40 protein-coding genes (1 of these 40 running past the window's edge) are annotated in these 43670 nt (G+C 65.1%); 22 read left to right on the top strand and 18 right to left on the bottom strand.

Annotated elements, in window-relative coordinates:
• Positions 1-121 precede the first annotated feature (121 nt).
• The 7 genes from gshB to WH303_RS21785 form a co-directional block, all read right to left on the bottom strand.
• Complete coding sequence (gene gshB, locus WH303_RS21815) at positions 122-1075, bottom strand: glutathione synthase (RefSeq protein WP_339521084.1); 954 nt, start codon at positions 1073-1075, stop codon at positions 122-124.
• A 98-nt stretch (positions 1076-1173) separates the two neighbouring features.
• The gene (locus tag WH303_RS21810) at positions 1174-2355 is read right to left on the bottom strand and encodes a benzoate/H(+) symporter BenE family transporter (protein WP_339521083.1); all 1182 of its coding nucleotides are present in this window, start codon (positions 2353-2355) and stop codon (positions 1174-1176) included.
• 69 nt (positions 2356-2424) lie between these two features.
• Positions 2425-4302: a potassium transporter Kup gene (locus WH303_RS21805; protein ID WP_021026704.1), complete on the bottom strand. Its 1878-nt coding sequence runs from the start codon at positions 4300-4302 to the stop codon at positions 2425-2427.
• Between the two features lie 161 nt (positions 4303-4463).
• On the bottom strand, positions 4464-5753 hold the full coding sequence (gene gshA / locus WH303_RS21800; protein ID WP_021026705.1) for a glutamate--cysteine ligase: 1290 nt from the start codon (positions 5751-5753) through the stop codon (positions 4464-4466).
• A 116-nt stretch (positions 5754-5869) separates the two neighbouring features.
• Positions 5870-7336: a TrkH family potassium uptake protein gene (locus WH303_RS21795; RefSeq protein ID WP_339521082.1), complete on the bottom strand. Its 1467-nt coding sequence runs from the start codon at positions 7334-7336 to the stop codon at positions 5870-5872.
• 9 nt (positions 7337-7345) lie between these two features.
• Positions 7346-8836: a Trk system potassium transporter TrkA gene (trkA, locus tag WH303_RS21790; protein ID WP_312990115.1), complete on the bottom strand. Its 1491-nt coding sequence runs from the start codon at positions 8834-8836 to the stop codon at positions 7346-7348.
• A gap of 99 nt (positions 8837-8935) precedes the next feature.
• Positions 8936-10225 (bottom strand): glutamate-5-semialdehyde dehydrogenase, encoded by a 1290-nt coding sequence (locus WH303_RS21785; protein ID WP_306729943.1) that lies wholly within the window; start codon positions 10223-10225, stop codon positions 8936-8938.
• Between the two features lie 95 nt (positions 10226-10320).
• Between WH303_RS21785 and WH303_RS21780 the strand changes: the two genes are divergently transcribed.
• Complete coding sequence (locus WH303_RS21780) at positions 10321-10632, top strand: hypothetical protein (RefSeq protein ID WP_021026708.1); 312 nt, start codon at positions 10321-10323, stop codon at positions 10630-10632.
• 48 nt (positions 10633-10680) lie between these two features.
• On the opposite strand, the gene WH303_RS21775 is transcribed toward WH303_RS21780, so the two are convergent.
• Positions 10681-11601, bottom strand: coding sequence for a phosphoribosylaminoimidazolesuccinocarboxamide synthase (locus WH303_RS21775; RefSeq protein ID WP_021026709.1), 921 nt, complete (start codon positions 11599-11601; stop codon positions 10681-10683).
• A 482-nt stretch (positions 11602-12083) separates the two neighbouring features.
• On the opposite strand from WH303_RS21775, the gene hpf reads away from it, so the two are divergent.
• The 3 genes from hpf to hprK all read left to right on the top strand — a co-directional run bounded on the left by hpf (position 12084) and on the right by hprK (position 14123).
• Positions 12084-12416, top strand: a complete 333-nt coding sequence (gene hpf / locus WH303_RS21770; protein ID WP_116927826.1) for a ribosome hibernation-promoting factor, HPF/YfiA family — start codon at positions 12084-12086, stop codon at positions 12414-12416.
• Positions 12417-12552: 136 nt separating this feature from the next.
• A complete protein-coding gene (locus WH303_RS21765) occupies positions 12553-13038 on the top strand; it encodes a PTS sugar transporter subunit IIA (RefSeq protein ID WP_021026711.1) in 486 nt (161 codons plus the stop codon).
• Positions 13039-13166: 128 nt separating this feature from the next.
• Complete coding sequence (gene hprK, locus WH303_RS21760; protein WP_021026712.1) at positions 13167-14123, top strand: HPr(Ser) kinase/phosphatase; 957 nt, start codon at positions 13167-13169, stop codon at positions 14121-14123.
• Positions 14124-14138: 15 nt separating this feature from the next.
• On the opposite strand, the gene WH303_RS21755 is transcribed toward hprK, so the two are convergent.
• The 3 genes from WH303_RS21755 to fur form a co-directional block, all read right to left on the bottom strand.
• Positions 14139-15347: a DUF1501 domain-containing protein gene (locus WH303_RS21755; RefSeq protein ID WP_339521081.1), complete on the bottom strand. Its 1209-nt coding sequence runs from the start codon at positions 15345-15347 to the stop codon at positions 14139-14141.
• Positions 15348-15358: 11 nt separating this feature from the next.
• On the bottom strand, positions 15359-16978 hold the full coding sequence (locus tag WH303_RS21750) for a DUF1800 domain-containing protein (protein ID WP_339521080.1): 1620 nt from the start codon (positions 16976-16978) through the stop codon (positions 15359-15361).
• A gap of 147 nt (positions 16979-17125) precedes the next feature.
• Positions 17126-17548 (bottom strand): ferric iron uptake transcriptional regulator, encoded by a 423-nt coding sequence (fur, locus tag WH303_RS21745; protein ID WP_021025553.1) that lies wholly within the window; start codon positions 17546-17548, stop codon positions 17126-17128.
• A gap of 100 nt (positions 17549-17648) precedes the next feature.
• On the opposite strand from fur, the gene WH303_RS21740 reads away from it, so the two are divergent.
• The 6 genes from WH303_RS21740 to WH303_RS21715 all read left to right on the top strand — a co-directional run bounded on the left by WH303_RS21740 (position 17649) and on the right by WH303_RS21715 (position 23433).
• The gene (locus WH303_RS21740) at positions 17649-18215 is read left to right on the top strand and encodes an outer membrane protein assembly factor BamE (protein WP_027010572.1); all 567 of its coding nucleotides are present in this window, start codon (positions 17649-17651) and stop codon (positions 18213-18215) included.
• 116 nt (positions 18216-18331) lie between these two features.
• Entirely contained in the window at positions 18332-19168 is an 837-nt protein-coding gene (gene dapB / locus WH303_RS21735; protein WP_021025555.1) for a 4-hydroxy-tetrahydrodipicolinate reductase, read from the top strand.
• Between the two features lie 51 nt (positions 19169-19219).
• A complete protein-coding gene (locus WH303_RS21730; RefSeq protein ID WP_052329770.1) occupies positions 19220-19948 on the top strand; it encodes a MotA/TolQ/ExbB proton channel family protein in 729 nt (242 codons plus the stop codon).
• Between the two features lie 27 nt (positions 19949-19975).
• The gene (locus WH303_RS21725) at positions 19976-20404 is read left to right on the top strand and encodes an ExbD/TolR family protein (RefSeq protein ID WP_339521079.1); all 429 of its coding nucleotides are present in this window, start codon (positions 19976-19978) and stop codon (positions 20402-20404) included.
• Positions 20405-20590: 186 nt separating this feature from the next.
• The gene (locus WH303_RS21720) at positions 20591-21592 is read left to right on the top strand and encodes a DUF2157 domain-containing protein (protein ID WP_165841256.1); all 1002 of its coding nucleotides are present in this window, start codon (positions 20591-20593) and stop codon (positions 21590-21592) included.
• Positions 21592-23433, top strand: a complete 1842-nt coding sequence (locus WH303_RS21715; RefSeq protein WP_339521078.1) for a GDYXXLXY domain-containing protein — start codon at positions 21592-21594, stop codon at positions 23431-23433. The genes WH303_RS21720 and WH303_RS21715 overlap by 1 nt, the downstream gene beginning before the upstream one ends.
• Before the next feature lie 13 nt (positions 23434-23446).
• On the opposite strand, the gene WH303_RS21710 is transcribed toward WH303_RS21715, so the two are convergent.
• On the bottom strand, positions 23447-24673 hold the full coding sequence (locus WH303_RS21710; protein ID WP_052329826.1) for a mechanosensitive ion channel domain-containing protein: 1227 nt from the start codon (positions 24671-24673) through the stop codon (positions 23447-23449).
• A 301-nt stretch (positions 24674-24974) separates the two neighbouring features.
• On the opposite strand from WH303_RS21710, the gene leuS reads away from it, so the two are divergent.
• The 8 genes from leuS (at position 24975) to WH303_RS21670 (ending at position 32913) form a co-directional block, all read left to right on the top strand.
• Positions 24975-27674: a leucine--tRNA ligase gene (gene leuS / locus WH303_RS21705; protein WP_339521077.1), complete on the top strand. Its 2700-nt coding sequence runs from the start codon at positions 24975-24977 to the stop codon at positions 27672-27674.
• A gap of 5 nt (positions 27675-27679) precedes the next feature.
• On the top strand, positions 27680-28192 hold the full coding sequence (locus WH303_RS21700) for an LPS-assembly lipoprotein LptE (RefSeq protein WP_312990235.1): 513 nt from the start codon (positions 27680-27682) through the stop codon (positions 28190-28192).
• Positions 28193-28232: 40 nt separating this feature from the next.
• Positions 28233-29285 (top strand): DNA polymerase III subunit delta, encoded by a 1053-nt coding sequence (holA, locus tag WH303_RS21695; RefSeq protein WP_339521076.1) that lies wholly within the window; start codon positions 28233-28235, stop codon positions 29283-29285.
• 163 nt (positions 29286-29448) lie between these two features.
• Positions 29449-30267 (top strand): MetQ/NlpA family ABC transporter substrate-binding protein, encoded by an 819-nt coding sequence (locus tag WH303_RS21690; RefSeq protein ID WP_339521075.1) that lies wholly within the window; start codon positions 29449-29451, stop codon positions 30265-30267.
• 2 nt (positions 30268-30269) lie between these two features.
• Positions 30270-31334: a methionine ABC transporter ATP-binding protein gene (locus tag WH303_RS21685; protein WP_339521074.1), complete on the top strand. Its 1065-nt coding sequence runs from the start codon at positions 30270-30272 to the stop codon at positions 31332-31334.
• Positions 31318-31971 (top strand): methionine ABC transporter permease, encoded by a 654-nt coding sequence (locus WH303_RS21680; protein ID WP_339521073.1) that lies wholly within the window; start codon positions 31318-31320, stop codon positions 31969-31971. The genes WH303_RS21685 and WH303_RS21680 overlap by 17 nt, the downstream gene beginning before the upstream one ends.
• Before the next feature lie 16 nt (positions 31972-31987).
• The gene (locus tag WH303_RS21675) at positions 31988-32506 is read left to right on the top strand and encodes an OsmC family protein (RefSeq protein WP_339521071.1); all 519 of its coding nucleotides are present in this window, start codon (positions 31988-31990) and stop codon (positions 32504-32506) included.
• An 11-nt stretch (positions 32507-32517) separates the two neighbouring features.
• Positions 32518-32913: a VOC family protein gene (locus WH303_RS21670; protein ID WP_027010674.1), complete on the top strand. Its 396-nt coding sequence runs from the start codon at positions 32518-32520 to the stop codon at positions 32911-32913.
• Here WH303_RS21670 and WH303_RS21665 read toward each other — a convergent pair.
• The 5 genes from WH303_RS21665 to WH303_RS21645 are packed head-to-tail and all read right to left on the bottom strand — an operon-like array spanning position 32910 to position 36839.
• Positions 32910-33551, bottom strand: a complete 642-nt coding sequence (locus tag WH303_RS21665) for a hypothetical protein (RefSeq protein WP_339521070.1) — start codon at positions 33549-33551, stop codon at positions 32910-32912. The two genes, WH303_RS21670 and WH303_RS21665, sit on opposite strands and share 4 nt — an antisense overlap.
• The gene (locus tag WH303_RS21660) at positions 33551-34069 is read right to left on the bottom strand and encodes a carboxymuconolactone decarboxylase family protein (protein ID WP_021025962.1); all 519 of its coding nucleotides are present in this window, start codon (positions 34067-34069) and stop codon (positions 33551-33553) included. The genes WH303_RS21665 and WH303_RS21660 overlap by 1 nt, the downstream gene beginning before the upstream one ends.
• Positions 34070-34084: 15 nt before the next feature.
• Positions 34085-35071, bottom strand: a complete 987-nt coding sequence (locus tag WH303_RS21655) for a Bug family tripartite tricarboxylate transporter substrate binding protein (RefSeq protein ID WP_339521069.1) — start codon at positions 35069-35071, stop codon at positions 34085-34087.
• Positions 35072-35096: 25 nt separating this feature from the next.
• On the bottom strand, positions 35097-35930 hold the full coding sequence (locus WH303_RS21650) for an SDR family NAD(P)-dependent oxidoreductase (RefSeq protein ID WP_021025964.1): 834 nt from the start codon (positions 35928-35930) through the stop codon (positions 35097-35099).
• A gap of 21 nt (positions 35931-35951) precedes the next feature.
• Complete coding sequence (locus WH303_RS21645; protein WP_339521068.1) at positions 35952-36839, bottom strand: amidohydrolase family protein; 888 nt, start codon at positions 36837-36839, stop codon at positions 35952-35954.
• A 93-nt stretch (positions 36840-36932) separates the two neighbouring features.
• On the opposite strand from WH303_RS21645, the gene WH303_RS21640 reads away from it, so the two are divergent.
• The 3 genes from WH303_RS21640 (at position 36933) to WH303_RS21630 (ending at position 41357) form a co-directional block, all read left to right on the top strand.
• Positions 36933-37820: a LysR family transcriptional regulator gene (locus WH303_RS21640; protein WP_339521067.1), complete on the top strand. Its 888-nt coding sequence runs from the start codon at positions 36933-36935 to the stop codon at positions 37818-37820.
• Between the two features lie 264 nt (positions 37821-38084).
• Positions 38085-40523 carry a membrane-bound PQQ-dependent dehydrogenase, glucose/quinate/shikimate family gene (locus tag WH303_RS21635; protein WP_339521066.1) on the top strand — a complete coding sequence of 813 codons (2439 nt, stop codon included), beginning with the start codon at positions 38085-38087 and terminating at the stop codon, positions 40521-40523.
• A gap of 150 nt (positions 40524-40673) precedes the next feature.
• Positions 40674-41357: a TetR family transcriptional regulator gene (locus WH303_RS21630; protein ID WP_339521065.1), complete on the top strand. Its 684-nt coding sequence runs from the start codon at positions 40674-40676 to the stop codon at positions 41355-41357.
• Positions 41358-41412: 55 nt separating this feature from the next.
• On the opposite strand, the gene WH303_RS21625 is transcribed toward WH303_RS21630, so the two are convergent.
• Entirely contained in the window at positions 41413-42783 is a 1371-nt protein-coding gene (locus WH303_RS21625) for a hypothetical protein (protein WP_339521064.1), read from the bottom strand.
• Positions 42784-42933: 150 nt separating this feature from the next.
• Between WH303_RS21625 and WH303_RS21620 the strand changes: the two genes are divergently transcribed.
• Positions 42934-43670: the 5' portion of a LysR family transcriptional regulator gene (locus WH303_RS21620; RefSeq protein WP_339521063.1), read on the top strand. The gene runs 181 nt beyond the window's last position; the window shows 737 of its 918 coding nt (coding positions 1-737); the start codon lies at positions 42934-42936; the stop codon falls past the right edge of the window.

The raw sequence follows: 43670 nt of genomic DNA, 5'->3' as shown, positions 1-43670 counted from the left end.
TTGCGAACCGCCCTCTTTCGAGTCTGGCAGCTTTGCAAGGCATCGTGCTGTCGATAGACGCTATTGTATAGGCGTTTTCCCGGGGCGTCAGGAAAACGTCCGTCTTTTTTGCAGGCGTGTGTCAGACGGCGCCTGCAACGGCCTTTTCCAGTGCTTCGACGAACATGTCGCCCACAGGGAAGCCGGCCTGTTGCTCGATCTCCTGGAAGCAGGTGGGGCTGGTGACATTGATCTCGGTGATGCGGTGGCCAATGATGTCCAGGCCGATCAGCAGCAAGCCGCGCGGTGCCAGGCGCGCGCCGATGTGCTCGGCAATCACTCGGTCTTCCGGCTCCAGTGCCTGCGCCACGCCTTTGCCGCCAGCGGCCAGATTGCCACGCACTTCATTGCCCTGCGGAATGCGCGCCAGGCAGAAAGGCACGGGTTGGCCGCCAATGATCAGCACGCGCTTGTCGCCCTTGGTGATTTCAGGCAGGTACTTTTGCACCATCACGCTCTGGGCGCCGTCCAGGTTCAATGTTTCGATGATGCTGCCCAGGTTCATGCCATCGGCACCGACGCGGAAGATGCCCATGCCACCCATGCCGTCCAGGGGCTTCAAGATGATGTCCTGGTGCTCGGCGTGGAAGTCGCGGATATCTTGCGCGCTGCGGGTGACCAGGGTCACGGGCGCGTATTCGGCAAACTCCATCACGGCCAGCTTTTCGGGGTGGTCGCGCAAGGCGGCTGGCTTGTTGAAGACCTTGGCACCTTCACGCTCGGCCTGGCCGAGCAGGTGCGTGGCGTAAAAGTACTCGCTGTCGAAGGGCGGATCCTTGCGCATGACGATGGCGTCGAACTCGGCCAGCTCGGCACGGCGGCCGGGTGCTTCGTCAAACCAGCGCGTCTCGTCACCGGTCAGCACAATGTCGCGCACCTGGGCCGAGACCTTCTCGCCGCTGATCCAGCGGATGTGCCGCGGCTCGCAGACGGTGATGCGGTGGCCGCGCGCCTGGGCGCTGCGCATCATCGCGAAGGTACTGTCCTTGTAGATCTTGAAGGACTCAATCGGATCGGCAACAAAGAGGATATGCATGGTGTGGGTCGGCGGCCTGGGGGCCGCCCTGTGTATTCAATGGCCTTGCCTGCCCACCAGAGGGCCACGCAAGCAGAAACGAACAGAACTAGGCGCGCTCAAGCCGAGCGGCGCTTGCCGTAATGTTGCACAAAAAGCGCAAGGCTGCCTGCGACCACGCCCCAAAAGGCCGATCCCACTCCGGCTATTGTCACGCCGCTCACCGCAACCAGGAAGGTGATCAGCGCCGCTTCGCGGTACTGCTCGCCTTGCAAGGCCGTGTACAGGCCGCCCCCGATGGTGCCCAGCAGCGCAATGCCGGCGATCGCCACCACCAGCTCGTGCGGGAATGCGGTCAGCAGGCCGGCAATGACGACCCCGAACCAGCCGATCAGCACATAGATGACGCCGCAGACAACGGCGGCCGCATAGCGCCTGGCCTTGTCGGGGTGGGATTCGGGCCCCATGCAGATGGCGGCGGTGATGGCCGCCAGGTTGATGCCAAAGGCGCCAAAGGGCGCCAGCAGCAAGGTGGCCAGCCCCGTCATCGTGATCAGCTTGGAGACCGGCAGGTCGTAACCCGAGCCCCGGATGATGGCCACGCCCGGCAGGTTCTGCGAGGCCATCGTGACAACAAACAGCGGCAGCGCCAGGCTGATGGCGGCCTGCCAGCTGAAGCTGGGCATGGTGAACACCGGCATCGTCAGGCCCGGCTGCACGGCAGACCACAGAATCTTGTGCTGCAGCAGCGCCACCACAATGCCGACCGCCAGGGTCAGCATGACCGCATAGCGCGGCAGCAGGCGCCGGCCCAGCAGGTAGGTGACCAGCATGGCCACCACCAGCCAGGTATTGGTCTGCGCGGCGGCAAAGGCATCCAGGCCAAAGCGGGTCAGCACGCCCGCGAGCAGGGCCGAGGCAATCGCAATCGGGATGCGGTTCATCAGCCGCTCGAACCAGCCCGTCATGCCCACCACCGCAATCAGTACGGCGCTGATGATGAAGGCGCCAATCGCATCGCCCATGCCGAATGCGCCGGTGGCGCCGGCCGTGGCCAGCACCGCAGCACCCGGAGTGGACCAGGCCACGACCACCGGCTTGCGCAGCAAGATGCTGGGCACCCAGCAGCACAGGCCCACACCAATACCCAGCGACCAGACCCAGGACGAGACCTGCGCGGGAGTGGCGCCAAAGCTTTGCGCCGCCTGGAACACAATCGCGATGGAACTGGTCAGGCCCACCAGCACCGTGACAAAGCCTGCGATGAGCGCCGATGCGCTCATGTCCTTGAAAAACCGCATACACCCTTTCGCGCCGCCACGGTGTTCGCTGGCCCGGGGTGCGCGCAGCGGGTGAGCAGCCCTGGCTGGTTAAATTTCGAGTTTGGAGCCCAGCTCCACCACGCTGTTGCTGGGCAGCAGCAGGAACTCTGCCGCACCTGCTGCATTGTGGTGCATCTGGGCAAACAACTTCTGCCGCCAAGGTGCCATGCCGGCGCTGGCCTTGTCCGTGGGCACAAACACATCGCGCGAGAGGAAATAGCTGGTCACCATCTGCCCGGTATCGCAGCCATGGCCGCGCAGCTGGTGCAGCGCATTGGGCACATCGACATCGTTCTTGAAGCCGTAGTTCAGCTGCACGCGCCAGCAGTCACCGCCCAGCGGCTCGATCACGGCGCGCTTTTCCAGGCCGATCCAGGGCACCTCGTGGTAGACGATGTTGACGAACATGTTCTGCTCATGCAACACCTTGTTGTGCTTGAGGTTGTGCAGCAAGGCTGTGGGCACCACATGGGCGTCGGAGGTCAGGAACACCGCCGTGCCCGGCACCCGCGTAGGCGGCGCCTGCAGCACCATCTGCAGGAAGGACTGCAGATCGATGCCATCGGCATGGAGCTTTTGGTAGACCAGCTCGCGCCCGCGCTTCCAGGTCATCATCACGACGAACAGGCACAGGCCGATCGCCAGCGGGAACCAGCCGCCATCGAGCAGCTTGAGCAGATTGGAGGCGAAGAAGGTGATATCGATGCAGAAGAAGAACACCGTCGGCGCCAGCGCCATCCACAGCGCATATTTCCAGCCATAGCGCAGCACAAAGAAGGTGAGCACCGTGGTGATGGTCATGTCCAGGGTCACCGCGATCCCGTAGGCCGCTGCCATATTGCTGCTGGACTTGAACAGGATCACCGCCAGCACAATGGTCAGGAACAGGCTCCAGTTCACAAAGGGGATGTAGATCTGCCCGGTGTCGCGCACGCTGGTGTGCAGGATCTGGATGCGCGGCAGGTAACCGAGCTGGATGACCTGCTTGGTGACGCTGAAGGCGCCGGTGATCAGCGCCTGCGATGCGATCACCGTCGCCATCGTCGCGAGCAGCACCAGGGGCAGCAGTGCCCAGCCGGGCGCCAGCATGAAGAAGGGGTTCTTCACGGCTTCAGCGTTTTCCAGCACCAGCGCGCCCTGGCCAAAGTAATTGAGCACCAAGGAAGGCATCGCCACGCTGAACCAGGCCAGGCGAATGGGCTTGCGGCCAAAATGGCCCATGTCGGCATACAAGGCCTCCGCCCCGGTCACGCAGAGCACCACGGCGCCCAGAATGATGAAGCTGATGCCGGGATGGCGGCCGATAAAGCCCAGCGCATGGTGCGGGCTGAGCGCCCACAGCACCTGCGGGTGGTCCACAATGTTCCAGACGCCCAAGGCGGCAATGCAGATGAACCAGACCACCATGATGGGCCCGAAGAACTTGCCGATGCCCGCCGTGCCCCGTTTTTGCACCCAAAACAGCAGCAGCAGGACCACCAAGGTGAGCGGAATCACCCAGGACTTGAAGCCGGGCGAGACCACTTCCAGGCCTTCGACGGCCGAGAGCACCGAGATGGCCGGCGTGATCACGCCATCACCGTAGAACAGACAGGTACCAAAGATACCGACCAGCATCAGCACCGAGCGCAGCCTGGGCTTGTCCTTGACCGCCTGCGAGGCCAGCGCCAGCATCGCAATCAGCCCGCCCTCGCCGTTGTTGTCCGCCCGCAGCACCAGGACCACGTATTTGAGCGAGACGATCAAGGTCAAGGTCCAGAACAGGATGGACAGGACGCCGTAGACGTTGTCGTGGGTGAAAGGCACATGGCCGGAGCCAAACACCTCTTTGAGCGAGTACAGCACGCTGGTGCCGATATCGCCATACACCACCCCGATGGCGCCTAGCGTCAGCGCGGGGAGTGCGGATTTATTGTTGTGTTGCACATCAAGCCTTTGTGCCATGCCGCATCAGGCATGCTTGTAGTGGATTGGTTTGCATTGTGCGCCTGTTGTTGCGCCCGCAGTGAAGCCGCGCATCCGGACAAGCCCGAATGGCGGATCAGCAGCGGGTGGCAATCAGAGGTTGCAGGAAGGCCGCAAACGGCTCAGTCGTAGATTTCGGCGTCCGGGTCGGTCGCCTCGAGCTCATAGCTGGCCGCCAGCATCGCCAGCCGCGCCACCACGCCATACATATAGAAGCGGTTGGGCGCGCTGGCCCCGACCGAGTCACCCGGCGAGATGCCGTGCTCGAACGACAGCGGGATGAAATGCGCGCCCGGCACATTGAGGTTGTCCTCGGCGCCCTTGTCGGAGTGGGCGCGGTAGTAACCGCCCACCACATAGCGGTCAATCATGTAGACCACCGGCTCGGCCGCTTCCTTGTCCATGCGCTCGACGGTCTGCACACCCTCCTGGATGATCATGTCGTGCACCTGCTGGCCGTCCTTGACCAGCGACATCTGGTTCTTGGTCTTGACCGACAGCTGCCGCAGCTCCTTGGCGTCATGCACGCTCATCACGCCCATGCCATAGGTGCCGTTGTCGGCCTTGACGACGACAAAGGGCGTCTCCTTGATGCCGTATTCCTTGTACTTGCGGCGTACTTTGGTCAGCATCACGTCGACATCTTCACGCAACTCATCGAGTGCATGCTCGCTGCCATCGGTGAAGTCCACGCCCTTGCGGCTGCTGAACATCGGGTTGATCAGCCAGGGGTCGATCCCCATCAGCTTGCCAAAGCGCTTGGCCACCTCTTCATAGCTTTGAAAATGGCGGCTCTTGCGGCGCACGCTCCAGCCCGCATGCAGCGGCGGCAGCACAAACTGCTCATACACCTCTTCCAGAATGCCGGGCGCGCCGGTGGACAGGTCATTGTTCAGCAAGATCGTGCAGGGGTCGAAATACTTCAGGCCCACGCGGCGGCCATGGCGCAGCGCCGGCTCAATCACCAGCTCCTTATTGCCGACCTTGAGCTTGATGGTCTCCTTGACCTCCGGGTCGATCGAGCCGATGCGCACATTCAGCCCCGCCATCGAGAAGATATGCTGCAGCTGCACCAAGTTGGCCAGGTACTGGGGATTGCGCGTCTGGTTCTCGGGAATGATCAGCAGGTTGCGCGCCTCGGGGCAGATCTTTTCAATCGCAGCCATTGCCGATTGCACAGCCAGCGGCACCATCTCTGGCGTCAGGTTGTTCCAACCGCCGGGGAACAGGTTGGTATCAACCGGTGCAAGCTTGAAGCCGGCATTGCGGATATCCACCGACGAATAGAGCGGAGGCGTGTGCTCCATCCACTCCAGACGGAACCAGCGCTCGATCGCGGGCATGGCATCGAGCATGCGCTGTTCCAATTCGTTGATGGGCCCCGTTAGGGCTGTTATGAGATTCGGGACCATAAATGAATACTGTTTGAGGGCTCAAAAAAAACGAGCAAAAAACAATTGAGTACCAATTGTAGAGAGTTGAGGGCCAAAGTCACCAGAACTTTGCTGCCGCCCTACCTAGCAAGCACTCACCTTCTCCAGAAAGCCGGTGTCAACAGGGCCAGAAAGCTGAGGATCTCCAGCCGGCCCATCAGCATGCCCAGGGTGGTCACGCTCAGCTGAAAGCTGGTCAGACCGGCAAAATTGTTGCTGGGGCCCAGATCGCCCCAGCCTACACCGGCGCAGTTCACGCTGGCAAGCACAGCGCCCAACGCGTTGTGCAAATCCATGTCCGTGAACAGCAAGGCCATGGTCAGCACCGCAATGGTGGCGCAGTACACCAGCATGAAGGCCAGCACCGAGAAGATCACCCGCTCATCCACCGCCAGGCCCCCCACCGTCACCGGCTGCACCGCATTGGGGTGGACTAGGCGGCGCATTTCGCGCCGGGTCTGCTTGAGCAGCAGCAGCATGCGGATCATCTTGATGCCGCCGCCGGTCGAGCCCGCGCTGGTGGCCACGCCCGACAGCAGCAGCATGAACACCGGCGCAAATGGCGGCCACAGGCCGAAATCCACGGCCGCATAGCCGGTGGTGGTGGCCACCGACACGGTGTGGAACACGCCCATGCGCAGCGATTCGAGCGGCCCGTACACGCCCTTGAACCACAGCAGGCCCGCCACCAGCAAGCCGCCACCCAGCAAGGTGCCGATGGTGGCGCGGAACTCGGGCTGCCGGTACAGCACCCAGACATTGCGTTTGCGGATGGCGACAAAATACAGCGCGAAGTTGCAGCTGGCCAGCAGCATGAAGACCGTGCAGATGCCCTCGATCAGCGGTGAGTTGAAATAGGCAAAGCTTGCGTCATGGGGCGTGAGGCCGCCCAGGCTCACTGTGGTGAACATGACCATCACCGCATCGAGCGGCGTCATGCCGGCCAGCCAGTAGGCCAGCGCGCAGAGCACGGAAAACAGGCCGTACACGCCCCAGAGGCCCTTGGCAGTCTCGGCCATGCGCGGCGTGAGCTTGGTGTCCTTCACCGGGCCAGCAGCCTCGGCACGGAACAGCTGGCTGCCGCCCATGCCAATCATCGGCAGGATGGCCACGGCCAGAATCAAAATGCCCATGCCCCCCATCCACTGCAAGAAAGTGCGCCAGATGTTGAGCGACACCGGCAAGGTATCCACATGGTTGAGCACGGTGGAGCCCGTGGTCGTGAGGCCCGAGACAGCTTCAAAATAGGCATGCTGCCAGCTCAGCGCCCGGTCAATGCGCTCAAAGCCCAGGTAGAGCGGCAGCGCGGCAAACAGCGGGAACACCATCCACACAAAGGCGACCAGCATGATGCCGTGGCGCGCCTGCAGCTCGCGCTGCTCATGGCGCGCCAGCCACCACAGCACCGTGCCGCAGGCCCAGGTGATACCCATGGTGAGCGGGTAGACGCCAAACACCCCGTCATCGAGCCACAGCGAGGAGATCGCGGGCACGGCCATCGTGCCGCCAAACATCAGCAGCAAAATGCCCAATATGCGCAGCACGGGACGAAGATCAGTCATCGGCCGGGCCTAGAAAAAGGTCACCCCGACACGGAACAGGGCCTCGACCTCATGCACCAGGCGCTTGTTCGGCAAGAAGAGAATGACATGGTCATTGCTCTGGATGATGGTGCCGCTGGTGGGCACGATCACCTCCACCTGCTCGTCATTGCGTTCTTCTTCATCGCGCTCGGCGGTCTCGCTGCCGTTGGTGTTGCGCGCATCGGGCGCGGGCAGGCCGCGCACAATCATGCCGATGTGCACATCGCGCGGCAGGCGCAGGCTGCCCACCCGCCGGCCCACGGCGCGCGAGGTTTTCGCATCGCCGCGCGCCACAATCTCGATCGCCTCGGCCACGCCCCGGCGCAGGCTGTGCACGGCCTGCACATCACCCTGGCGCACATAGGCCAGCAGCTCGCCCAAGGTGGCCTGGGCGGGCGACAGCGCAATGTCAATCTGCGTGCCATGCATCAGGTCGGCATAGGTGCGCCGGTTGATCAGCGCCAGCACCCGGGTCGCACCCAGCTTCTTGGCCAACAGGCAGGACATGATGTTGTCCTCGTCGTCATCGGTGATGGCCACGAACAGGTCCACATCCTCGACGTTCTCGTTCTCCATCAAGGTCTCGTCGGTCGCATCGCCCTTGAGCACCAGCACGTCGGACGGCAGGCGCGAGGCGAGGTAGACGCAGCGGTCCTCGCTTTTCTCGATGATCTTGACCTGAAAGCGCCGCGATTCCTTGGTCAGCGCGCGCGCCAAGCGCATGCCCACGCGCCCGCCGCCGGCCACCATGACGCGGCGCACCACCTCGGCCTGCTCCCCCACCTGGCGGTTGAAGGCCGCCAGCACATCGCCCAGCTGCTCCTTGTCCGACAGCACAAACACCTCGTCACCCGGCTCAATGCGGGTGCTGCCCTCGGTGGGCACCAGGCGGTCGGCCTCGTGGTGGAAGCGGCGGTAGACGCCCACCACACGCACCGTGCCATGGGGCAGGTTCTGGCGCACATCGGCCACGCTCAGGCCCACCACCGGCGCGCCTCCACGCGCGCGCACCGACGCCAGCGCCACATGGCCCTGGGCAAATTCGCGCACCTGCAGTGCTTCGGGGTAGGTCACCAGCTTGCCGATGTAGCCCATCAGCGCTTCTTCGGGGCAGAACGCATGCGTCACGCCAAAGCCGGTGTCGGACAGCAGCTCGGCATGGCTTTTGAGGGCTACCGAGCGCACCCGCACGATGCGGGTGGGGATGTTGAACAGCACCTGCGCGATCTTGCAGGCGGTCAGATTGGTCTCGTCCTGGGAGGTGCAGGCGATCAGCATGTCCGTGTCCGCCGCACCGGCCTCGGCCAGCACCTCGGGGCTGATGCCATTGCCCACGACGCCGCGCAGATCGAAGCGGCCTTCGAGATCGCGCAGGCGCACACCATCCGTGTCGATCACGGTGATGTCGTTTTTTTCACTCAGCAAGCTTTCGGCGACACTCTCGCCCACGCGGCCTGCGCCGAGGATCAGAATTTTCATAGCATGAGGCGCCAGCCGCTAGGGAGCGGCCTGGCATGGCCGCATCATAACGTGGGCAAGAGGCGGCCGGTCAGCAAAGATCAGCGGCCGCAACCGGTATCAGCCGCGCACTTCGCCTTCGCCCAGCACAATGTATTTCAGCGAGGTCAGGCCCTCGATGCCGACCGGGCCCCGGGCATGGAACTTGTCGGTGCTGATGCCGATTTCGGCGCCCAGCCCGTATTCAAAGCCATCGGCAAAGCGCGTGCTGGCGTTGACCATGACGCTGGCCGAGTCCACCTCGCGCAAAAAGCGCTGCGCATGCATGTGGTCGCGCGTGATGATCGCATCGGTATGGTGGCTGGAGTAATGGTTGATATGGGCAATCGCCTCGTCCACCCCGGCCACCACCTTGATGCTGATGACGGCGGCCAGGTACTCTTCAGACCAATCCTGCTCGGTCGCTGCCTGCAGGCGGGCACCGGGCACGGCCTGCAGCAGCGCCAGCGCTTCGGCATCGGCCCGCATCTCCACCCCCTTGGCGGCAAACACCGCGCCAATGCGGGGCAGAAAATCTGCCGCTACGGCGCGCGCCACCAGCAGGCTTTCGGTCGCATTGCAGGGGCTGTATTTCTGCGTCTTGGCGTTTTCGGTCACCTTGACAGCCATGTCCAGATCACTAGGCGCATCGATATAGGTATGGCAGTTGCCATCCAGGTGCTTGATCACTGGCACCTTGGCTTCGCGGCTGATGCGCTCGATCAGGCCCTTGCCGCCGCGCGGAATGATCACATCGACAAATTCGGGCATCGCAATCAGCTGGCCCACGGCCTCGCGGTCCGTGGTCTGCACCAGCTGCACACCGGTGGCGGGCAAACCGGCCTCCAGCAGCGCCTGCTCCACCAGGCGCGCCAGCGCCTTGTTGGAATCGATGGCTTCGGAGCCGCCGCGCAAGATGCAGGCATTGCCGCTCTTGATCGACAGGCTGGCCGCCTCGATGGTCACATTCGGGCGGCTTTCATAGATCATGCCGAAGACACCCAGGGGCACGCGCATCTGGCCCACGCGGATGCCGCTGGGCATCTGCTTCATGCCCACCACCTCGCCCACCACATCGGCCATGGCTGCCAGCTGCTCGCAGCCCTGGGCACAGGTCTCCAGCACCTTGGGCGTCAGGCGCAGGCGGTCCACCATCGGCGCCGACAGGCCATTGGCCTGCGCGCGTGCCAGGTCCTTGGCGTTGTCGGCCTGCAAGGCCTCGGTTTGGTCGCGCAGCAAACGTGCCAGCGCCAGCAAGGCCTTGTTTTTGATAGCAGAAGGTGCTTTGGCCATCTGGGCAGAGGCTTGTTTGGCCTGCAGCCCCAGGGCCTGCATGGTTTCCGAAATGTTCAGGGCATTCATGGGGGCTATTGTCGGGCATTTGCGCCAGGGCAGCCAGGCTGCGCTGCCAATGGCCCCTGGCAAATCCCAGGCTCGGCCGGCACAAAGGCCTCTACACTGCAGCCATGTTGAGCCACCAGGAGACCACGATGCAATCGGCTGCGCTGCGCCAATTGGGCGCCTTACAAGACGGGCTGGACCATTTCGAGGCCGGCCACATGGATGCAGCGGCCCTGAGCCAGCAGGCACGCAGCTATACCGATTTGCTCGGCGCGCTGCCTGCGCAGTTCCAGGAGGTATTGCTGCAGCTGCTCGACCGGCTCGAATCGAGCGCGCTGTTTGATGAGGAGAGTTGCTCGTTCAGCCGCAAGGACCTGGTGGACAGCCTGCGCCTGTGGCTGAAAAAAGCCGATGCCAGGCTGAGCGCCACGGCCTGAGCGGGCCGCAGCAGACACCAGTCTGCGGGGCCCATCAGGCCCCCGCCGTCAGGCCGTCAGGCGTTCCAGCGCTTCGCGGTACTTGGCCGCGGTCTTGTCGATCACTTCTTGTGGCAGGCGCGGTGCCGGGGCCGTCTTGTCCCAGGGCTTGCCGTTGACCTTGGCCTGCTCCAGCCAGTCGCGCACAAACTGCTTGTCATAGCTGGGGGGGTTGGCGCCGGTCGCCAGCGCGTCGGCATAGCCTTCCACCGGCCAGTAGCGTGAGCTGTCGGGCGTCAGCACCTCGTCCATCAGCACCAGCTTGCCGTCTTCGTCCAGGCCAAACTCAAACTTGGTGTCGGCAATGATCATGCCCTTGGTCAGCGCAATCGCGGCGGCCTTCTTGTAGATGGCGATGCTGATGTCGCGGATCTGCGCGGCCAGCTCGGGGCCCACCATCTCGACGGTGCGCTCGAAGGTGATGTTCTCGTCGTGCTCGCCCGCTTCGGCCTTGGCCGCTGGCGTGTAGATGGGCTCGGCCAGCTTGGCGGAATTGATCAGGCCTGCGGGCAGGGGCACGCCGCAGACCGCTTGCGATTCCTGGTATTCCTTCCAGCCGCTGCCCGCCAGGTAGCCACGCACCACGGCCTCGATCGGCACGGGCTTGAGGCGCTTGACCAGCATGGAGCGCAGATGCACCTGGGCCACTTCATCGGGCTGCACGGCCGACTCGGGCGCCTCGCCGGTCAGGTGGTTGGGGCAGATGTCGCCGAGCTTGTCGAACCAGTACAGCGCCATCTGCGTCAGCAACGCGCCCTTGCCCGGGATGGGCTCGCCCATGATCACATCGAAGGCCGACAGACGGTCCGAAGCCACCATCAGAATGCGGTCGTTGCCGACGGCGTAGTTGTCGCGCACCTTGCCGCGGGCCAGCAGGGGCAGGGAATGGAGCTTGGAGGTATGCAGTGCAGAAGGTACGGGCTGGGTCATGGTGATGCAGAACTATGGACAGGCACCCTGCGTAAAGACAGTAAGCACGGACAGCCGCGCAACCTCGGCAAGGCAAGCGCTCGATTGTAGTCGTCCACCCCCATGACCTCGCCCGGGCTGCCGGGATGCCTTGGATTGCGGTGCAGTATTGGGCGCAGCGGGCCCCCGAACACGTAGGCCCTTACGTGACAGCGCCCAGCATCGGCATGCCCTGCCAGCGCTTGCAATCGCCCCCAAAGCGCCCAGCACGGCGCATGGGCCCTCCATTTTTTGCAGCACGGCGCGGGCAATTTGTAACCAACACAGCAGCTTCTGGCGGTCCATGCAAGCCAGAAACCCAGTGGACCGGGTTGTCATAGACTTGCAATTTTGTAGGTCCAGGCGCATCATGGTTTACACGCATGCATGTGTTTCCCCCTCGGGGTGGCCTGGCTTCCAACGGATCCGGTCACTTTTCTTGGTTTGCAGAAGGAGACTTGTTCATGAACCTGACGATCAGCGGTCACCATTTGGCGGTGACCCCGGCGCTGCGCGAATATGTAACATCCAAGTTGATGCGCATTACGCGACACTTTGACCAGGTGGTGGATGCCAAAGTTTTACTTTCGGTGGAAAAGCAGAAGGAAAAGGAGAAACGGCAGCGTGTGGTGTGCAATCTGCGGGTCAAGGGCGACGAACTCTGTGTTCAATGCTCTCACCACGATTTGTACGCCGCGGTAGATGCTTTGGTCGACAGGCTGGACCGTATGGTCGCCCGTCACAAGCAACGTGTTCAATCTCACTACAGCGATGCGTTGCGGCAAGCAATGGCGTAAACCCTCTGCTTTTTGCCGAGGAAAAAGATTCTGTTTGAGTACTGACCGATAATACGTGCAGCAACACCTGCATCCAGGTGTTGCTGCGTTCGTTTGATCATGCTCTCAGTAGCTAGCCATATAGCCGCACTCCACTATGAACTGTCTTGCCTCTATCTTGCCTCCAGCTCAAGTGCTAGTGAGTGTGGATGTTTCCAGTAAAAAACGTGCATTTGAAGAAGCGGGCCTGCTGTTCGAGAGTCTGCACGGCCTCTCGCGCGCCTTGGTCACCGACAGCCTGTTTGCACGTGAGCGACTGGGCTCGACCGGTCTGGGGCATGGCGTGGCCATTCCGCATGGGCGCATCAAGGGCCTCAAGTCCCCGATGGCGGCGGTCTTCCAGCTCGAGCGCGCCATTGGCTTTGACGCGCCCGATGAGCAACCGGTCAACCTGCTGATCTTTTTGCTGGTGCCAGAAGCGGCCACCCAGCAGCACCTGGAGATCCTCGGCGAGATTGCCGAGCTGCTGTCCAATGCCAGCCTGCGCGAGCAGATGAAGGCCAGCACCAATGCCGAGCAGCTGCACCAGATGATCGACACCTGGCAATCGTCGGCCAACAACACCTCGACCGCCCACGCCTGAACGCCGCGCGCCTGCGCCAGCAGGCCCCAAGCGAGCACCCGTATCTGCCTTGTACCCCGTTTTTCCTGCTAGTCTTTGACACTGGCGGGTGGCGTTGCTGCGCGCTCTGGCTTTGAAAGGACTGCACCGTGAAACCCAATGTCGTAAGCGCAGATGTGTTGTTCGAGGAGTTCCGTGCCTCGCTGCGCTGGGAATGGCTGGCGGGCCTGGGGGCCTCCGAACGCCGCTTTGACGAAGTGGCGGTGCGCAGCGCCCGCTCCAGCGCCGACCTGGTGGGCTACCTCAACTACATCCACCCCTACCGGGCGCAGGTGCTGGGCGAGCGCGAGATCGCCTACCTCACCAACTCCACCACCGAAGACTGCCGCCGCCGCATTGCCCGCATCGTGACCCTGGAGCCACCGGTGCTGGTGCTGGCCGATGGCCAGGGCGCGCCCGATGAGCTGCTGTCCATGTGCGAGCGCGCGCACATCCCGATGTTCTCCACCAAGGAGTCGGCCGCCTTTGTCATCGATGTGCTGCGCGCCTTCCTGTCCAAGCATTTCGCCGACCGCACTACCATGCATGGCGTGTTCATGGACATCCTGGGCATGGGCGTGCTGATCACCGGTGAATCCGGCCTGGGCAAGAGCGAGCTGGGCCTGGAGCTGATCACCCGGGGCAACGGCCTGGTGGCCGATGATGCCGTGGACCTCTACCGCATCAACCAGACCACGATCGAAGGCAAATGCCCCGACCTGCTGCAGAACCTGCTCGAAGTGCGCGGCATCGGCCTGCTCGATATCCGCGCCATCTTTGGTGAGACGGCCGTGCGCCGCAAGATGCGGCTCAAGCTGATTGTGCACCTGGTGCGCAAGGAAACCATGGAGCGCGACTACGACCGGCTGCCCGCCGCACCGCTGACCCAGGACGTGCTGGGCATTCCGGTGATGAAGGTGGTGATCCAGGTGGTGGCCGGACGCAATATCGCGGTGCTGGTCGAAGCGGCGGTGCGCAACACCATCTTGCAGCTGCGCGGCATCGACACCTACCAGGAATTTGTCGACCGGCACCGCAAGGCCATGGCCAGCGGGCGTGAGTTTTAAAACGATCCAGCGGGATCAGACCAGCCGCAGGTCCTTGACCGAGGCCTGCGGAAACACCTGCTGCAGCTGCGCCGGCGACAGGCCGTACATGCGCGCAAACAGACCGCCCAGCACGCTGCGGTACTCGTTGAGCACGGGGTAGTCGCGGTTCTGGAACAGATTCGCCTCGCTCACCTCGATCTGCTCGCCGACAATGCGCCCGCCGGCCTGCGCCGACAGGCCGCCGCCCAGCATCCAGTACGCGGTGCCATGGCCGTGGTCGGTGCCCTTGTTGCCGTTTTCGCGGAAGGTGCGGCCAAACTCGCTGACCACCGCGACCACGGTGTGGCGCCAGGCCTCAGGCCCCATTTCCTGCGCAAAGGCGGCCAGGCCCCGGCCCAGGTCGTCCAGCCGGTTGGCCAGGTTGCCGCTGGCATTGCCCTGGTTCACATGGGTGTCCCAGCCGCCCACATCGACAAAGCCGAGGTCGAACTGGTCGCGCATCAAGGTGGCCATGCGCTGGGCCACCAGGCTGAAGCCCTTGGCGCTGATGGCATCGCGCCCGGCCTTGTCCATCTCCTCCTGCATGCCGCGCAGCACGGCCGCGCGCACCTCAAAGCCTTCGTTGACGGCCGGCGCCAGCGCGGTGCCGGCATACATGGCGGCAATGGCGCGGCTGCGGTTGGCATCCACGCCGCCCTTGCCGACATTGGCCAGCGCAGTGTTGGCAATGCGGGCCGGCCCGCGCATGCACAGCGGCAGCTGCGCGGTAAACGCCATCGGCGCCAGGTCGCTGCGGCCCTGCAAGGTTTGGGCCAGGCGGTTCATGAAGCCGCTGCGCAAACTCTGGTGGGCATCGAGCGGCTGGCCCAGCTCGATCGAATCCTGGGTTTCAAAATGGCTGCGCGAGAGGTCGTCGGTGCCGGCAAAGGGCACAAAGCAGGCCTGCTTGCTGTGCCACAGCGGCAGCACGCTGCCCTCCATCGCCGGGTGCAGGCCCCAGCGCGCATCCAGCGGCAGCGCGCCATTGGCCTCACCCGGGCGGGCGATGGCAATCGTGGGGCGCGCGGCGTAGTAGAAGTCGCTGTGCGTGGGCACCAGCAGGCTGTTGCTGTCATAGGCGCCGCGCAGGAACACCAGCAAAAAGCGCGGTGTATCGCTGCGGGGCGCGGCTGCGCGGGCCCGCGCCAGGCTGAAGGCCAGCGGCAGGCTGGCGGCGGCGGAGAGAAAGTGGCGTCTTTGCATGGTGGACCTCGTCAGCGAACCATCATTTCGGGGGCGGAGAGAAAGTAGGTGTTCCAGTCGGGCACATTGCGAGCCTTGGCCAGCGCGTCGCGCGATGCCGCACTCCACTGGGCCACGCGGGCCTGCGCGGTGGCGCGCTGCGCCAGGTCCGGGTATGGCGGCTGCTCCAGCGCGGCCTGCGGCTCGGCGCGGAACAGCACGGCACTGCGCGTCGCAATCTGGCGCGCCACATCAAAGCGCGCGGCCATCTGTCCGGAACTGGCCCAGTCCGATTGCGAGGCGGGGTAGCCATCGGGCGTTTCATGGCCGTAGATGGGCTGGCCCAGGCGGTTGATCCAGCCGATCACCGGGCGCACATCGCTGGCCACGCGCCCGTCATAGCCCAGGCGCACGGCGCCCAGCACATAGTGCATGGGGTCCTTGAAGCGCTGGCCTTGCTGGGCCAGTGCCTCGGGCGCGGTCAGCAGCGCACGCAAGGTGGCGGCAATATCACCATGGCTGCGGGCAAAGGCCGCTGCCGTGCGCTGCACCAAGGCGGGTGGCGGGTTGTCGCTGATGAAGAACACCGCCAGCTTGCGCGCCATGAACTGCGCCGTCGCGGGCGAGGCCACGATGCGGTCCAGCGCCTCGTCCACCGCCGCCATGCCCTTGGCCCGCAGCGGCTGGCCCAGCAAGACCTGGGGCGCATAGTCGTGCCGCTTGGGGTTGAACTCGAAAAAGCCATCGCGCAGGTAATCGGCCTGCAGCGCAGGGGCCATGCGGGGCGGCGGCGCATCGGCATCGCGGGTGCTGAAACCCACGCCCGTCAGCACATGGGCCATGGCCTGCACATCGGCCTGGGTGTAGCCGCTGCCCACGCCCATGGTGTGCAGCTCCAAAAGCTCGCGGGCGTAGTTTTCGTTGATGTGGCCCTGGGCGTTGCTGGCGTTGTCCAGGTAGAGCAGCATCGCCGGGTGGCGCATGCTGGCCTCCAGCAGGCTGCGGAAGTTGCCCAGGGCGTTGGGGCGGATCGCCCGCTCCTCGTAATCACCAATCCACAGCCGCGTTTCGGCCTTGCGCGTGCTGACGTTGAAGTGGTTCATCCAAAACCAGGTCATCTGCTCCTGCAGCTGGGCCGGTGAGTAGAGCGCACGCAGCACCTGGCGCTGCTGGGCCTGGGCGGCGAGCTGGTTCAGGTGGCGCTGCACCTCCTGGCGCAGGCGCGCGCCTTCGCCGTCTCCCTGGCCTTGCTCGGTGGCCGTGCGGGCGGCTTGGCGCTGCGCAGCAATGTCGCGCTGCAGCTCCAGCATGCTGCGCTGGCTGATTTCCAAAGCCGCAATCTGCTGCTCGGCCTGCGCGGGCAGGCGCGGCGGCTGGCGCGGCGCGAGCTGCGCATCCAGCCAGCGCTGCAGGCCCAGGCGCTGGAGCTGCTGGTCGGCGCTGTCGCTGGCGCCCCAGCTGACGCGGTCCAGCCATTGCAGGCGCTGGGTGGCGCTGAGCGGCACCACGGCCACATCGGGCAGTGCGGCCTGCGCGCTGGCCGCATCTGGTGGCGCATGGGACGCGCAGGCGCCAAGCCACAAGGTGCCCGCCAAGGCAGCGGCGCTGAGGGTGAGCAGTCGGGGCAGTCGAAGCAGTCGGTTAGGGCGCATGGGGAGTCTGGAGCCTGGTGCAGAAGGCTCCATGCTGCGCCTGTGCCGTCGCGCTGCTGTAAAGCTATGTATGCAAAACGTAAAAAAGCGAAGCGTTTGAGGCGCTTCGCTTTTCAGGGGTTGGCGGGCAACAGTGGGGCGCTGTGCTTATTTGGCCTTGACCGCACACTCCGCGCATTGGCCGTACAGGGCCATCGAGTGGTCATGCACGATCCAGCCCTTGCTCTTGGCAATGGACTGCTGGCGCTTTTCGATCTCGGGGTCATAGAACTCCTCGACCTTGCCGCAGCTGGTACAGACGAAATGGTCGTGGTGCTGGCCTTCGTTGAGCTCGTAAACCGCCTTGCCGCTCTCGAAGTTGCTGCGGATCAGGATGCCGGCCTGCTCGAACTGGGTCAGCACGCGGTAGACCGTGGCCAGACCGATGTCGGAGCGCTCTTCCAGCAGCACGCGGAACACATCTTCCGCCGTCATGTGGCGCTGAGCACCATTCTGGAAGATATCCAGAATCTTCAGCCGAGGCAGCGTCGCCTTAAGGCCAGTGCTTTTGAGTTCTTCAATATTTTTCATAACAAGGTCTTTCAAGTGGGCCCGATTGGTATACGGACTTCTGGAGAAGGCCTGGAGACCAGCCGCTACAATGGCCGATCATATCGCTATGTCTAAAACCATGCCTGAATTTGTTCGTTCCGGTGTCCGCATGGCGGCGCTGTTGGCCCTGGGCGCCAGTGTGGCCGCTTGCGGCTCCTTCAATGAAGCCAGCCGTAAGTTCGCCAGCGCCATCACCCCCTACAAGGTGGAGGTGGTGCAGGGTAATGTGATCACCCAGGAGCAGGTCAACGCGCTGCAAAAAGGCATGAGCCGCCAGCAGGTCAAGGATCTGCTGGGCACCCCGCTGCTGGCCAGCGTGTTCCACGCCAACCGCTGGGACTACGTGTTCACCATCAAGCGCAAGGGTGTGCCCGAGCAGGAGCGCCGCTTTACCGTGTACTTCAACGACACCGGCCTGGAGCGCTTTGAAGGCGATGAGATGCCCAGCGAGCAGGAGTTCGTCGCCTCGGTCACGACCTCGATCAAGAACCCCAAGGTGCCGCGCCTGGAAGCAACGCCCGAGGAGCTGGCCAAGTACAAGGCCGATCAACCGGCCCCCGCCCCGAGCGCCGACACCAGCAGCAGCGACACGAGCACCGCCACGCCGCCCGCCAGCTACCCGCCGCTGGAATCTCCCCAGCGCTGATGCCATGGCGCTGGCATGCCCCCCGCCCTGCACTGGCAGCGGGTGGCCGGCGCCGTCTTTGGGCCGTGTCCGATGTTTGCTGAGACGCCGCCCGTTTGAGCCCCAGGAAACTACCCATGACCGCCCCCCTCTCCCCCGACAACAGCCCCCGTATTGCCGTCGCCATTGCAGGCGCCAGCGGCCGCATGGGCCGCATGCTGATCGAAGCCGTACTGGCCAGCACGGACCTGCAGCTGAGCGGCGCGCTCGATGCCGCCGGCAACCCCAGCCTGGGCACTGATGCGGGTGCCTTCCTGGGCCGCCACACCGGCGTGCAGATCACCGCCGACCTGGCCCAGGGCTTGCAGGGCGCCGATGTGCTGATCGACTTCACCCGCCCCGAAGGCACGCTGGCCCACCTGGCGCTGGCGGCCGAGCGCGGCGTGGGCGTGGTCATTGGCACCACGGGCTTTAGCGAGGAGCAAAAAGCGCAGATCCGCCAGTTTGCCGACAAGACGGCAGTCATGCTCTCGCCCAATATGAGCGTGGGCGTGAACGTGACCTTCAAGCTGCTGGAGATGGCGGCCAAGGCCTTACAAGAGGGCGGTTACGACATCGAGATCGTCGAAGCGCACCACAAGCACAAGGTCGATGCGCCCTCGGGCACGGCTTTGAAAATGGGCGAGGTGATTGCCGAAGCCCAGGGCACCCAGCTGGCCGACCGCGCCGTCTACGAGCGCTTTGGCCATACCGGCGCGCGCGTGGCCAACAGCATCGGCTTTGCCAGCATGCGCGGCGGCGATATCGTCGGCGACCACACCGTGCTGTTTGCCGGCGATGGCGAACGCATCGAGATCTCGCACAAGTCCAGCAGCCGCGCAGGCTACGCCAATGGCAGCCTGCGGGCAGCGCGCTACCTGGCGCGCCAGAAGGCCGGCCTGTTCGACATGTACGACGTGCTCGGTCTGAAATAAACCCAGCCCGGTACCCCCACCCCGCTTTTACAAGGACGGCCCACCATGACGATGGGGCAATGGCTCTCGCAAGCAGACGGCGTCGCCCGGGCCACGGCCCTGGTCTTGTTGCTCATGTCCGTCACCAGCTGGGTGCTGATTCTCTACAAGGCCTGGTGGCTGGGCCGCGCCCATGGCGCCACCTTGCGTGCCACCGATGCCTTCTGGCAGGCCAGCAGCTGGGAGCAGGCACGCCTGGCGCTGCCAAGCATTGACCGCGCCGCCTTGCTGACTCCGGTGGCCGATGCGATTGCGCACATTGTGGCGGCCGAGCCTGCCGCCCAGCACAGCCTGGCTGTGGCCAGCGGCGCCCAGGTGCAAACCACCCGCGTGCTGCGCGAGGCGCTGCATGGCGCCAGCCACCGGCTGCAGTGGGGGCAGACGGTGCTCGCTTCCATTGGCGCCACGGCCCCCTTTGTCGGCCTGCTGGGCACCGTCTGGGGCATCCACCAGGCGCTGGCGGCGCTGGCCGGTGCCGACCATGTCAGCCTGGAGCAGCTGGCCGGCCCCGTGGGCGAGGCGCTGGTGATGACCGCCGCCGGCCTGGCCGTTGCCTTGCCGGCCGTGCTGGCCTACAACCTGCTGGGCCGCAAGCTCGCGCAGGTCGAGGAGCTGCTCGAAGGCTTTGCCCACGACATGCAGACCTGGGCCTTGCAGCAAGCCGCCCAGGCGCCGCAGGCCTACGCCGGCATGCAGGCCCACAATGCCGTCGATAGCATCGCCCTGGTGGGCAGCCGCTGAGCCGCCGCCCACCCAGCCCTTCGCACCATGGCATTCGGTCGCTTCAACAAAACCCCGGCCAGCGCGCCGATCAGCGCCATCAATGTGACGCCGCTGGTGGATGTGATGCTGGTGCTGCTGGTCATCTTCATCATGGCAGCGCCCTTGCTGGCCGCCTCCATCCGCCTGGACCTGCCCCAGGCCGCCAGCGCCACCCGGGCCAACCCGCCGGCGGCGATTGCGGTGCAGCTCAACGCCCAGGGTGCGCTGTTTGCCGATGGCCAGCCCACCGACATGGACGCCCTCAAAGCCCTGTTCAAGCAGCAGGCCGAGCGCAATCCGCAGACCGAAGTGCAGCTGTCCATCGACCAGAGCCTGCCCTATGCCCGCGCCGTCGAGCTGATGGATGCGGCGCAGAGCGCCGGCCTCAGCCGCATGGGCTTTGTCGCCCAGCCCCAGGCTGCCGCCGCGCGCTGAGCACCCCCCGCCCGGTCTCGCCTGGCGGGCTCCTGCAGTATCGTTTGAAGCTACCTGACCTGGCGCACACCTTAGCCCAGAAGCGTTTGGTTATATTGCAGGCTGTGTGCCGGCTGCCTGGGGCGGCTGCACCAAGGCCACCGCTGCACCGCCGTGCAAGCCGGCCCACCAACGAGGAACAAACGCATGGACTCCACCCTGTACCAGGTCAGCGCCCAGTCGGCGCCGGGCGACCCGCGCATCGCGCCGCTGTATGCACTGGCTGTCTCAGCCGGTGCCCCGGCCGATCTGGCCCGCAAAATCCGCGCCGGCCTGCTGCTGGTGGCCGCGCTGCTGGTGGCCAGCGGGCTGATCTTCTGGGTCGCGGCCAACTGGCAGGCGCAGTCGCACTGGTTCAAGCTGGGCCTGATCGAGGGCACGCTGGCGCTGTCCGTGCTGGCCGCATGCCTGTGGCCGCGCCTGCGGCTGGCGGCGCTGCTGTGCGCCACCCTGGTGCTGGGCGGCCTGCTGGCCTATGTGGGCCAGACCTACCAGACCGGCGCCGATGCCTGGCAGCTGTTTGCCGCCTGGGCGGCGCTCTCGCTTATCTGGGTGGCACTGGCTGCCAGCGATCTGCTCTGGTGCGTCTGGGTGCTGATCGTCGCAGCCGCCATCGTGTTCTGGACCGGCAAGCTCGACCTCTGGCAGGTCCTGGTCGCTGACCGCGATACCCTGCCCCAGCTGCTGCTGCGCCTGGCGCTCTGGCTGGCGCTGGCGCTGGTGCCGCTGCTGGTGTACTGCGTGCCGGCCCTGCGGGTGCGCGGTGGCATGGGCTGGTGGTCGCAGCGCCTGGCGCTGGGCGGCGCGCTGGCAGCCTGGTCGGCCATTGCCACCGTACAGCTGTTTGACGAGGCCACGCGCCAGACCCTGGCGGCCTTTGCGCTCAGCGGCGCCTTGGTGGCTGCCAGCTTGCTGGTGGCGCTGTTCAGCCGTTTTCGCGACTTTATCTGCACCTGCCTGGCCACCTTGGCCGCCAATGTGCTGGTGCTGTCGCTCATTGCCCGCTGGATATTCGAGTGGCATGAAACCGAGGCCCTGCTCGCCTTTGCCGTGGTGGTGATGGTCTGCCTGGGCGCCTCGGTCAAGGCCTTGATGGCCGCGCAGCACTACCTGCATGCCCAGCAGCGCGACCACCAGGAGGTGCTGTGATGGCTGCTATCCGTCCTCTGTCATTTCTGCGCACGCAACCGGCCTGGTGGTCCCCGGCCCGCCAGCAAGGCCTGGTGCAAGGCGATGCACCTGTGCAGGATCTGGATGAGCCCCCGGTCCTGGTGCTGGCGCTGGCCATGCTCGGTGCGCTGGCCAGCCTGGTGCCGCTGGCGGTATTTCTGGCGCTGGCGCTGGGCGAGCGTTTTGTCTTTGGTGCCGGCGGCGTGGTGCTGGGCCTGGTGTTTTTGGCCGCAGCCGGTGGTTTGATGCGCCAGTCCCGCCATGCCTTCATCAATTGCGTGGCGCTGGTGCTCTGGTGCGCGGGCGGGCTGCTGGTGCTGGTCAACCTGGGCGATGTGGCTGACTCACGCCTGGGTGTGGTGCTGATTGGTACGGTCTCGGCGCTGGTGCTGATGCTGGGCGCCGCGCTGGCGCAGATGCGCTGGATCCAGTCGCTGATGGGCCTGGGCTGGGGCATGGCCGTGGTGGTGAGCCTGATGGCGCTGCAGTCCTGGCTGCCGGCCCTGTTGCCGCTGCAGCTCGATGCGCTGCTGCCCGCGCTGCTGTGGTGCCTGTGGCTGCGTGCCGAACCCGCGCGCCTGGCCACGCCGGCGCAGCGCTGGTCCCAGCCGCGCTGGGCCGCCTTTGCCGATGCGGCCATCGTCGGCGTGCTGATCAGCAATTTCGCCTCAGGTTATGTGGCCCGCGCCATCTTCTGGGAGCAGAGCGGCGACTTCATGCCCTGGGCCTTTCCTGCCGGGCGCGCGCTGGCCGTCGTCGTGGTGGCACTGTCGACCTGGATGCTCGCCCGCCAATGGCGCGCGCGCGGCACCACCAACCGCCAGGGCGAGCACAGCCTGCTGCTGGCGGGCGCCATGCTGGCGCTGGCCGCCTGGTTCAGCACCGGGCTGGCCGTTGTTGGCCTGGTCGCAGCGGGCGCCTTGCTGGCGGCGCGCTGGCGCATTGCGGTGCTCTGCGCGCTGCTGGCGCTGGTCGCCCTGGGCCAGTTCTACTACCACCTGGGTTGGTCGCTGGCGGCCAAGGGCCTGGGCCTGGCGCTGGCTGGCGCGCTGCTGCTGGCCTGCTTGTGGGCGCTGCGCCGCGCGGCCGATGCCGGCGCCGGCGCTGGCGCAGACACGCCGCCTGCAGCGCCGCAGCGCCGGCTGCAATGGGTCGGTCTGGTCGTGGGCGCGGTGCTGGCGCTGGGCCTGGTCAACTGGGATGTGCGCGGCAAGGAGCAGGTCATTGCCCATGGCCAGCGCATCCTGGTACCGCTGATCCCGGTGGACCCGCGCTCCCTGATGCAGGGCGACTATATGGCGCTGAACTTCTCGCTGCCCTTTGAGATGCGTGAAAAGCTCAAGGACATCGTCAGCGCCAACCAGCTGGTGCGCGCCAGCGTTGACGACCAGGGCGTGGCCACCATCTTGGGCTTGCTGACCGCGACCGGACCCTTGCAAAAAGGCGAGCTGGCGCTGCCGCTCAAGCGCCTCAAGGGCCAGTGGGTGCTGGTGACCGATGCCTACTTCTTCCCCGAAGGCCAGGGCCGGCAATTTGAGCAGACCCGCTATGGCGACTTCCGCGTGCTGCCCGATGGCCGCGCGCTGCTGGTGGGCCTGGCCGATGGCGATGGCCAGCCGGTGCTGCCGCTGCCCGGCCGCTCGATCTGGGAAAGCCCGCTGGGCATCACCAGCCCGGAAGCGACCGGCGCGGCCAGCGAAGCGCCGGTGCCAGAGGCCGACGAGCCGGTGGCCGTGGCGCCCGAGCCGCTGCCCGAGGCGGTGGCGAATGTGCCCTCACCGTCACCCGCGCCAGCACCGGCCCAGGGGGCGCGGCGCTAGGCAACAGACAGGCTCAGCGCTGCAGGGCCTGCACTTCGTGCTGGCGCAGCGCCACCTGCATGTCATTGCCCGATGGCACCTGGAACACGCGCAGGCCAAACTCCGGCAGGATGGCGATCAGGTGGTCAAAGATATCGCCCTGGATCGCCTCATACTCTAGCCAGGCGGTGGTGTCGGTAAAGGCATAGATCTCGAGCGGCGAGCCCTGGTTGGTCGGCTCCATCGCGCGGGCCATCAAGGTCATGTCCTTGCGCAGCTTGGGGTGGGCCTGCAAATAGGCATTGCAGTAGGCACGGTAGGTGCCGATGTTGGTGAGCTGGCGAAGGTTGACGATCTCGTCGGCCATGTCCGGTGCCTTGGCCGAGAAATCCTGGTTGTAGGCAGTGATCTCGGCGACCTTGCCTTCCAGGTAGGGGCGCAGCAGGGCGATATGGCTCAGCTCGGCGATTTCAGCGCGGGTCAGAAAGCGCACCGAGGTGGTGTCGATGCACAGGGGCCGCTTGATGCGGCGGCCGCCCGATTCCGACATGCCGCGCCAGTTCTTGAAGCTGTCGCTCATCAGGCGCCAGGTGGGGATGGTGGTGATGGTGTTGTCCCAGTTGCGCACCTTGACGGTGTTGAGCGCCATGTCCACCACGGCACCATCGGCGCCGACCTGGTTCATCTCCAGCCAGTCGCCCACGCGCAGGATGTCATTGCTCGACAGCTGCACTCCAGCGGTGAACGACAGGATCGTGTCCTTGAACACCAGCATCAGCACTGCCGACATGGCGCCCAGGCCGCTGAGCAGAATCAGCGGCGAGCGGTCGATCAAGGTCGCCACCATCACGATGCCCGCGACCACCATCACCAGCATCTTTCCCAGCTGCACATAGCTTTTGACCGAGCGCGTGCTTTGGGCAGATTCCAGCTGGTTCTCGTTGGCCTCCTGGATGCCGTCCATGATGGCGCACAGCAGGCGCGCCACCTGCAGCGCCGTCACCGCAATCGCCACATTGCGGATCACCGTGCTGGCGATGACCGGCAGGTGCGGCACCGCAGCAATGCCCGTCTGGACCACCAGCGAGGGCACGATCTGCGCCACGCGCACCAGAATGCGGTTGTCCAGCAAGGTACGCAGCCAGGCCGCACCCAGGCTGGAGCGAAAGCGCGGCACGATCTGCAGCAGCGCCATGCGCACCACCAGGCGCAGTGCATAGGCCAGCAATACCAAGGCCGCCAGACCGGCGGCTGTTTGCATCCAGGGTTCATATTGGTCCAGGGTTTCCCAGGTCACGAGGCAGAGTCCTTTCAAAGGGGGATAAATCGGATGGAAATGGGGAGATGCGGCTGGCGCGGCCCTGGGCGCACCGCCTAGGGCGAGACACCAGCATATTGGCTATCAATACAGAGATAACCATTTATTTTTACATGGCATGTATAACCGCACCCCAGCGTGCGGCACTCGCCATCCACGGGCTATGGCGATGGGCCTACAATCTTTGCCCAATTGACCTCGCCCCGGAAAGCCCGTGGGCGGCCGCTTTTTCCTGACCAGTTCCATGCAAGAAAAATACAACCACTCCGACGTAGAAGCCGCCGCGCAAAGCCAGTGGCAAGCCCAAGATGCCTACCGCGTGTCCGAGGACGCGGGCAAGAAAAAGTTCTACGCCTGCTCCATGCTGCCCTACCCCAGCGGCAAGCTGCACATGGGCCATGTGCGCAACTACACCATCAACGACATGCTCACGCGCCAGCTGCGCATGCAGGGCTACAACGTGCTGATGCCCATGGGCTGGGATGCCTTTGGTCTGCCGGCCGAGAACGCCGCGATCAAGAACAGCGTGCCGCCCGCGCAGTGGACCTACGACAACATCGCCTACATGAAAAAGCAGATGCAGGCGATGGGTCTGGCGATCGACTGGAGCCGCGAAGTGGCGACCTGCGACCCCGACTACTACAAGTGGAACCAGTGGCTGTTCCTCAAGATGCTGGACAAGGGCATCGCCTACCGCAAGACCCAGACCGTGAACTGGGACCCGGTGGACCAGACCGTGCTGGCCAATGAACAGGTGATCGACGGCCGTGGCTGGCGCACCGGCGCGCTGGTGGAAAAGCGCGAGATCCCGGGCTACTACCTGGCCATCACCCAGTACGCGCAAGAGCTGCTGGACCATGTGCAGATGGGCAACGACAAGGCGACCTTGACCGGCTGGCCCGACAAGGTGCGCCTGATGCAGGAAAACTGGATCGGCAAGAGCGCCGGCGTGCGCTTTGCGTTCACGCATGGCGTGAAGAACGCCGATGGCAGCTTGATCGGCGACGGCAAGATGTATGTCTTCACGACGCGTGCCGACACCATCATGGGCGTGACCTTCTGCGCCGTGGCCCCTGAGCACCCACTGGCCACGCATGCCGCCGCCTCCAACCCCGAGCTGGCGGCCTTCATCGAAGAATGCAAGAAGGGCGGCACCACCGAGGCCGAACTCGCCGTCAAGGAAAAGGAAGGCAAGCCCACGGGCCTGTTCGTCACCCACCCGATCACCGGCGCGCAGGTCGAGGTCTGGATCGGCAACTATGTGCTGATGAGCTATGGCGACGGCGCCGTGATGGGCGTGCCCGCCCATGACGAACGCGACTTTGCGTTCGCCAACAAGTACAGCCTGCCGATCCGCCAGGTGGTGGCCGTCGAGGGCGAAGGCCCCTACGACAGCCAGCAATGGCAGGACTGGTATGGCGACAAGGAACGCGGCGTACTGATCGCCTCGGGCGACTTTGATGGCCTGCACTACAAGGAAGGTGTGCAAGCCGTCGCCAAGGCGCTCGAAGCCAAGGGCCTGGGCGAGCTGAAAACCACCTGGCGCCTGCGCGATTGGGGCGTGAGCCGCCAGCGCTACTGGGGCACCCCTATCCCGATCATCCACTGCGAAGACTGCGGTGCCCAGCCCGTGCCCGAGAAGGACCTGCCGGTTGTGCTGCCGCAAGACCTGGTGCCCGATGGCTCGGGCAACCCGCTGATCAAGAGCGAAGCCTTCCACGCCGGCGTGGTCTGCCCTTGCTGCGGCAAGCCGGCCCGCCGCGAGACCGACACCATGGACACCTTTGTGGATTCGTCCTGGTACTTCATGCGCTATTGCGATGCCAAGAACAGCGAGAAGATGGTGGCCGACGGCGCCGACTACTGGATGCCGATGGACCAGTACATCGGCGGCATCGAGCACGCGATCCTGCACTTGCTGTATGCACGCTTCTGGACCAAGGTCATGCGCGACCTGGGTCTCGTCAAGGTCGACGAGCCCTTCACCAAGCTGCTCACGCAAGGCATGGTGCTCAACCACATCTACAGCCGCCGCACCGCCAAGGGTGGCAAGGAATACTTCTGGCCCAAGGATGTGGAGCAGGTATTTGACGAGACCGGCAAGGTCGTGGGCGCCCAGCTCAAGGTGGCCGTGGACAGCGCCGATGGCCTGCTGCCCGTTGGCACCGCAATCGACTACGAGGGCGTGGGCACCATGTCCAAGTCCAAGAACAACGGTGTCGACCCGCAGGACCTGATCGAGAAGTACGGCGCCGATACCGCGCGCCTCTACACCATGTTCACCGCGCCACCCGAGCTGACCCTGGAGTGGAACGAGTCGGCCGTTGAAGGCAGCTACCGCTTCCTGCGCCGTGTCTACAACTTCGGCAGCAAGCTGCATGCGCCGGAGTTTGACGCTGCGCGAGCCCAGGCGGCCAGCGCTGCCAGCGCCGCCTTCGGCAAGGAAGCCAAGGCGCTGCGCCTGGAGATCCACACCGTGCTCAAGCAAGTGGCCTATGACTACAGCCGCATGCAGTACAACACGGTGGTGTCGGGCGCGATGAAGATGATCAACGCGCTGGAAGACTTCAAGGCCGTGGACAGCGAAGGCGGCCGCGCCGCGCTGGTTGAAGGCTTTGGCATTTTGCTGCGCGCGCTCTACCCGGCCACGCCCCACCTCACGCAGGTGCTGTGGGATGCGCTGGGCTACCAGCAAGCCTTTGGGGGCCTCCTGGATGCCGCCTGGCCCGAGGTCGATGCCCAGGCGCTGGTGCAGGACGAGATCGAGCTGATGCTGCAGGTCAACGGCAAGCTGCGCGGCTCCATCATCGTCGCTGCCGGCGCTGACAAGGCCACGATTGAAGCCGCTGCTTTGGCCAATGAAGACTTCCAGAAAATCGCCAATGGTGCGGTGCCCAAGAAAGTCATCATCGTGCCGGGCCGCCTGGTGAACGTGGTAGTCTAAGCGCCATGCAAAAACGCACGCTGCTTACTGCCCTGGCAAGCGTGCCGCTGCTGGCGGCATGCGGCTTCAAACTGCGCGGATCGGTGGATTTCGCCTTCAAATCGCTGTATTTGAACGGCAACGCCAATTCGGGCTTCCTCAAAGAGCTGCAACGCCACCTGGAGGCTGCCGGCAGCCTGCAGGTGCTGCGCGACCCGAGCCAGGCCACGCAGGCCGAGGCCATCTACGATGACCTGGGCCAGCGCCGCGAGCGCGTCGTCGTCTCGCGCAATGCGGCCGGCGAGGTGCGCGAGCTGCAGATCCGCCTGATCACGCGCTTTCGGGTGCGTGATGCCAAGGGCGCCCTCTATGTGCCCGATTCCGAGCTGATGCAGTACCGCGAGATCAGCTACCTGGAAACCTACGCACTGTCCAAGGCGAACGAAGAGGAAATGCTCTACCGCAACATGCAGACCGACATCGTTCAGCAGATCGTGCGGCGCCTGGCCATCGTCAAGTCCGTCACCCCTACCGAATGACAAGCGCTGCGGCCACGCAGCGCTGGAAGCGCCACCAAGCATGCAAGTGCCGTTGAATCAGTTGAGTGCCCAGCTGGGCAAGGGGCTGCGGTCTCTGTACACCGTGCATGGCGACGAGCCCCTGCTGGTGCAGGAGGCCGTGGATGCCATCCGCGCCAGTGCGCGCGCCAACGGCTATACCGAACGCAGCAGCTTTACCGTCGCCGGCGCGCATTTTGACTGGAGCGCGGTGCTCGCGGCCGGCGGGAGCCTGAGCCTCTTTGCCGACAAGCAGATCATCGAAGTGCGCATCCCCAGCGGCAAGCCCGGCAAGGATGGCAGCACGGCGCTGCAGCAGCTGGTCAGCAGCAGTGTGGACAACGACAGCACCTTGACCATCGTGGTGCTGCCGCGCCTGGACAAGGCCACCAAGACCGGTGCCTGGTTTGCAGCGCTGGAGTCGCATGGCATCACCCTGCAGGTCGACAGCATCGAGCGCGCCGCGCTGCCCGCCTGGATCGCCCAGCGCCTGCAGCAGCAAAAGCAGCATGTCAAAGCCGGTGAAGAAGGCCAGCGCACCCTGGCCTTTTTTGCCGACCGGGTCGAGGGCAACCTGCTCGCCGCCCACCAGGAAATTCAAAAGCTCGGCCTGCTCTACCCGGCAGGCGAGCTCGGCTTTGAGCAGGTCGAGCAGGCGGTGCTGAACGTCGCCCGCTACGACGTGTTCAAGCTCTCGGATGCCGTGCTCTCCGGCCAGGTGCTGCGCACCGAGCGCATGCTCAACGGCCTGCAGGCCGAGGGCGAGGCCGAGGTGCTGGTGCACTGGGCGCTGGCCGAAGACATCCGCGCGATGAAGCGGGTGAAGGACGCGCTGCGCAACGGCCGGCCCATGCCCATGGCCCTGCGCGAGAACCGCGTCTGGGGCAACAAGGAGCGCCATTTTGAGCGCGTGCTGCCCCGCATCAGCGATGCCTCCGTCGCCCGCCTGCTGCACTCGGCCCATGCGGTCGATGGCATCGTCAAGGGCCTGAAGGTGCCCGAGTGGCCGGCCAACGGCTGGCAGGCGCTGCACCGCCTGGCCCTGCAAACCTGCAAGGCCTGCAGCAGCCGCTGAGAACCCTTCGCAAGCACCGCTGGTGCTTATTCCCTTGATCGATAGGGAATGCAGGCGCCTGATGACCCGCGCATAACACCGCTGCGCCCAGCCTGGCGCATGCTGCACTGCAGCAAACGATGGCGTACACTGCTCGCTGTTTTTGTAAAACAGGTTTCATGTCATGAACAAGCGCGCGTTTCTCCACACCAGCCTGGCCGTCCTGGCCGCCACCTCTTCTGCCTATGTCTGGGCAGCGGATGCCAGTGCGCCCAAGCTGATCAAGGTGGGCATTCGCGGTGGTGTGGCAGAAGATCTGTGGAGCGAAGTCGCCAAGGTTGCCAAGACCCGGGGCCTGAACCTGGAGCTGGTGGTGATGAGCGCCTCGGTCAGCCCCAACGAGGCGCTGAACAATGGCGACCTGCAGGCCAACGCCTTCCAGCATCTGCCCTTCCTCGAAGAACAGGTACGCCAGCGTGGCTACAAGATCAGCGCAGTGGGCACGACGATGATGTCGCCGCTGGCCTTCTACTCGCGCAAGCACAAGCGCCTGGAAGACCTGCCCCAGGGCGCCCACATCGGCATCACCGATGACGCCAGCAACCAGGCGCGGGCGCTGATCGTCTTGCGCGACCATGGCCTTATCCGCCTGCGCGATGGCTTTGATCCGTTCAGCCCCAAGGCCGGTCCGGCCGACATCATCGACAACCCGCGCAAGCTGCGCTTTACCGAGGCGCATGCCGTGGTGCTGGCGCGCTCGCTGCAGGACATGGATGCGGCGGCCATCACCAGCAACTTCGCCTTCCAGGCCGGTCTGCGCCCCTTCATCGATGGCATTGCGGTCGAGAAGAGCGAAGGCAACCCCTACGCGGCCCTGATCGCCGTGCGCAGCCAGGACAAGGATGCGCCCTGGGTGAAGCAGCTGGTCGCCTCGTTCCAGAACGACAGCATCCGCCAGCTCATCAACACCAAGTTCAAAGACATGTACGCACCGGCCTTCTGACGATGGCCGCGCACATTGTTTTTGAGCAGGTCGGCAAGAGCTATGACGGCGCCGACGGGCACCCCGGCGCCATGCAGGCGCTGGCCGATATCAGCTTTGAGATCCGCCGGGGGGAGATCTTCGGCATCATCGGCCGCAGTGGCGCGGGCAAGTCGACCTTGCTGCGCACCATCAATGCGCTGGAAGTGCCCAGCCAGGGCCGCGTGCAGGTACAGGGCATCGATCCGGCCCGCCTGCCCGAGGACGACCTGGTGCAGCTGCGCCGCAAGATCGGCATGATCTTCCAGCACTTCAACCTGCTGTCGTCCAAGACCGTCTGGGAGAACGTGGCGCTGCCGCTGCGTGTGGCCGGCACCAGCGCCAGCCAGATGCAGGAGCGCGTGGGCAAACTGCTCGACCTGGTGGGGCTGTCTGCCAAGGCCCAGGCCTACCCGGCGCAGCTCTCGGGCGGACAAAAGCAGCGCGTGGGCATTGCCCGGGCGCTGGTGCATTCGCCCGAGGTGCTGCTCTGCGACGAGGCCACCTCGGCACTGGACCCGGAGACCACGCAATCGATCCTGGACCTGCTGCGCGACATCAACCGCCAGCTGGGACTGACGGTGGTGCTGATCACCCATGACATGGCCGTCATCCGCGCCATCTGCGACCGCGTGCTGGTGCTGGACCATGGCCGCATGCAGGAGCTGGGCGAAGTCTGGCAGGTGTTTGGCGCGCCGCAAAGCGCGGCCTCGCAGGCCATGCTGCATTCGCTCAAGCAAGGCCTGCCCCATGAGGTGGCCCGGCAGCTGCAGCCCGCACCCGATGCCAGCCATAACCAGGCGCTGATCGGCCTGCGCTTTCATGGCCTGCCACCCGGCCAGGGCCTGCCGCTGGCCGCGCTGCAGGCGCTGGAGTCGCTGTGCGGCGGCGCCCAGCTGATCCACGGCGGCCTGGACCATCTGCAAGGCCACAGCGTGGGCCAGCTGATCGTGCGCCTGCCGGCCAGCCCCTTGCCGCCTGTGGAGACCCTGCGCCAGGCCGCAGGCGCCGATACCCTGGAGATTCTTGGCTATGTCCAGCCCCATTGATAAATACCTGCAGGCCCTGGGCCAGACCCTGCTGATGGTCGGCGTGTCCTCGGTCATCGCCATCAGCTGCGGCCTGCTGCTGGCCATTGTGCTGACCGTCACCGGCCCCAAGGGCCTGTATGCGCGCCCGCTGTTCTACAAGGGCCTGTCGGTGCTGGTGAACATCTTCCGCGCCATCCCCTTCATCATCCTGCTGGTCGCGCTGCTGCCGCTCACCCGCGCGCTGGTGGGCACCACCTTGGGCACCTGGGCCGCCGTGGTGCCGCTGTCGGCCAACCTGATCCCCTTCTTCGCCCGCATTGCCCAGGTCAGCCTCAACGATGTGGACCGGGGCCTCATCGAGGCGGCGCGCGCCATGGGTTGCAAGCGCTGGCACATCGTGCGCCAGGTGCTGCTGCCCGAGGCCCTGCCCGGCATCATCGGCGGCATGACGGTCTGCGTGATCGCCATTGTCAACGCCTCGGCCATGGCCGGCGCCGTGGGCGCGGGCGGCCTGGGGGATCTGGCCATCCGCTATGGCTACGAGCGCTATGAAACACGGGTGATGTTCGAAGTCATCGTCATCCTCGTCGCCCTGGTCTCGGTGCTGCAATTTGCGGGCGAATGGCTCGCACGCCGCGCCAACCACAAACACTGAATCTGAAGGAGTTGCCATGAGCCTCAACGAATTTCTGGTCCACAAGCGCAAGGCGGTGCTGGCCCGCGACCAGCGCATCACCGATGGCGAAGTGGGCCCCAGCCCGCTGCATGCCAAGGTGACGGCCGAGGGCCGCACCGGCCTGCGCCGCATGCGCATCCGCGACCACCAGATCATCAGCGACAGTGCCAGCGGCTTTGCCGGCTACGACCTGGGCCCCAGCTCGCCCGAGCTGCAGCTGGGCGTGCTGGGCACCTGCATGGTGCATATCTTCGAGATCCAGGCCGCCGCCATGCAGGTGCCGCTGGATTCGGTCGAGGTCGATGTCTGGGGCAGCATGGATGCGCGCGCCGGCACCCCCGGCTATGAATCGCTGCCGCGTGGCCTGCAAGGCATCCGCTATGAGGTGCGCGTAGGCTCGCCCGCCAGCGATCTGCAGATCGATGCGCTGTATGCGTCGGTCGAGAGCAGCTGCCCCATCCTGAGCCTGCTGCGCAACCCGCAGGAGGTGCATGGCCAGTTGGTGCGCGTATGACGATGCCTGCACTGCAGTTCGGCTACACCATCGTCTATGTGCCCGATGTCGCCGCATCGCTGGCCTTTTTCTCGCAGGCCTTTGGCCTGGCCACCCGCTTTCTGCACCCCTCGGGCAGCTACGGCGAGCTGGAGACCGGCGCCACCACCTTGGCCTTTGCCGACCATGCGCTGGGCCACGCCAACTTCAGCGGCGGCCATGTGGCCGCCTCGGAATCGGCCCAGCCACTGGGTGTGGAGATCGCCCTGGTCAGCGACGAAGTGGCTGCTGCCTACGAGCGTGCACTGGCCGCCGGTGCAACCGCATTGGCGGCCCCCACCACCAAGCCCTGGGGCCAGGTGGTTGCCTATGTGCGCTGCCCGGATGGCAGCCTGGTGGAGCTGTGCTCGCCGGTGGCCAGCGCCTAGCTTATCGCCTCCACCAGCGGCTGCGCATCAAACATCGTGCGCCGGGTGTTCGTGAAATGCGGCCGCACCCGCGCGCTCCAATCTGTCCCCCGCACCGCCAGCCAGGCCGGGCAGCCCATCACCTCGGCATCGACCAGGTCATAGCAGGCGAGCGACAGCGGCCCATGGTCCAGGTTCAGGTAGCGAAAGGCCTGGGCGGTGCCGGCCACGGCTGCTAAGCCGGGCAGATGCTCCTGGTCATACCAGGCAAACAACTCGTCCTGCCAATCGGCCTCGGGGTCCATCTCCACAGCGTAGTGCACCGGCGTGGCTTCACCGTTGGCCGGACCGATACAGTGCATCACCAGCTGCAGGCGCGAGAGCTCGCAAGCGGCCAGGCCGGCGCTGCCTGCGCTCTGCAAGCGGCGCTCGGCCTGCCGCGTTTGATCGGCGCTCAGCGGCTGCGGGCTGCCGAGTGCGAAGTACAGATAGGCGATGCCTTGGGGCTGCTGGGCCACGCGTACTAGCCGCAGATCAGCAAAATCCCTGCGCAGTAGCGCCAACGCGGCCTGCGCCAGCGTGGTGGCGGTTTCATGGGCTGCCGGCGTGCAGCGCAGCAGCAGGCTGTCGATAGCGGTAGCAGGTGTGGGTGCGGGCATCAGTGGCCAATCTCAAAAGCGTTCAAAAAGCGCGACACCATGTTGTAGGCGCCGATGGTGGCAAACAGCTCCACCTGCTCTTGTGCATTGAAGCGCGCAGCCACCTGCGCGAACAAGGGCTCGGGCACCTGCAGATCGCGGGTCAGCGCATCGGTCACCGCAATGGCCAGCTGCTGCAGGCCATCCCAGGCCGGGCTGGCGGTGGTGCCGGTGTCGCGCGTCGCATCGATGGCGGCCTGCGTCACGCCGGCCTTGAGCGCATGCGGCACATGGGCCTCGAACTCATAGGCGGCCTGGTTGAGCATGGCCACCCGCAGGATGATCAGCTCGCGCAGCCCCGCATCGATGCTGCTGTAGTTGCGCACGGCAGAGAGCATCTGCTCCCAGCCTTTCGCAATGGCGGGGCTGTGCAGCAGCACCTGGTAGAGCGGCGAGATGCGGCCGCGCTCGGCGCGTATCTGTTGCTCCAGCTCCGCCAGGGCACTGCGGGTGCCTGGCTCAATCGCTTCAATGCGCATGGCAGTCTTTCAGTCTCAATCGGGGGTGATACGGTTGCGGCGGATGATGGCGGTCCACTTCTCGGTATCGGTTGCCAGCTGCTGGGCCAGCGCTTCAGGGCTGGAGCCCACCACCTCGGCACCCGAGGCCTCGATCTTGCGCTGCACATCGGGTGCATGCAAGGCCGCATGGATGGCGCGGCTCAGACTGGCCGCTACCTGGGGGCTGGTGCCCTTGGGTGCAAACACCGCGTACCAGTTGTTCGAATCCACGCCCTTGTAGCCCAGCTCGTCAAAGGTGGGCACGTTCGGGTAGCGGGCGCTACGCTTGGCAGCGGCAATGCCCACGGGCCGGAACTTGCCGCTGTCAATGGCGCCCACCAGGCCGGGAATATCGCCAAAGAATCCATCGACATGGCCGGCCATCAGGTCGGTGATGGCGGGGGCCGCGCCCTTGTAGGGCACATGCATCAGGTTCAGGCCTGCCGATTCATTGAGCTGGATGGCTGCCAGATGCGGCACGCTGCCGGTGCCTGACGAGGCCATGGTCATCGGCTTGTCCTTGCGCTGGCTGGCGGCCTGCACAAAGTCCTTGCCGTCCTTGAAGCTGGTCTGCGCGTTGACCACCATGATCTCCACGTTGTTGACCACCAGCGAGACGGGCACCAGATCGCTGGCAGGCTTGTAGTTCAGCTTGGGGTAGAGCGCGGGGTTGATCGCTACCGCGCCCACGCTGGTCAGCCACAGGGTCTTGCCATCGGGGGCCGAGCGGATCACGCTGTCGGCGGCAATCGCGCCGTTGGCGCCGGGCTTGTTTTCCACAATCACCGGGTGGCCCAATTCCTTGGCCAGCTGCTGCGACATCGTGCGCGCAATGAAGTCCACCGGGCCGCCGGGCGGAAAAGCCACCAAAAGGCGCGTCATCTCGCTTTGCGCCATGGCGCTGCTGGCGCAGCCCAGGGCGGTGCCGAGCAAGGCAGCGTGCAGCCACTGGCGGGCTGCGGGAAAGGCTTGGAATCTCATCGTTGTCTCCTTCAATAATCTTGCTTTATCCGCAGCGCACGGTCATACCGCCGTCCACCACAATCTCGGTGCCCGTCACAAAGCGCGATTCGTCACAGGCCAAAAAGAGCGCCGCATTGGCGGTGTCGCGCCCATCGCCCATGAAGGGCAGCGGAATACGCGCCTGGCGCTGGGCCAGCAGCGCCTCGACATCGCCACCGGCGCGCTGGCCGGCCAGACGGGTCTCGACCATCGGCGTGTGCAACTGGCCGGGAACGACGGTGTTCACGCGGATGCGGTGCGGCGCGTACTGCACGGCCAGCACCTTGGAAAACTGGATCACCGCCGCCTTGCTCGATGCATAGGCGATCTGCGCCGCACCCGTCCAGCGCATGCCCGAGGTCGATGAGATATTGACGATGCTGCCCGCGCCCTGCGCCTGCATCAGCGGCAGCACCGCCTTGCAGCACAGAAACACGCTTTTGAGGTTGTAGTCCAGCTGGGCATCCCAGACCGCTTCGTCCATCTCGACCGGCCCGCCCTTGGCCGAGCCGCCCACGTTGTTGACCAGCACATCGATGCGCCCCAGCGCCGCCTGGCAGGCCTGCACCGATGCCGCTATCGAGGCCGGGTCCATCACATCGCAATGGCCCGCCACAAACTGGCCGCCCGCACTGCGGATGCTGCCCTCGGTCTCGCGCAGCGCCTGGGCATTGCGGTCTACGCCAAACACCAGTGCGCCTTCCTGCGCAAAGCGGATCGCCGTCGCCCGGCCGTTGCCCCAGCCCGCGCCTGCGGCGCCGGCACCGGTGATGTAGACCACCTTGCCGGCCAGCCGGCCTTGCGGGTTGACGGGGGTGTGGGCATCAAAAATCGCCATGCTTTTTTCCTTGCGAATGTCTCAGGCTGCGAAGCGGTAGAGGCGCTGGGGGTTGTCCACCAGCAGGGCCTGCAGATGCGCCGGATTGGCGCTGAACTGCGCCAGCGCATCGACCAGCACGCCGTCATCGGGCACATGCGTGTGGTTGGGGTGCGGCCAGTCACTGCCCCAGAGCACGCGCTCGGGCGCATGGGCCACCAGCTCCTGCGCCCGCGCAATGCCGTGCTGGTAGGGCGGCGTCGCATCGATGCGATCGATACCGCTGACCTTCACGTAAAACAGCGGCTGCTCCAGTAGCCGCAGCAGTGCCTGGAAATCGGCGCCCTCCCGGCCCAGCGTCGCATCAACACGTCCCATATGGTCGATCACCACCGGGCAGGCCGATTGCTGCAGCACGGGGCCCAGGCTGTGGATCAGCGCGCTCTCAAAATGGATCTGCAGGTGCATGCCCAGCTCGGCCAGCATCGGCGTCAAGGCCACCACGTCCTCGACCGATGCGCCGGTGTTCAGGTGCTTCATGAAGTTGAAACGGATCGCCCGAAAGCCTGCTGCGGCCAGGCGCTGCAGCTCGGCACGCGTTACCGACAGCGGCACCAGCGCCACCCCCAGGTAGCGGCCGCCGCCATGCGCAATCGCATCCTCGACCACGCGGTTGTCATAGCCATGGCAGGCCGATTGCACGATCACGCAGCGGCTAATGCCCAGATGGCGGTGCAGCGCGAACAAGGTCTCCTTGCCGGCATCGGCGGGGGTGAAGCTGCGCGGCTCCGCATACGGAAATTCGTCCACCGGGCCAAACACATGCACATGGCTGTCGCAGCTGCCAGCGGGCAGCACCAGGCTGGGGCGCGAGGGCGCCTGCATATAGGTCTGTACGGGCTGCTGGAGGTCGGGGGTCGGGGCGTTCATGCAAGGCCATCAAAGAGTCGTCTTGAGCGCATTGTGGAACTGCCAGTTTTTTGATCACCTATAAAATCCAAATATCAGATATAGAGGTGATGCATGGATTTTGTGCGCTTGCAGTACTTCATGGCGGTCGCCCAGGCCCAGAGCTACAGCAAGGCCGCTGCAGCGCTGAACCTGAGCCAGCCGACCCTGAGCCGCCAGGTGCAGCTGCTGGAGGCTGAGCTGGGCCAGCCGCTGCTCGAGCGCCATGGCCGGGGCGTGCGGCTGACTGAATCGGGCAAGGCCATGCTGGCCCATGGGCGCAACATCAGCGCGGCCGTCGATGCCGCCAAGGCCGACATGGCCGCGCGCCTGCAAAGCCCGCGTGGCAAGGTGCGCCTGGGCCTGCCGCCGCTGGTGGCCAGCCTCATCACGCCCGATGTGGTGCAGCAGTTTTTGCAGGCCTGCCCCGATGCCTCGATCATTGTCGAAGAGAGCCTGAGCATTCGCCTGCGCGAATGGCTGCTGGCCGACCGGCTCGACGTGGCCGTGCTGTTTGACCCCAGCCCCACCCCGCAGCTCTTGACCGAGCCGCTGGCGCGCGAGCCCCTGGTGCTGATCAGCACCCGCCCCTTGCCCGAGCGGGTCAAGGTCGCCCAGCTGGTGGACTACCCGCTGGTGCTGCCCAGCCGCCCGCAGGCACTGCGCATGATTTTTGACGACGCGGTCGAAGACCAGCAGCTGCCGCTGCGCATCGTCGCCGAGGTTGATTCGATCAAGATGGTGCTGTCCCTGGTCGCCCGCAATGTGGGCTGCTCGGTCGTGCCCGCCAGCGCTGTGAAGACCTGGCCGGGCAGTGCGCCGGTGTTTACCGCCCAGGTCAGCCATCCGGTGATCCGCAACCGCATCGTGCTGGCCACACCGGCCGCGCGGCCGCACAACCGCCTGGTCAAGGCCGTGCACGGCATCCTCAAGCCGCTGATGAAGCAGCATTTCAGCGCATAAATCCACGTCGCTTCAGCGCGCGCCCCAGCGGCGTTTGCGCCAGCCCATGGCTGCTTGGCGGCTATTTGTTTCAGAAATTCTTGAAATATCCGGTACACATCAGGCAGCGATGGACTTTATTTCTCACCACAATGGACATTTTTTCTCACACAAGACAAGGTCTGTAGCAGCGACTGCTTCGGGCCCTCTGCACAACGCCCCATCCCGGGCCTTGCGCAGAGGGCTGCTGCGCCTGCCAGGCCCAAGACAGATTCGAGGATCGATATGACACAACAAGCGCGTGTACCGTCACTGGCCGTGCGCCTGCTGCTCGGCGTGCTGGGCGCAGTGCTGGCCATCGCCGGCCTGGCCTTTCTGGTCGGCGGCGGCAAGCTCATCAGCCTGGGCGGCAGCTGGTACTTTTTGCTGGCGGGCCTGGGCCTGCTGCTGTCGGGCGTGCAGGTGCTGCGCGGCCGCCGCTCGGGCGGCTGGTTGTACCTGACCACCTTTGCCGCTACGGTGCTGTGGGCCCTGGCCGAAGTGGGGCTGGACTACTGGAGCCTGGTCTCGCGCCTGCTGGCGATGACCTTTGGCGCAGCGGTGGTCAGCGCCTGCCTGCCGCTGCTGCAAGCGGGCGCCCCGCGCGCGCGCAGCAACAAGGGCCCGCTGGCTTTGGCGGGCGTGCTGCTGCTCGTGGGCCTGGTGAGCTTTGCCTCCATGTTCCAGATCCATCCCGAGGTGCAGAGCCAGGCGGCCATCAGCCGCAAGCCGGTCGATGCAGCCAGCGCGCAAAAGGACTGGAGCCATTACGGCAACGGCACGAACAACGACCGCTTTGCGGCGCTGGACCAGATCAATGTGGACAACGTCAACCAGTTGCAAGTGGCCTGGACCTTCCACACCGGCGATGTGCCCAAATCCACCGGCGCCGGTGCCGAAGACCAGACCACGCCGCTGCAAGTGGGTGACAAGGTCTTTGTCTGCACGCCCAGCAACAACGTGATTGCGCTCGATGCCGACACCGGCAAGCAGCTGTGGCGCCACGACACCAACTCGCATGTGGGCGGTGTCTGGGAACGCTGCCGGGGCCTGGCCTACTTTGATGCCAATGCGCCGCTGCCGGTGCCGCAGGTGGCGGGTTCGTCACCCGTGCAGCCCGTTGCGCTGCCCGCAGGCGACCAGTGCCAGCGCCGCATTGTGATGAACACCATCGACGCGCGCCTGTTTGCGATCAATGCCGACAACGGCGAGCTCTGCGCCGGCTTTGGCAACCAGGGCATTGTCGATCTGAAGCAGGGCCTGGGCGCCATCGCCAACCCGGCCTACTACACCCTGACATCGGCCCCCACCGTGGCCGGCACCACCATCGTCGTCGGCGGCCGGGTGGCCGACAACGTCCAGGTCGATATGCCCGGCGGCGTGATCCGTGGCTTTGACGTGATGACCGGCGCGCTGCGCTGGGCCTTTGATGCGGGCTCCAACACGCCCAACGAGGTGCTGGCCCCCGGCGCCACCTACACGCGCTCGTCCGCCAATGTGTGGGCCGGTACCACCTACGACCCCAGCTCCAACACCGTCTACCTGCCCATGGGCTCGCCCTCGGTCGATCTGTATGGCGTGCCGCGCTCGGCCGCCGATCTGAAGTACGGCGCCTCCATCCTGGCGCTCGATGCCTCCACCGGCCATGAGAAATGGGTCTACCAGACCGTGCACAACGACCTCTGGGATTTTGATATTCCGATGGCCCCGACCTTGATCGACTTCCCCCAAAAGGATGGCAGCAGCACGCCCGCACTGGTGGTGGGCACCAAGGCCGGCCAGATCTTTGTGCTGGACCGCCAAAGCGGCCAGCCGCTGACCCAGGTGGACGATGTGCCCGTCAAGCCCGCAGGCATTGCCGGTGAAAAATATGCCGCTACCCAGCGCGTCTCCGTCGGCATGCCGCAGATTGGCACCAAGACCCTGACCGAAGCCGACATGTGGGGCGCGACGCCGCTGGACCAGCTGGTCTGCCGCATCAAGTTCAAGTCGATGCGCTATGAAGGCCTGTTCACCGCGCCTGACACCGATGTGTCGCTGAGCTTCCCCGGCTCGCTGGGCGGCATGAACTGGGGCGGTATCTCGGCCGACCCGAACAACCACCTGATCTTTGTCAACGACATGCGCCTGGGCCTGTGGGTGCAGATGATGCCGCAAAAGCCCAAGGCCGCGCTGTCCGATGGTGGCGAGCAACCCAACACCGGCATGGGCCAAGTGCCGCTGGGCGGCACGCCTTATGCCGTCATCAAGGACCGCTTCATGTCGCCGCTGGGCATCCCTTGCCAGAAGCCCCCTTTTGGCACGCTCTCAGCGATTGACATGAAGACCCAGCAAGTGGTCTGGCAGGTGCCCGTGGGCACCGTGCAGGACACCGGCCCGATGGGCATCAAGATGCGCATGCCGATGCCCGTGGGCCTGCCCACCCTGGGCGGCAGCCTGTCCACCCAGGGCGGCCTGGTGTTCTTTGCCGGCACGCAGGACTACTACCTGCGCGCCTGGAACACCGCCAACGGCCAGGAGATCTGGAAAAGCCGCCTGCCCGTGGGCAGCCAGGGCGGCCCGATGACCTACCAGTCGCCCAAGACCGGCAAGCAGTATGTGCTGATCTCTGCCGGCGGCGCGCGCCAGTCGCCCGACCGTGGCGACTATGTGATTGCCTACGCGCTGCCTGACAAGGCCCAGTAAGTACCTGCATGGGGCCGGGCCACCAGCCAGCAGCCCTTTGACCCACAACCCGCCATGGCCTGCACTGCAAGCCATGGCTTTTTTATCGCCGACGCTCCGCGAAGGGCGCCCATGGTACGCTTGCCCGCTTGTGTCCACGGAGATCCGGCAGTGAGCAAGCAGCAAGGCCAGCAAGAGCCAACCTCTCAACCCCCCCAGGCCGATGAGCCCGGCGCATCGGCAGGCATGCGCCAGGCGCTGCTCGATGCTGGCAAGACCGAGTTTGCCAACTATGGCTATGACGGCGCCCGGCTCGAACGCATTGCCGCCAAGGCCGGCTGCGCCAAGCGCATGCTGTACTACTACTTCGGCAACAAGAAGGACGTGTACCTGGCCGTCATCGAGCAAAGCTACACCGATATCCGCGCCTCCGAAGAAAGCCTGAACCTCGACGCGCTAGAGCCCTTGCAAGCGCTGCATGCGCTGGCCCAGAAAAGCTTTGACTACCACGCCAACAACCAGGCCTTCACGCGCCTGGTGCTGCAGGAGAACTTCCAGGGCGGCGAAATGCTGGGCCAGATCTCCAATACCGAATCATTGCGCCGGGCGGCCCTCACCCCCCTGGAGCGCATCCTGGAGCGCGGCGTGGCCCAGGGCCTGTTCAAGCCCGAGGTCACTGCCACCGATGTGCACTACCTGATCTCTGCGCTGAGCGGCTTTCGCATCGACCACGCCGCCACCTGGCGCAGCCTGCTGCAGGTGGACCTGCTGGGCGATAGCTTGCGCGAGCGCCATCTGCAGATGCTGCTGGACCAGGTGGATGCGCTGGTGTGTGTGCGGGCGGCGCAAGGCTGAGGACGGACGCAGAAACACGGGCCGGTGCGCCGTGTTTGGCAAGCGCCAGCAGAGATCACTGCGGACGTTGGCGTGCAGCGACGCGTGTGGACAGTGCAGGGGACGTGTAGCTCGTATCAAAGCTACAGCCCTTGCCGTAGGTCGCTTCCAGGGCCAGGCAGGCACTGGCGATGCCGGAAGGCGTGGGCTTGGTGCCGTTGTTCACCCACTGCAGCAGCGCGTCCATCAGCGCGGGATAGGTAGGATCGCTGATAAAGCTGTGGGTGCCATTTGTCGTGAAGGTCTGCACCAGACGGGCAGCACTGCCGCCTTCTTGCATCACCTCACGGAAACGAGAGTCGAGCTCCACAAACGCGGTCGGGTCGCTGATCCATTTGGTGGACAGCACCGGCACAGGAATCTTGCCGACCGGGTCGGTGTCGGTGGCGAACTTCTGGTACGCGGCAGGGTTGGCCTTGTAGCGCAGCACGCCGGCGTTCAGGGTCGCATCGTCGGCAGAGCCGGTGTAGACCGCGCCTTCATTGCCGAACGGGCTCTCGCCGCCGGTGCGCTTGGCAGAGATATCCTGGAAGTGCATGGTCGCCCAGTTCATGTGCGACTGGATGGCGCTCTCGGGGATCTTGATCACATCGACGATGGTCTGGATTTTGGCCTTCTGCTCGGGGGTGCGCTCGGCAGCGGGCTTGTTGAGCGCCAGGCATTCGTTGACGCGCAGCGCCACATCCGCCTGCTTCATCGTGACATTGGCGGGCAGGCCGAGGTTGAGTGCGTAAGACTGTTCGTTGGGGCGTGGGTGGTTACCACACAGGTACTGGTAGACCACACGCAGATCGAGCCGGAAATCGTAGGAACGGGTGCCCCCGCCCAGCACGCCACTGGTCAGCAAAACGCCATCGTAGGGGCGCTCGCCGACGGTCTCTAGCGTGAACATCTCCGCGCCCTTGGCTGCCACACCAGCGCCCCAGGACTGGCCATGCAAGATGGTCTTGCTGGGGATCGCCACATGCTTGCGGAAGATGCCGCGCAGACGTTCCGTGTCTTCAGCGGCAGCGCGCACTTCGACACCGCCCTGGCGGTAGGAGGAGCCCGCCCATGCGTAGCCTGACTTCACCATGATGGACCAGCGGGTCAGGTCTTCCAGCGACCGATCCAGATCGGGCGCGGCCAGATCGGGGCCTCCATGCGCATGCATCACCAGGATGCCATTCCACTTTGCCGGCACGGCAATCATGTAGAACGCGCCCTTTGAGTCGCGGCCAGACAGGCATTTCGCGTCGCTGGGCACATCGGCAGGGCAAGTGGCCGTCACGGGCGCTGCCTCGTTGGAGGTGGACGGCCCTTGCAGCACCAGGGAGCCGTCACCGCAGCCGCTGAGCGCGAGCAGCGCCAGCAGGGGCAGGCCGAGTTGGGGAAGAGGTGATTTCATGGTTTGTCTCCTATCAAGCGTTTTTTATGGGTGCGGCTCCCCGCCAGGCTGGCGGACCAGCGCTTGGTTGGCGAGGACCTCCCTATTCTTGGTCGGCTTGCGAAATATTTCAAAGATTTCTAAGATATCAACCGCATACTTTTTAAATATATGGAACTGCGTCATCTCCGGTATTTTCTTGCGGTGGCCGAATGCGGCCATATCACGCGTGCCGCAGAGCGCCTGGGCATCCAGCAGCCGCCGTTGTCGCAGCAGATTCTGGCGCTGGAGAACGCGCTGGGCAGCGCGCTGTTTCGTCGCCATCCCAAAGGCGTAGACCTCACCGATCTGGGCCATGAGCTGCGCGCAGAAGCCGAGCGTCTGCTGGGCGACTTTGCTGCCATGCAGCAGCGCATCGAGGCGTTTGCGCGCGGTGAGCGCGGCCATCTGCGCATTGGCTTCACCAGCTCGGCGGCGGCACATGCCTTCACCCCGGAAGTGCTGCGCACCTGCCGCAAGTCACACCCCGATATCGTGCTGAGCGTCAGCGAGAACAACGCCGCAGAAATCACCGAAGCCGTCGCGGCACAACGTCTGCATTGCGGCTTTTTGCGCGTGCCGGTGGCTCACCCCGATGGATTGGCATTCGAGCCCCTGCTGCGGGAAGAAGCGCTGCTGGCCATTCCGGTAGACCACCGGTTGGCGCACAACAGCGCCCAGCCCGTCATGCTGGAGGAGCTCGATGGCGAAAAACTGGTGCTGGTGCGCAGGCCTGGTGCGCCGGGCCTGTATGCCAATCTGCTGGCGCTGTGTGCACAACGCCATGTCCATGTGGAGGTGGCCGCCGAAGTCGAGCGCATGATGACCAATGTGAACCTGGTGGCAGCAGGCGTGGGCTTGTCCATTGT

The organism is Comamonas sp. MYb69 (assembly GCF_037479315.1).
Taxonomy (GTDB): Bacteria; Pseudomonadota; Gammaproteobacteria; order Burkholderiales; family Burkholderiaceae_C; genus Comamonas.
Note: the sequence above shows the minus strand (reverse complement) of the source record. Positions and strands in the feature narration are given on the sequence as shown.

Coding starts and splice junctions, on each gene's coding strand:
- WH303_RS21725 (WP_339521079.1), top strand. CDS start 19,976: ATGGCATTCGGTCGCTTCAACAAAACCCCGGCCAGCGCGCCGATCAGC.
- WH303_RS21660 (WP_021025962.1), bottom strand. CDS start 34,069: ATGCGCATTGAAGCGATTGAGCCAGGCACCCGCAGTGCCCTGGCGGAG.
- WH303_RS21690 (WP_339521075.1), top strand. CDS start 29,449: ATGAACAAGCGCGCGTTTCTCCACACCAGCCTGGCCGTCCTGGCCGCC.
- WH303_RS21665 (WP_339521070.1), bottom strand. CDS start 33,551: ATGCCCGCACCCACACCTGCTACCGCTATCGACAGCCTGCTGCTGCGC.
- WH303_RS21640 (WP_339521067.1), top strand. CDS start 36,933: ATGGATTTTGTGCGCTTGCAGTACTTCATGGCGGTCGCCCAGGCCCAG.
- WH303_RS21810 (WP_339521083.1), bottom strand. CDS start 2,355: ATGCGGTTTTTCAAGGACATGAGCGCATCGGCGCTCATCGCAGGCTTT.
- gshA (WP_021026705.1), bottom strand. CDS start 5,753: ATGGTCCCGAATCTCATAACAGCCCTAACGGGGCCCATCAACGAATTG.
- WH303_RS21710 (WP_052329826.1), bottom strand. CDS start 24,673: ATGCAAACAGCCGCCGGTCTGGCGGCCTTGGTATTGCTGGCCTATGCA.
- WH303_RS21645 (WP_339521068.1), bottom strand. CDS start 36,839: ATGAACGCCCCGACCCCCGACCTCCAGCAGCCCGTACAGACCTATATG.
- WH303_RS21655 (WP_339521069.1), bottom strand. CDS start 35,071: ATGAGATTCCAAGCCTTTCCCGCAGCCCGCCAGTGGCTGCACGCTGCC.
- WH303_RS21765 (WP_021026711.1), top strand. CDS start 12,553: ATGAACTGTCTTGCCTCTATCTTGCCTCCAGCTCAAGTGCTAGTGAGT.
- fur (WP_021025553.1), bottom strand. CDS start 17,548: ATGAAAAATATTGAAGAACTCAAAAGCACTGGCCTTAAGGCGACGCTG.
- WH303_RS21700 (WP_312990235.1), top strand. CDS start 27,680: ATGCAAAAACGCACGCTGCTTACTGCCCTGGCAAGCGTGCCGCTGCTG.
- WH303_RS21635 (WP_339521066.1), top strand. CDS start 38,085: ATGACACAACAAGCGCGTGTACCGTCACTGGCCGTGCGCCTGCTGCTC.
- WH303_RS21650 (WP_021025964.1), bottom strand. CDS start 35,930: ATGGCGATTTTTGATGCCCACACCCCCGTCAACCCGCAAGGCCGGCTG.
- WH303_RS21685 (WP_339521074.1), top strand. CDS start 30,270: ATGGCCGCGCACATTGTTTTTGAGCAGGTCGGCAAGAGCTATGACGGC.
- WH303_RS21795 (WP_339521082.1), bottom strand. CDS start 7,336: ATGACTGATCTTCGTCCCGTGCTGCGCATATTGGGCATTTTGCTGCTG.
- WH303_RS21755 (WP_339521081.1), bottom strand. CDS start 15,347: ATGCAAAGACGCCACTTTCTCTCCGCCGCCGCCAGCCTGCCGCTGGCC.
- WH303_RS21625 (WP_339521064.1), bottom strand. CDS start 42,783: ATGAAATCACCTCTTCCCCAACTCGGCCTGCCCCTGCTGGCGCTGCTC.
- WH303_RS21750 (WP_339521080.1), bottom strand. CDS start 16,978: ATGCGCCCTAACCGACTGCTTCGACTGCCCCGACTGCTCACCCTCAGC.
- WH303_RS21675 (WP_339521071.1), top strand. CDS start 31,988: ATGAGCCTCAACGAATTTCTGGTCCACAAGCGCAAGGCGGTGCTGGCC.
- dapB (WP_021025555.1), top strand. CDS start 18,332: ATGACCGCCCCCCTCTCCCCCGACAACAGCCCCCGTATTGCCGTCGCC.
- WH303_RS21780 (WP_021026708.1), top strand. CDS start 10,321: ATGTTGAGCCACCAGGAGACCACGATGCAATCGGCTGCGCTGCGCCAA.
- WH303_RS21730 (WP_052329770.1), top strand. CDS start 19,220: ATGGGGCAATGGCTCTCGCAAGCAGACGGCGTCGCCCGGGCCACGGCC.
- WH303_RS21775 (WP_021026709.1), bottom strand. CDS start 11,601: ATGACCCAGCCCGTACCTTCTGCACTGCATACCTCCAAGCTCCATTCC.
- WH303_RS21720 (WP_165841256.1), top strand. CDS start 20,591: ATGGACTCCACCCTGTACCAGGTCAGCGCCCAGTCGGCGCCGGGCGAC.
- gshB (WP_339521084.1), bottom strand. CDS start 1,075: ATGCATATCCTCTTTGTTGCCGATCCGATTGAGTCCTTCAAGATCTAC.
- leuS (WP_339521077.1), top strand. CDS start 24,975: ATGCAAGAAAAATACAACCACTCCGACGTAGAAGCCGCCGCGCAAAGC.
- WH303_RS21715 (WP_339521078.1), top strand. CDS start 21,592: ATGGCTGCTATCCGTCCTCTGTCATTTCTGCGCACGCAACCGGCCTGG.
- WH303_RS21740 (WP_027010572.1), top strand. CDS start 17,649: ATGCCTGAATTTGTTCGTTCCGGTGTCCGCATGGCGGCGCTGTTGGCC.
- hpf (WP_116927826.1), top strand. CDS start 12,084: ATGAACCTGACGATCAGCGGTCACCATTTGGCGGTGACCCCGGCGCTG.
- trkA (WP_312990115.1), bottom strand. CDS start 8,836: ATGAAAATTCTGATCCTCGGCGCAGGCCGCGTGGGCGAGAGTGTCGCC.
- holA (WP_339521076.1), top strand. CDS start 28,233: ATGCAAGTGCCGTTGAATCAGTTGAGTGCCCAGCTGGGCAAGGGGCTG.
- WH303_RS21680 (WP_339521073.1), top strand. CDS start 31,318: ATGTCCAGCCCCATTGATAAATACCTGCAGGCCCTGGGCCAGACCCTG.